The organism is Microbispora bryophytorum, from assembly GCF_006874465.1.
In the GTDB taxonomy this organism is placed as follows: Bacteria; Actinomycetota; Actinomycetes; order Streptosporangiales; family Streptosporangiaceae; genus Microbispora; species Microbispora bryophytorum.
Map to the genome: position 1 here is coordinate 57,142 of NZ_VIRL01000025.1, position 54,965 is coordinate 112,106.

The window sequence follows — 54,965 nt, forward strand, 5'->3', positions numbered from 1 at the left end:
TCCTCATTGACTCCGCGGCCGGGCTGCGGTGAACATTCGATTGTTCGGCTGAGCGGAATGCTAGACCGCAGTGTCGAACGCCTGTCATGCTAGGTGTCGTCGCGAGAAGCGGTCAAGAAGCACGTCCGACTTCTCCATCTGGAAGGGATCCCATGAGTCGAAGCGGAGTGCTCGCGGACCGGGTGGCTGTCATCACCGGGTCCGGCCAGGGCATCGGAAGAGAGTTCGCGCAGGCGTTCGCCGCGGCCGGCGCCGCCGTCGTGGTCGCCGACCTCGACGGCGAGAACGCCGAAAAGGTGGCGGCGCAGCTGCGCGAGGGGGGCGCTCAGGCGCTCGGGCTCGGGGTCGACGTCTCCGACGAGACCGCCGTCACGCGCATGGTCGAGGCGACCGTCGCCGAGTTCGGGCGCATCGACGTGCTCGTCAACGGTGCGGCGATGTTCTCCACCCTCACCATGAAGCCGTTCGAGGAGATCGGCGCCGACGAGTGGCGCAAGGTGATCGACGTCAACATCAACGGCGTCTTCCTGTGCTGCCGCGCCGTCAGCGCGACGATGCGGGCCCAGGGCTCCGGCACGATCGTCAACATCTCCTCCTCGACCGTGCTCGGCGGGCGCCCGAACTACCTGCACTACGTGACGTCCAAGGCCGCGGTCGTCGGCATGACCCGCTCGCTCGCCCGCGAGCTCGGGCCCGCCGGGATCAACGTCAACGTGATCATGCCCGGCTCCGTGGAGACCGGGATCCCGCGGGACTCCGCCCGCCCCGAGGCCGTCGACCAGATCATCGGCAACCAGGCGCTGAAGCGCCGGATCGTCTCCGCCGACATCGCCGGTGCGGCCGTCTTCCTCGCCTCGGACGCAGCCTCGATGATCACCGGCCAGAGCCTGGTCGTCGACGGAGGGATGAACTTCCTGTGAGCCGCAACATCGACCTGACCCTTGCCATCAACGACTCCGACCAGGTCCGCGACCTGGCCTCGGGCAAGGTCACCGTCAACGGAGTGGACCTGCGGGTCACCTACCACGAGGTGGAGGAGATCTTCTTCCGCTTCACCAAGTTCCGCGAGTGGGAGATCAGCGAGATGTCGCTGGGCAAGTACTGCTCGCTGCGCGGCGCCGGAGACGACTCCGTCGTGGGCCTGCCCGTCTTCCCCTCCCGCTCGTTCCGCCACTCCGGCATCTACGTGCGCGCCGACGGTCCGGTCGACGACCCGACCGCGCTGGCGGGTGCGCGGATCGGCTTCCCGGAGTGGACCGTGACCGCCACGGTCTACCAGCGCGCGCTCCTGCAGCACGAGTTCGGCCTCGACCTCACCGCGATCGACTGGGTCCAGGGCGGCATCAACGAACCGGGCCGGATCGAGACCCTGCCGGTCGGGCTTCCCGACGGCATCACCGTGCGGGCGGAGCGCGAGCGCTCCCTCAACCAGATGCTGATCGACGGCGACCTGGACGCGGTGATCGTGCCGCACACCCCCGACGCCGCGGCCGACGGCTCCGGGCGGGTGGTCCAGCTCTTCTCCGACGTGTACTCCGTCGAGCGGGAGTACTACCGGCGGACGGGGATCTTCCCGATCATGCACGTGCTGGTCACCCGCAAGGACGTGTTCGAACGCCACCCGTGGATCGGGCCGAACCTGGTCACCGCCTTCACGCAGGCCAAGGACAACAGCATCGCCCGGATGCTCAGCGGCACCGCCCCGCACGTGCCGGTGCCGTGGGCGCCGATCACGGCCGCTATCGCGGCCGACGTCTTCGGCGGCGACATGTGGCCCTACGGGGTCGAGGCCAACCGCACGACACTCGAGGCCTTCACCACCTATGCCGCCGAGCAGAGCCTGACCCCCGCCAAGCTGGCGGTCGCGGACCTTTTCCCCGCCTCGGTGATGCAGAGCCACGTGATCTGATCGTTCGCGGGAACGACGACGGGGCCGCCCGAGGGGACCCGTCGTCGTTTCCTGGGCGCGCGCCGAGGCGGAGGTCGCGCGGGTCAGATCATCGCGCCGAAGCGCCGGCCCTCCAGCACCGCGTGGGTGATCCGCCGCGGAGCCAGGGCGTCACCGATGACGTACGTCTCGCCCTCGTCGCCGGCCGGGACCGGGTTGGCCACCCGGCCGATCGCGGTGACGACCGCGCCGGCCGGGATCTCCCCGGCCGCGCCGCTGAAGACCTGCTCGGTGTGCACCACGCCCTTGCTCCACGCGGTCACCGCGGTCATCGACACGAACTCCACCCCCAGCTTCGAGAGCCGGGACAGCAGCCCGCTCAGCGAACGAGGCTCGACGTCCTCACCGTGCGCGTGACGCTCGGTGAGCAGCCACACCCGCCAGCCCTCACCGGCCAGCAGTTCTGCGGCGATGAACGGCTCGAGATGCGTCTCGGGACCGCCCACGACGACCACGGGCCCGTCGGCCGCGGGCCGCCGGCCGGACAGCAGGTCGGAGGTCGTCAGCACCGGGGCGTCGGCCGGGAACGGCGCGGTCAGCGGCTCCGCGCCGACCGCCCAGATCACCTTGTCGGGGGCGAGCTCGGCGAGGGTCTCCTCGTTCACCTCCGTGCCCGGCCGGAAGTCGACACCGGCCGCCCGGACCCGGCGTTCGAGCTGGTCGACCAGCGCCGACCACTCCACCACCATGGGGGACGACACCAGGCGCCGCAGCGTGCCGCCCACGGCGTCCTCGCGGTCGAGGAGGATCACCTCGTGCCCGCGCTCGGCCGCCTTCGCCGCGGCGGTCGCCCCGGCAGGCCCGGCACCGACCACGACGATCCGCTTGGGCGACTCCGGCACCGGGCCGTCGTGGAATCCCTCGCGGCCCGCGTCCGGGTTGACCGGGCACGACAGCGGGACCCGCACGCACTCGTTGCAGCCGATGCAGGTGGCGATCTCCTCACCGCGACCCGAGATCGCCTTGGCGGCGAAGTCCGGGTCGGCGATATAGGCCCGCGCGGCGCCGATCAGGTCGGCGTCGCCCCGCTCGAGGATCTCCCGCGCGAACGCGGCGGTGGTGATCCGGCCGGTCACCAGGAGCGGCCGCTCGAGGCCGGCCTCGGCCAGCGCGGTGCGGATCGTCCGGGCACCGTCGACGGCGGGACCGTGCGCGGTGAGCCAGGGACTGGTGTACGGCGTGCTCGGCCGGCCGTTGCGCAGCCCGTTGTGGTTGCCGATCGAGACCGACAGATAGTCGAGGTACGGCGCGACGTCGCAGGCGATCCTCGCCGACATCTGCGCGGTGAGCCCGCCCTCGATCTCCTCGCTGACCTGCAGCCGCAGCCCGAGCAGCGGCGCCGAGCCGATCCGCTCACGGATCCGTTCCAGCAGGCGCACCAGCAGGGCGGAGCCGGCGGCCCACTCGTCGGTGCGGCGGTTGTAGTACGGCGAGATGAAGCGGTTGAGCAGGTAGCCGTGACCGGCGTGCAGCTCGACCCCGTCGAACCCGTTGGCCGCGATGGAGCCCGCGTTGCCGACGTAGCCCTCGATCAGGTTGCCGATCTCGGTGCCGGTGAGCGCGTGCGGCACCGTGCCGAACTCGTCGCCGCGCAGGGCGGACGGTGCCAGCGCCGGGGAGAAGCTGTCCCAGGACCGCTCCGCGCCGGGGTGGTGGATCTGGCCGATCGCCACGGTGCCGTGCTGCCGGACCGTGTCGGCGAAGCCCGCGAAGACGTCACCGAGACCGGCGAGCAGCTTCGTCTCGTACCGCTCGTCGCGCGGGTGATACGACACGCCGTCCTGGTCACCGCGCGCGTCCTCAAGGCCCGCGACGATGTCGGGCGGGTAGACCGGCATGCTCATCACGCCCATGCCCGCGGGCAGGATGGCCATCGCGACAGCGGCCCCTGCGCGCCGGCTCAGGTACGCCGGCAGCCGCCCCGCACCCAGGCGTCCCAGGTGCGGGGTCATCACCATCCGGTTGCGGAGGGTGCGGGAGCCGATTCGCAGAGGCTGCGCGAGCAGGTCCGCGGACGTGCTCAACCGGCGAGCGCCTTCGCGCTGAGGTAGCCGTAGGTCATGCCGGCCGCCAGCGTCGCGCCGGCACCGGGGTAACCGGGACCGAACGGGCTCGCGGCCACATTGCCGGCGGCGTAGAGTCCCTTGATCGTGCCGCCGTCCGCCGCCAGCACGTTGCCCGTGGTGTCGGTCTGCGGGCCGCCGTTGGTGCCCAGCGCGCCGAGGAGCACCTCGACGGCGTAGTACGGACCGTCCTCCAGCGGGCGCAGGTTGCGGTGCGGCGTTACGCGGGCGTCACCGCGGTAGGAGTCGTAGGTCGACTCGCCGCGGTGGAACTCGATGTCGACGCCGGTGGCGGCGTAGTCGTTGTATCGCTTCATCTGGTCGAGGAAGCCGTCCTTGTCGATGCCCAGCTTGTCGGCCAGTTCCTCGTAGGAGTCCGCGACCGTGAACCAGGCCGGGGCCGGCGTCTCGGGGGTCACCGTGGCCACGGAGTAGGAGTCCCGGAAGCGCTGGTCGAAAATCAGCCAGCACGGCTGGTTCGCGTACGCGTAGGCCTGCGGGTCGAAGTTCGCCAGCGCCTTTCCCATGTCGTTGTAGTTCATCGCCTCGTCGACGAAGCGGCGGCCGGACCTGTTGACGATGATGCCGCCCGGCAGTGCCCGCAGGCTGCTGGTGGGCCGGTAGAGCGGGGCGTTGTCGTAGCTGTCGCCCATGACGTAGATCGAGGGGCTCCACCAGGCCTGATTCATGTTGCCGAGCATCGCGCCGGCGCCCATGGCCATGAGCAGGCCGTCACCGGTGTTGTGCGGCGGGCTGGACGGAGCGGTGAGCGGTGCGCCGAGGAACTGGTCGACCAGGGTCTTGTTCCACTCGAACCCACCGCTGGCGAGGATGACGCCGCGCCGGGCGCGTAGCTCCTGCTCGACGCCCTCGTGCTCGACGACGACGCCCGCGACGGAACCGTCCGCCCCGCGGATCAGCCGCCTCGCCGGGGTGTCGGTGTGAAGCGTGACGCCCTTGCGCTGGCAGCCGTGCAGCAGGGCGCCCACGAGCGCGGCGCCCATGCCGACGATGCCCTTGCCGACCCGGTCGGCGATCAGGGCCCAGTCCCAGCGGTCGAGGGTGTCCTGGCCCCACTCGTCGACCTCGAGGCGCGTGATCGGCACGCTGCTGTGCGCCTGACGCAGCTTGGGCTTCAGGTCGCCGAGCAGGGTGGTGTCGAACAGGTCGCCCTGCAGGGTCCGGCCGCCGCCGGACATGGCGCCGGCCATGTCGGGCTGGTAGTCGGGGTGGTGCGGGTTCGCCTCGAACGAGATGCCCGTGAGCGCGACGACCTCGTCGAGCATCGGGTTCACCGTGTCGACGAAGACCGTGTAGCGGTCCTCCTCGACGCGGCCCATCGTGATGGTCTTCAGGTACGCGAGCGCGTCCTCGCGGCTGTCCGTGCGACCGAGGTCGGCCAGCCAGCGGTTGCAGGGCGCCCAGATCGAGCCGCCGGAGACGACACTCGTGCCGCCGAAGACGCCCGCCTTCTCGACGACGGTGACGCTCAACCCGGCGTCGGCCGCGATCAGCGCGGCGGTCAGCCCGGAGGCACCGGAGCCCACGACGACGACATCGGCTTCGTTCATGATGTTTCTCTTCTCCCTTGTGTCGCTGGCGGTCACGAGATGTGGTGGCAGGCGATGAACTGGCCGGGCCGCTTCTCCTCGAGCTGCGGTTCCTCCTGCGCGCACCGGTCGGTCGCCAGCGGGCAGCGGGTACGGAACCGGCATCCGCTCGGTGGGTTCAGCGGTGAGGGCAGGTCCTGGGCGGCCCCGTCCACGGAGGGCTTGATCCGCTCCCCCGTCACCCGGGGCACCGAGGCGAGGAGGAGCTGGGTGTAGGGGTGATGGACGGTCTCGCGGTCGAGCGCGTCCACCTCGAGCACCTCGGCGACCTTGCCGAGGTACATGACAAGGATCCGGTCGCTGATGTTCTTCACGACGCCGAGGTCGTGGGAGATGAACATCATCGCCAGCCCGTGCTCGGCGCGGGTGCGCTTGAGCAGGTTGAGCATCTGGCTCTGGACCGAGACGTCGAGGCTGGCCAGGATCTCGTCGCAGATCAGGAGGCTGGGCCGCATCATCAGTGCCCGGGCGATCGAGACCCGCTGGCACTGGCCGCCGGACAGCTCGTGCGGGTAGCGGTTCCAGACCGTCGCGGAGTCGAGGCCGACGTCGTCGAGCAGCTCACGCGTCCGCTCCTCCAGCGCATGGCGGTCGCCGCCGCGGTGCCAGATCTCGACGCCTTCCTGGACGAGGTCCTTGACCTTGCGCCGCGGGTTCAGCGACGCCATCGGGTCCTGGAAGATCAGCTGCATCGCCACCCGGGTCTCGCGAAGCCGCTTCGCCGACAGGGTGCCGAGCTCGGTGTCGTCGAGGTTGACGACACCGCTGTTCGGGGCGGGCAGGTGCATCACGGCGCGTGCGACGGTGGACTTGCCGCAGCCGGACTCGCCGACGAACCCGACGGTCTCCCCCGGTGCGACGTCGAAGCTGACGCCGGACACGGCGTGGACGCGCCGGCCGCCCTTCGCGGGGAACTCGACCTGGAGGTCCTCGACCCGGAGCAGGGTGCTGCCGGCTTCGCGCAGGTGGGTCTTCCCTGTCCCTGCCATCAGATGCTCACCTCCTGCGTGCTGCGGACCGCGTCGAGCGGGTAGAAGCAGGCGGCGCCATGGGACGGGATGCCGCCGCTCTCCAGGGAGGGCTCCTCCTCCCGGCACCGGCCCTGGACGAACCGGCAACGGGGGGCGAACCGGCATCCCGGGAACCGGTGGGCCGGGTCCGGTGGACGGCCGGGGATCGACACCAGCTCCGCCCGTGCCGGGTTCTCCAGGTGCGGTTTCGCGTCGAGCAGTGCCTGGGAGTAGGGGTGCCGCTGGTGGCGGAAGAAGTCCGACGACACGGCCTCCTCCTGGATGCGCCCGGCGTACATGACGGCGACCTTGTCGCTGCGGCCGGCCACGACACCGAGGTCGTGGCTCACCAGGAGCATGGCCATGCCCTGCTCCTCGCACAGCATGCCGAGCAGGTCGAGGACGTGCTTCTGGACGGTCACATCGAGCGCGGTGGTCGGTTCGTCGGCGATCAGCAGCTGCGGCCGGCAGGCCAGGGCGATGGCGATGCCGACGCGCTGGCGCATGCCGCCCGAGAGCTCGTGGGGGTACTGGCCGAACCGGCGGGCCGGGTCGGGAATGCGCACGGTGTCGAGCAGCTCGATCGCGCGCCGCCTGGCCTCCTGGCGGGACAGCGACTTGTCGTGCCGGCGCAGCGTCTCGGTGATGTGGACGCCGATCAGCTTGACCGGGTTCAGGGAGCTGAGCGGGTCCTGGAAGATCATCGCGATCCTGGCGCCCAGGTACTGCGCCCGCGTCTTCTTGTCGGGGTTCGCGATGTCGACACCGTCGAAGAGCACCGACCCCGTGACCGTGGCGTTCGGCGCGGCGCTGGTGAGCCCCATGACGGTGCGTCCGAGGACGGACTTCCCGGATCCGGACTCGCCCACGATCCCGAGCGTCTGACCGCGCTCGAGGTCGAAGGAGACCCGGTCGACCGACACGACTTCGCCACGTGAGGTGGTGAACGTCGTGGTCAGGTCACGTACGTGCAGCAACGGCCGGCTCACAGCGACACCTCCCGCTTGTCCCAACGCTTGCGCATTCGCTCCCCGAGCAGGTTGAACGAGAACACGGTGAGGAACAGGACCGCCGCCGGGACGTAAACGAGGTGGGGATAGTCCTCCATCTTCCCGTTGAGTCCTTCACCGATCATGTTGCCCCAGGTCGGCTGCGGCGGACGCAGCCCGATGCCCAGGAAGCTGAGCGAGGCCTCGGCCACGATGAGGGCCGAGACGTACACCAGGCACAGCGGCACCACCGACAGCAGCACATTGGGCATGAGCTCGCGGAACACGATCCGCGCCCGGCCGGCGCCGAGCGCCTGAGCGACGGTCACGAACTCCCGCTGGGCGAAGGCGAGGGTGTTGGCCCGCGTCACCCGGATCATGCCCGGGATGGCGACCAGCGACAGTGCCAGCGCCATGTTGAGCGCGCTCGGCCGCAGCACGGTGGCCAGGGCGATGAGCAGGATCAGGGCGGGGACCGCGAGCAGGGTGTTGGTCAGCGTGCCGATGATCCTGTCGACCGTGCCGCGCAGGTAGCCGGCGACGACCCCGAGCGTGCCGCCGACGAACGTGCCGATGAGGACGGCGGAGATGCTCACCGCCATCGAGACGCGGGCGCCGTAGATGATGCGCGAGAGCATGTCCAGGCCGAGGGCGTTGGTGCCGAGCGGGTGGGCGCTGCCCAGCGACGGCGGTTGGTAGACCGGCTCGAGGAGGGTCTTCGCGGCGTCCTGCGCCTCCTGCAGCCCGAGCACGGGCGCGGTGATCGCGGCGAGGATGAGCACCGCCAGCCACGCGCCGCACAACCACAGCAGCAGGTCGATGCGGCGGCGACGTCCGGGCCGCGCGGTAGGCGCGAGCGCCGCGGTCTCAGGCGCCGACACGACGGATCCTCGGGTCGATGACGCTGTACATGAGGTCGACTCCGGCGTTGATCAGCACGTAGCAGGCGGCGATGACGAGCACGGCGCCCTGGATCACCGTGATGTTGCCCTGGCTGGCGGAGGAGACCACCAGCCGGCCCATCCCCGGCAGGGAGAAGAGAGTCTCGACGATCACCGTGCTGCCGATAAGCTGGGCTAAGCTGAGGCCGAGCACCGTGATCAGCGAGTACGACGACGGGCGGAACGCGTCGAAGATCATGATGCGCCACGCGGGCATGCCCTTGGCACGTGCGGAGAGCACGAAGTCCTCCTGGAGAGTTCGGACGAGATCGCCGCGCAGCACCCGGGTGAAGGTGGGGATTTCGAGCAGCGCGATCGTGATCACGGGCAGCGCAGCGTGGTAGAGATTCTGGCCGAGCCCGTCGGTGACCCCCACCCAGCCGACGCGCGGGAACAGGTGGAGCTGGTTGACCAGGAGGGCGATCAGCACCAGGCCCGAGACGAAGCTCGGCACCGACATGATGCCGAAGGTCGTGGCACTGGCCGCCCGGTCGAGCAGGCCGTCGGGGCGACGCGCCGAGATCATCGCGAGCGGGATCGACACGACCAGTGCGACGACGAGCGCGAGCACCGCGAGCTCGATACTGACCGCGAACGCGGACCCGATGAGACTGGTGACGTCCTCGTTGGGCGGCACCATGGAGGTGCCCAGGTCGCCCTGGAACACGTGGCCGAGCCACGTGAAGTACCGCTCCACCAGCGGTTCGTTGAGACCAAGCTTGTCGCGGAGCTCGGCATAGGCCTCGGGCGACTGGTTGTCGCCCAGGATCGCCACCGCCGGATCTCCCGGCATGAGCGAGGTGAGCGAGAACGTGCCCAGACTCACCAGGAACATGACCACCAGGAGCTGGGCCACCTTTCCCGCCGCAGCTTTCATCAGGTCCTCACCAACTTCACCTCGGCTGAACGATCGGACGGGCGGTGGTGCGGGGGCGGCGGACGACGCCCCCGCACACCGTGTGCATGACGCAGGGTTACTTGCTGATCCATGCCTTGGAGAAGTCGAGCGTCAGCCGTGAGGAGACCTCGATGTCGTGCACGTTCTTGTTCCACACGACCATCTGGGCCGTCGTGTTGTAGGGCACAGCCGGCACCGTCTCGGCCCACTCGGCCTGGATCGTCGCCATCTGGGCGGCCTTTTCCGCCGTGTCGTCGGCGGCGGCGAAGTCGCTCAGCGCCTTCGCGATCGTCTCGTTGTAGTAGCCGAGCTGGTTGTCCTTGCGGCCGAAGCGCTCCAGGTAGCTCGTGTAGAGCTCGCCCGGCTCGTCCGGCACCGGCCAGCCGTACATCGCGAGATCGTAGTCCCGCTTGATCAGGACCGCGTTGATGAGGTCGGTGATCGACTGCACCGGCTTGGCGTCCACCTTGAAGCCGACGGCCTCGAGCTGGGCCTCGATGGTCAGCGCCGCCTCGGCCTGCGCCGACGGGTAGAGCAGCTCGATCTTGCCGTCGAAGCCCTTCGCGTCGGCAAGGTGCTTCTTGGCCGCCTCGGCGTCGTAGGTGAAGGTCGGCTTGTCGTTGGCCCACTGCGACTCGGCGGAGAAGATGCCGGTGCCCGGGAACGCGTTGCCGTCGAAGGCGCGCTGGTTGATCACGTCGGTGTTGATCGCGGACGCGATGGCCTCGCGGACGTTGATGTCTTTGCCGGGGGTGTCCGGCCGGCTGGGCGTACCGTTGTTGATCAGCAGCATCGAGCCGGTGTTGGTCATCCGCACGTAGCCGCTGTAGCCGCTGCTGGGCTGGATGTAATCCTTCACGATCGCCGGCGTGCCGATCAGGCTGCCCTGGATGCCACCGGCCTGGAAGGCGTCCTTCAGCGCCTGGTCACCGGTCGTGATCGTCTGAAAGGTCAGCGAGTCGAGGTACGGCTTGCCGTCCCAGTAGTCCGGGTTGGCCTTGAGCACGAGGTTCTGCCCCGGGGTCCACTTGTCGAGCATGAACGGACCGGCGCCGACCGGCTCGCGCTGGTAGGACTCGCCCTCGTCCTTGACGGCCTTCGGCGAGGCGATCATGCCGGGGGCCTGGGAGAGGAGATAAGGGAAGTCCGCCCACTTCTGTTTCAGCGTGATGACCACCGTCTTGGCGTCCTTCGCGACCGCCTTCTTCACCACGGAGGCCCACAGGCCGGAGAAGCCCGCGCCGCTCTTGGCCATGCGGTCGAAGTTGAACAGGACGGCGTCCGCGTCGTACGGCGTGCCGTCGGTGAACTCGACGCCGTCCCGCAGGACGACGGTCCACTCGGTGAAGTCGTCGTTGGCGCTGATCGAGTCCGCCATCGAAGGCACGTACTTCCCGGCCTTGGTGTCGTACTCGGTCAGGGTGCCGTAGACCGCCCGCGCCTCGTCGCCGCCCGAGGTGCCCGAGTACTGCTGCGAGGCGGGGTCGAAGCTCGCGATGCCGCCGCCGTACCCGAAGGTCAGCGAACCACCGCTGACCGGGTCACCCGAGGCCGCGGTCATCCCGAACGGCCCGTTCTCGACCTTCAGAGGGTCGGCCTTCACCGACGCCGGGGCGGTCGTGTTGCTGCAGCCCATCATGACCAGGGCGGCGACGGTTGCAGCGACCCCGACGGGCAGGAGGCGAATTTTTCTCATTGGTTCTCCCGGGTGGGTGAAAGATCAGGTGTCCCCCGTGACATCTGCTTGGTGGGTGGTGGTGCTCACTCGAAGGTGATGATGGGAAGCAGGGCGTCGCGGTTGAGCGCGCTCCACAGCGCCTCGTCGGCGCGCTCGAACGGGAGGATCGGGTCACACAGCGCCTTGGCGTCCAGGTAGCCGTTCTCGATCAGGTTCGCCAGGCGCGGGATGTCCCGCAGGACGTTGGCTCCGCCGTAGGCAGCCGAGAGGTACCTCTTGCCGTGGTAGTCGAACGGCCCCGGGGCCGGGCCCCAGACCTTGGGATCGTTGGTCGGCGCGACGACGCCGGTGGCGACGAACGTGCCACCGCGACGGGTCATCTTCGGCCCGAGGGTGATGAAGTGGGCGCCGGTCCTGTCGTCGGGGCTTCCGGTGGTCGGGTCGCCGAAGGTGATGCCGGCCGCCTCGAAAACGTGGTCGGCGCCGTTGCCGTCGTAGAAGCCCTCGTACGGCTTCCCGCCGGCGTACATGTTGTCCGTTGTCGGCCGGCACAGCTCGCGGACCTTCCCGACGAGGTGGTCCATGCCGACCTCGTCGGAGTTGAGCACCACGTGCGCTCCGGCGGCTTTGGCGGCGTCGAGGCGGTGCGGGATCCGCTCCACGGCGATGATCAGGCGGGCGCCGGCCATCTTGGCGGCCTGGATGATCGCGAGACCGAGCGGGCCGGCGCCGAGGACGACGACCGAGGACGCGATCTCGATGCGCATGCCGAGCAGGCCGAAGGCCCAGCCGGGGCCCGGCACACAGGCCAGCGAGGCGAGTTCGATGTTCGAGAGCCTGCTCTCGTTGACCGGCACGACCCACGATTCGTCGTTCACGGCGAGCTCGGCGAAGCCCCCGGTGTGGTCCTGCCAGACCGACCGGCCGTCCTCCATCTCGGCGAACGGCGGGTTGTCGGGGTGGGCGAAGTCGATGTCGTTCTTGTGACCGCAGCACCACCACTCGCCGCGCAGGCAGCTGTAACAGGTGCCGCACGCGGGGAGGACGGGCGTGACGACCTTGTCGCCCGGCTTCACGCGCGTGACGAGCGGACCGACCTCCTCGACGATGCCCATGGCGCCGTGACCCGGGCTGCGCGGCCGGACAGCCTGGTTGGGAAGCTCGGACACGTTCGTGACGATGGTGTAGCAGGCCTGCGCCGCCAGGTTCCGGATCACGACGTCCTTCGGGCGGATCGGGTTCAGGCGCAGCGTCTTCATCTCGAACTTGTCGTCGTATCGAACCCATCCCTGGAAGGTCCGGGGGGTCTCGCTCATCGGTTTCGCTCCTTGAGGCGGTGGGTGAGCCTGTGAGCACCTCGCACGAAAGGGCACCGTGCGACGCTCAGGCTAGGAAAGGGTTGTGACGACGGCCACAAATCGCGGCCGCATTTCTGCAGGACGGAATTGTCCCTATCATGACTGTCCGAAAATTAGCGGGAGCCCGGTTGGAGGTCCAACGAGACCGCCTTCACCTGCGTGAAGGACAGCAGCTCCTCGACGTGCTCCTCACGCCCCAGCCCCGAGTTCTTGACCCCGCCGAACGGGAGGCCGACGAAGTGCCGGGACGACGTGTTGAGCCAGACGTAACCGGCCTCGACCTTTCGGGCGAGGATGTGAGCCTTGGCCACGTCCTGAGTCCAGAGGCTGGCGGTGAGGCCGAGCGGCGAGTCGTTGACCAGGCCGATCGCCTCATCCTCGGTGTCGAACGCGGTCACTGAGAGCACCGGCCCGAAGATCTCTTCGTTGAAGATCTCCGCGGTCGGCGGCACGTCGGCGAACACGGTGGGTTGCACGAACGCGCCCTCGATCTGGGCGCCGCCTCCGGTCACGGCCCGCAGTCCCTCCCCCTTGGCCCGCTCCACGAACCCCATCACCCGGTCACGGTGCTGCGGGGTGACCATGGCGCCCATCTCGGTTTCCGGGTCCAGCGGGTCGCCCATCCTGACTGCCTTCGCACCGGCCGCCACGCGCTCGACGACCTCGTCGACCAGCGAGCGGTGCACCAGCAGCCGCGAGGTCGAGCCGCAGGACTGCCCTGCGGTCCAGTGGAAGTTCATGCCCGTGATGGCACCGGCCGCGGCGACCGCCGGGTCGGCGTCCTCGAGCACGACCATGGGGTTCTTGCCACCGAGTTCCAGCGTCGTGTTCTTGATGCCGGCCCGCGCGGCGCTCTGCAGGATCACCTGGCCCGTCGGCACACTGCCCGTGAACGCGATCCGTCGTATATCGGGGTGCGCCACCATCGCGGCGCCGGCGGTGGCGCCGAGGCCGGACAGGACGGACAGCACGCCCGGCGGCAGCAGCGGCGCGAACAGCTCGGCCATCCGCAGGGCGGACAGCGGCGTCTGGTCGGGCGCCTTGAGCACGACGGCGTTGCCCGCGAGCAGCGGCGCCGCGATCCGCGAGGCCGCGAACATCAGCGGGTGGTTGTAGGGGATCAGCCGTGCGACGACGCCGTAGGGCTCGCGCACGGTGTAGTGAAGCATGTTGGGCCGCCCGACCACAGTCTCCCCGCCGAGGTTCATCGCCCAGTCGGCGAAGACCTCAAGCAGCTCGGCAGCCAGGTCGACGTCACCCTTCATCGCCGTAACGGGGTTGCCGCCGTCCTGGGCGTCGAGGAAACCAAGCTCGTCCCGGTGCTCGCGGAGCGTGGCGGCCATCTTCCGCAGCACCTTCGCGCGCTCAGCCGGGGCCGCGGCCGCCCAGTCGAGGTAGGCACGCTTGCCGCTCGCCACTGCGCGGTCGACGTCGTCGGACGTGGCGGCGGGCACGAACCCGAGGGACTTTCCCGAGGCCGGAGAGAAGGTCTCGTAAGTGTCACCGTTGCTCGCCGGCACCAACTTGCCGTCGATCAGCATGTTCATCGTCAGCTCCTGTCGCCTTTGGGAAGGGACGTAATCAGGAGTGACCGTCGCCAGATTCGGCGGCGTTCGAGCATTCTTGAGGACAGAACGTTTTCTTCCCGGACTCGCGTTCTCAGGCGATGTCACACAAGTCGGGCGCCATTCGGGCCGCCTCCGCCATCAACGCCTTGCCGATCTTCGGGATCAGGCTGTTGGGACACCGCGACGGGCGGACTGCGACCGCGAGCGCACCCCGCACGACGCCGTCGGCGTCCTTGAGCACCGCGGCGACCGAGACGATGTTGCGCTCGCTCTCCTCGTCGTTGATCGCATAGCCGCGCCGGCGTACGGCGTTGAGCTTGGTGACGAGCTCCGGGAGCTCGGAGACGGCGGGGCCGTAGACGACGGGGAGCCCGTGGGAGTAGAGGGACTCGAGCTCGGCCTTCGTGAACTGCGCCAGCAGCGCGCGGCCCCCGGCGGTGTTGTGGGCGGGAAGCACCATGCCCTCCCGCGTACCGACCCGGTCGGCGTGGTCCGCCTCGATGCCGTCGACGAACCGCACCGCCGAGCCCTGGAGCGCCATCAGGTGGACCGTCTCCTCAAGCTGCCGGCTCAGGGAGACCAGCGACGGCCTCATCACCGCGCGCAGATCGCGCCCGGACCGCGCCGATGCCGGCGTCACCGAGAACGCCGGGCCGAGATGGTACTTGCGCTTGAGGTCCTGAACGGCGAAGCCGTGGTGGACCAGCATCGCCAGGAGGCGGTGTGCCGTGGACGGTGCGATCCCAAGCTGGCGTGCGACCTCGACGACGCCCAGCCCCGGCCCGAGCTCGAACCCGGGCGCGCTGGCACCGTCGCCGGCGATCACGGCCGGCACGTCGGTCCGGTTGCGCAGCAGCGTCAGCAGCCGTAACGCGTTGTCGACGGAGTCGATCGGATAGGCGGCGGGCTTGGTCGAGCGACCCACGGCATTCTGCACGACGGAAACCGTAGGACGGTCGTCACACCAGGTCAACGACGATCCCTAATCTCGTCGCTGTCGCGGGCAAGTCTTGCCCGCCCGAGCGCGTCCGGAGGAGTCGTGCCACAGATCCAGTACACGGTGCAGATCGCGACGCCAGTTGAGCGCGTCTGGGCCTTCGTCGAGCACCTCCCCAACTGGGCACCGCTGATGGTCGGCTACCAGAAGGTCGTGGAGGTGAACGACCGGCAGTCCATCTGGACTCTCAAGGGCGACGTGGGCATGCTGACCCGCGAGGTGGACCTGCAGGCCGACATCACCGTCTGGGAGCCGCTCAAGCGTGTCGAGTTCACCCTGACCGGCCTGACCGAGAAGCTCTCGGGTTCCGGCAGCTTCACCCTCGAACCGGTGACCGGCGACGACGCCGGGGAGGCCGGGACGCCGGCCGTGGAGTCGTCCGCGGCGGCCGCGCCGATTGCCCCGGCGCCCCGGCGCAAGCGCCGTCGTCTCCGTGAGGCGTTCGCGCGCTTCCAGGCACGGATGATGCGCCGGATGATGAAGCGCGCCGACGGCGCCGACGAGTCTGTGCGCGCCGCGGCCGCGACGATCGCCTCCGCCGCGGCGGACCGCAGCGGCGAGGGATCCCGGCTGACCTTCGAGCTGCACGTGCAGCCGGGCGGCCCCATGGCGCCGATGCTCGAGCTGCTGATGGCGCCGATGCTCGAGCCCGCGGTCTCCGACCTGACCACGGGCATTCGCGCGGCCCTCGAGGCCGGCTGATGTACCCGGGCCTCGCGCACCGGCGGGCTCTGGTGACGGGCGGGGCCACCGGGATCGGCGCGGCCATCGCGCGCCGCCTCGCCGAAGAGGGGGCGTACGTCGCCGTCCTTCACATGGCCGGCACAGCTGCGCTTGTCGCCGAGCTCGGCGAACGGGCGCTTCACACGTCTCGCTGACGCGAACGGCATTCGGCAGGTTAGAATGACTACCTTGCTGATCGTCGTGAGGACGCCCATGGACGCGCCAGACAAGCCCGACTCCCCCATCGGTTCTGCGGACAACGTGCTGCGCCTGATCGCAGCGTTCGAGCAGCACGACAAGCTGCGGGTGGCCGACGTCAGCCGGATGCTCGGGGTCGCGCGGTCGACGGCGCATCGGCTGCTCCGGGTGCTGGTCGCGCACGGCTTCGCGTCGCAGGACGAGCTGTCCAAGGCCTATATCGTCGGGCCCTCGCTGCTGCGCCTGGCCGTGTCGATCTCCCGGGGACTCGACCTCACCACGGTCGCGGCCCCCGTGATGGCCGAGCTCGTGGACGAGCTCGGTGAGACCGTCCACCTCGCCGTTCTGCAGGGCCCGGAGGTCTTTTTCCTCGAGTCCATCGAGACACCGAAGCCGCTTCGTGTAGGTGCCCGGGCCGGTCATCTCCGTCCGGCCTACGCGACGGCGACCGGACGGGTCCTCCTCTCCGAGCTCAGCGACGAGGAACTCCAGGCCCACCTTCCGAGCGTGCTCTCCGCGCTCACGCGCAGAACGGTCACCGACCGCGAAGAGCTCGCGTCGGTCCTGGCGACAGCACGACGGCAGGGCTACGCCTGGAGCCTCGGTGAGAGCGAGGAAGACGTCGCGTCGGTGGCGGTTCCGGTGCGGAACGCGAGCGGCAGGATCGCCGCTGCACTAGCGGCCGCGGCGCCGCCTTCCCGGCTCGGAGAAGAGGACGTCGCGTCGATCGCCGCAAAGCTGACGTTCGGTGCCACCCGGATCAGTTCCCTCCTGCTCTAGCCATATCCAGCCGCGGGCGCGGCAGGCGGGGACGTCGCGCGACTGCCATCACCCGGGAGCAGAGGCTCATCGCGCCCCGCCTCCCCTGGCCACCTCGGCGCGGGCTTCAACAACGAGACGGCCCGAGGAACCGGCAGGTGAGAGCGCCGAGTTGATCTCCGGTGGCTGCATCCTCGATATCGACCCGGCATGCCAACGAGCATGCTCGTTAGCATGTTCGTTAGCATGCGTCGTCCGTACCGGCTGGCGGGGAGAGAACGATGCAGGACGAGGAGCTAGCCGAGATCATCAGGAACCTTCGAACGCTGGGCGGAGACGTCTCCGATGTGGAGGTGAAGAAGTCCCAGCACGAGTTGCCGAAGACCGTCCGGGAGACCCTCTCAGCCTTCGCCAACACCGGCGGTGGGGTGCTCATCCTTGGTCTGGACGAGACCAGGGGGTTCGCGCCGACCGGCGTGCACGATGCCCTGAAGCTCTCCAACGATCTGGCCTCGCTCTGTTCCACCGACATGGAGCCCGCCTTGCGACCGCTGATCCATGTCCATGATTTCGAAGGCGTGAAGCTCGTCGTCGCGGAGATTCCTGAACTGGATCCGGCCCAGCGGCCGTGCTTCTACCGAGGCGCCGGGATGACCAAGGGTAGTTTCGTCCGCGTCGGTGACGGTGACCGGCGTTTGTCGAGTTACGAGGTCCAGATCATGCTGTCCTCACGAGGTCAGCCTCGCGAGGACGAGCAGAGCGTCCCTGGGACCGGCCTTGATCTCCTCGATCCGGCCATGCTGGAGGCGTTCATCGCGCGGATCCGCACCAGTAGGCCGTACGCCTTCAAAGATCTTGACCGCGATGCGCTGCTCAGACGGGCCCGGCTACTGGTGACCGGGCCTGACGGCGCGGACAGTCTTTCCCTTGCCGCACTGATCGCGCTCGGTTCCTATCCTCAGGAGCACTTCCCGCAGCTGATGATCAGCTTCGTCCACTACCCGCCGCCCACCGGGGACGCGTCGGCGGCGGGGACGCGATTCCTGGACAATGTCACCATCGAGGGCCCTATTCCTGTCATGGTCCGCGACGCGCTGGCGGCGGTCCGGCGGAACATGTCCAGGAGGGCCGTCATCGGAGGAGCCGGCCGACAGGACGTGTGGGAATACCCCGAAACCGCTCTCCGAGAGGCTACAGTCAACGCGCTCGTGCACAGGGACCTCTCCAGCGCTGCCCGTGGTACGCAGATCCAGATCGAGATGTACCCCGACAAGCTGACCATCCGGAGCCCGGGCGGCCTGTTCGGCCCGGTCACCATCGACAACCTCACCGAGGAGGGGATCTCTTCCACGCGCAACGCGACCCTGATGAGGATCCTCGAAGACGTTCCCATCCCCGGTGAGACACGAACGGTCTGCGAGAACCGGGGTTCCGGAATCCGCGCCATGGTCGCCGCGCTCCGAGCAGCCGGAATGAGCCCGCCTCAGTTCGATGACCGGATCTCCTCCTTCACCGTCACCATCCCCAACCACGCGTTGCTCAGTGAGAAGACCGTGAGATGGATCGAGAGCCTCGGAGAGAGGGGACTCACCGACAGCCAGTGCATCGCACTGGCGATGCTCCGGGACGGGGAGATCCTGGACAACCGCTCCTACCGGAGCACAGCCGGCGTGGATTCGCGGGTCGCCACGGCCGAGTTGCAGGATCTCGTGGCGCGCGAACTCGTGCTTCAGACAGGGACCCGGCGTTGGGCCCGTTACGAACTGTCCCAACGGCTGCGCGGCCGTACCTCTGCTGGGACCTCGGCTTCCACGCGGGCCGACCGGCGTCCGCAGTTGCTGGACGCGCTCGGCGACGAGACTCTCTCAAGAGCCGAGTTGGCCCGGCGCACCGGCCTCACGGATCAGACGGTACGGCGCTGGCTCTCGATCATGCGGGAGGAAGGCACGGTGGAACTGGTCGGTAGTTCTCCCCGCAGCTCAACCGCCCGGTACCGCCAAACGCGTCAGGGCTCTCTTTTCCCGCCGGCCGATCCTCAGTAGTGAGAGTCGGCACCGGTCCATGGCGTGATCATGCGATCGATCAGCGTCCGAATCGTCCACTGGCTACCGCAATCCGCGCCTCCACGACAAGACGACCGCAGGAAGCCGCAGATGCGTGGCAACGCTGAAGATTTGCGGCGTGCCCGGCCGGGGCACTCTTCGATCAGCCAAAACGGCCCTCACCTGGGGTTTCGCGAAGCCGTCCAGTGATCTTAGGCAGTCGTAGGTCACTGTCGGCAGCCGTACGCCGTTGATCTCGGGATATGCGCAGGATGGCATCGACCCCATTCGCCCAGCCCACATGCCAGGAGCGACAGGTCTCGGGACAGCCCGAGGCCCTCCTGGTGAAGGATCAGGTGCGTGCGAACTGCGCTGTGAATCGGTCACCTGGTACGAAGACCGTCGCAGACGACGGTGATAACGCGGTCGTGGGCGCTGGCGTCGCCTGGGCGACTTCCCGCGCAAGGCAGCCGCTCATCAAGGCTTTCACGTCGGCGAAGGTGATGCCACCCCGTACCGCGCCCGCCCGTCGGGTGGCCTTCAGCATGGCGTGCAGCCGACCTGACACGTCGCTGCCGGCGTCGATGGCAGCCGACTCGATGTCGAACCCGACACCGGCCAGCGACTCCGCCAACCCGCGGTGGTCGGCGCCCTCGTGGGCGAGCGCGGCGAAAAAGGTGAAGAACGCCGTCCCCGGATCCTCGGTCGCCATAAGGGCGTCAGCCCGAGTGGTGAGCAACGCCATGCGATCAAGCAGGACCGCCGCGAACAGGGCCTCTTTGGAGGGAAAGCGGCGGCTGACGGTGCCGGTGCCGGTGCCCACCCCCGCACGTCGCGCGATCTCGTGTACCGGCACGGAAAGCCCTTCGGTCGCGAACATCTCCGCTGCCGCCCGCAGCACCAACGTCCGATTGCGGCGGGCATCGGCACGCGGTGCCCACACAGGCTCCCCCGTCATCGGACGACCCGGCTGTCCAGGGTGCCGACTACTACGCCGCGAACGGTCGGCTACTGAACGCATCGGGCCATCATGCGCCGTCTCGACCAAGTTCCGCGTCACATGACGTCTACACCCAGCGCCGGCTGTGGGTGGAGTCTGAGCGATTGACCGGCGTGACGTACTCATTTCACAGCCGGTCCGACGCGGACGCAGCCCTATGACGCTCCGCTGGCTTCTCAGGATCGCGGCAATCTACCTCGGCGCCCTGGGCGCCGCCTCGCTGCTCGTCCCACAGGCCGCGTCATCCGGCCTGGGCCACGCATCAACAGCTTCGATATATTTGCGACGCGAACCATTGGAGCGACTCTGCTCACGATGGCGATTGAACTGGTCGGCGAGCATGAGCACCGTCATACCGGTCGGAGCGGTCCTCGCCAACGTCTTCATGAATGCTGTGCTCGGCACAGTCGATGCCACCAACATCATCGGCGGCACGATTGACGCCAGCAGTTGGAGCGGCGTGGCCATCCACGCGGCGCTTGTTCTCGCTTTCAGCCTCTGTCTCTTCCGCGCCATACGTCGGCACAAGGCTGCCCCTCTGGCCTGAGCCGGCCTCCGTTTCGTGGCATCCCGACCCGGCCATCGCTGCCGGAACTGAGATACGACGTTCGCCGACTTCGGTGGTAGCTCCGCAGTCTGCACGCCGAACCTTCCGGCGCGGTCGCGGTGCCCGACAAGGGAATGAGGAGCCGCGCCCGGACCAGCCGGGCCAACGGCCGTTCGGCCTGGCTGCGTGGCCAGCACATCACGACCATATCGTCGGCGAACCGCACCATCGCTCCGTCCCCGTCATCCAATGCCCGATTCAATCGGTGCAGTAGACGTTGCAGAGCAAGGATGAAACCGGACCGCGGGCAGGAAGTGACGGGCGAGGAGCGGCCCCGGCCCGGCCGGCTGCCTGGCCGCAGCCCTTCCGACCCCGGCGCCATCGGCCACCGGTCACCCACATGGGAGTACTAGGCGGTACGACCGAGCTGGTGGATACGTCGCACCCGGCCGTCGTCGGCGACGTCACCGATCAGGATCCAATCGATCACCACGTGCCCGCGCTTACGGTGCTCCGTTATGAGGCAGCAGCGTGCGGCGAACTCATGGCCGTTGACGAACAGGTCGTCGATGCGCATCTCGATGGAGGTGACGTTCTTGCGTGCCGGGACCGCATGGCGGACCAATTGGTCGCGGGTGAGCGTTGTGCCGTCGGTTACCCAGACCGCGTCGGCGGTCATAGTGCGGTCCACGATCCGCTCGGGGTCTTCGTCGGAAAGGGCCATGTCGCGGGTGTAGTCGATCAGAAGACGGCGTGCCGCCTGCTCAGTTATCTCTGACATGGTTGTCAGCATTAGCGTTGCCCTTATGGTTGTCAACCGTGTCAGATATAAGGCGGCGGCGTCAGCGGGTGGAGGTCGCCCGCAACCGTGACGCGCTGGTGTCGGCGGCGATCCGGGTTCTCGCCCAGCACCCAGAGGCGAGCATGGCGGAGATCGCATCCATGGCCGGCGTGACGCGGCAGACCGCGTATGTCCACTTCGGCACCCGCGAGGCGCTCCTCGCGGCGGTGCGTGACAAGCTGAACCGCCGTGCGTTCGCCGTGCTGGACGCCGCCGATCTCGAGACAGGTACCGCCACCGAAGCTCTCGGCCGTTTTCTCACCGCAGCCGGAACACTGCTGACCGAGCAGGCGGCAGCCGGTCATGGGGATGCCACCCAGGAGGAAGACGCGTCGCATCACCTGCTGGTCGAGGAGAGCTTGGAGAGCCTGATCCGTCGCGGCCGCGACAGCGGCGAGTTCGCGACCGATCTGGACACCGGCTGGTTGGTCGCCGCGACGATCGCGCTCGGCCACGCCGCCGATCGTCACATCCGCGCCGGCCGCTTGGACGCTCGGGAGGCGGCCAGGCATTTCCGGGCCTCGGTGACGCGCTTGTGCGGCGCCGACGATCCTGACCACATGTAACGCGGTGTGCGGCCCGCGGTGAAGCGCTGATCGCCACCGCCAACAACGGCGCCGACTTCATCGCTGGCGTGCCCAATGTCATCAACTCCGCGGGGACCACAGTCAGTGCCGACAATTTGGGCGGCCCATCGACCCCACCCCGGCACCATCTGCATCCACACGGCTTCAGCCAGCGGATTCGCGATTCCGCGCGACCGCACAAACCGGCCTTCGCCCATATGATCCACAAGTATCGATCGTTTATAGGTGGGCGATATCGACCGCTCCAACACTGGTGCCACGAAAGATCCTTGCCGCGGCGAACACCCGGAAGGTGGCAAATGATTCGCGTAGCAGAGATCACTATTGGAGCGTTTCCAGGCCAGGGCGCGTACTCACCCGGCTGCCTGGAGTCGATGCTGACCGACAACCACGTTCGGCAGGTCGTCGACGAGATCGACGGGATCGCGACCCGGATGCTGGGGCGAGGGCTCAAGGACACGGTCCTGCTGACCACACCCCCCACGGCCGAAGAACTGCTGTCCGACGCGCCGGACGTGCTGCAGGTCGCGGCCTTCGCCACGTCCGTGGCGCTGCACCAGCTGCTGTGCCGCCACGGCGCGGAGATCACTCTGCTGGTGGGACACAGCCTCGGTGAGATCTCCGCGCTCGTCGCCGGGGAAGCACTCACCGTCGCCGAGGGGACCGAGGTGCTCTGTCACCGGATCCTGGCGCTGCGGGAACACGACACCAGCGGCGGCCGGATGCTCGCGCTTTCCTGCGGGCGGGACCGGGCCGAGCAGATCCTGGCGCTGCTTCGTGACGGCGACGCCGTCGTGGCCGTCGACAACGGGCCGAAGCAGACCACGGTGTCCGGCACGCCGGACGCACTCACGAGGATCGAGGCGATCGCGGCGGCCATCGGGGTGCAGGGCACGCCGCTGCTGGCGCCGCATCCCTTCCACAACCCCCTGCTGCAGGAGGCGCGAGCCGACTTCGCGCGCCGCATCGCGGGCGTGCGGGCCCGTGACCTGCGCACGCCCGTCTACTCGCCGATCCTGGGCCGGTACTACCGCGCCGGTGAGGAGCTCGGCCCACTGCTGGCCTCCCACTTCGTCACTCCCGTGCATTTCGGCGACAGCGTGCGGCGGCTGTCCGACGCCGGAGCCCGGATCTGGGTCGAGCTCGGAGCCGGCCGTACGCTGACGAACCTCGCCCGTTCGATCGATTCCAGCACGCTGGCCCTGGTTCCGCTGGCCGGCCGTACCAGCTCGGTCTCCGAGGTGGCGGCCTTCCTGCGCCCCGCCGCGGCTCCGGCGCCCCCCGCCGTTCACACAGCGGCCCCCCTGAGCGTCGGCGCGCCTGTGGCCGGTCCCGCCCACGTCCCGGTGCCCGACGTCATTCCCGTGTCCGCGCCGTCACCGGCCGCCCCGGCCGCCGCCGTCCCGGATCGCGAGGAGATCGCGACCCGGATCAGGCAGCTGTACGCCCGGATCCTGGAATACCCGGAAGAGGTGTTCGAGGACGCGGCCGAACTCGAAGCCGACCTCGGCGTCGACTCCGTCAAGCAGACCGAGATGTTCGCCCAGGTCGCCGAGGCCTTCGGACTCGGAATGCGCCCCGACGGATTCCGCGTCGCCGACTACCCGACCTTCGGCGCCGTCGTGGACTTCGTGCATCGGAGCGCCCCTCCGGTGCCGTCGCCTGCCCCCGCGCCCGCCCCGGCGCCGGTCTCCGCGCCGCCCGTCACGCCCGCGCAGGTCACTCCTGCCCAGGCTCCGGTCGATGCGCCCGCCCCGGCCGCCGCCGTCCCGGATCGCGAGGAGATCGCGACCCGGATCAGGCAGCTGTACGCCCGGATCCTGGAATACCCGGAAGAGGTGTTCGAGGACGCGGCCGAACTCGAAGCCGACCTCGGCGTCGACTCTGTCAAGCAGACCGAGATGTTCGCCCAGGTCGCCGAGGCCTTCGGACTCGGAATGCGCCCCGACGGATTCCGCGTCGCCGACTACCCGACCTTCGGCGCCGTCGTCGGCTTCGTGTGCGCCGCGCTCGACGGGGCGGAGGTCGCTGTCCGATGAGCGAAGGCTTCACGTTGGCAGGCAAGATCGCGCTGGTCACGGGTGGCGCGGGCAGTGTGGGACGGCACATCACCCGGCAGCTCAGCGAGGCGGGGGCCACCGTACTGGTGGGGTGCTTCCACTCCTACGACGCCGCCCGGGAGATGGTGGCCGAGCTCACGGCCGAAGGGCGCAGCGCCGGGGTCGTCCGCGGTTCGGTGGCCAAGCCGGCGCAGGTCGAGAAGATGTTCGCCGAGATCGGCGAGCGGTACGGCCGGCTGGACATCCTGGTGAACAATGCGGCCGCGGGGGTGTTCGTCAGCCTCGACGAGCTCACCGACGAGCACATGGACCGCGCGTTCGCCACCAACGTCAAGGGCGCGCTGTGGTGCTCCCGCGCCGCCAGGCCCCTGCTCGTCCGGGCCGGGGGCGGCGCCATCGTCAACGTCTCCTCGATCGGCGCCTCCTACGCTCCGGCCAACTACCTCGGCGTCGGGATCTCGAAGGCGGCGCTGGAGAGCCTCACCCGTTATCTGGCGGCCGAGTTCGCTCGCGACGGCATCCGCGTCAACGCCGCCTCCGCCGGACTGATCGACAATGAGGTCGGCCGGATGTTCCCCCGCTTCGACTCCGTGCGGGACAACACCGTGGAGGCCACCCCCCTGGGCCGGCTGGCGTCCGAGGCGGACCTGGCGGGCCTGGTGACCTTCCTGGCGACACCGGCCGCCCGGTGGATAACCGGTCAGACGGTCGTCGCCGACGGCGGCCTGGGCCTCCTGCATCGGGCCATGTCCCCCGACCCCGACGTCAGAACGCCGGACACGGCGCCGGTCCCCGCATCCGTCACCGCGCCGGTCCCCGCATCCGTCACGGCACCCGAACCGGCGCCGGAACTCGCCGAGGACGAGGACCCGGTCGTGGTGGTCGGCATGGGCCTTGCCATACCCGGCGCTTCGGGACCCGAGGAGTTCTGGAAGCTGCTGACCGAGGGCGCCGAGCTGTTCACCGAGGTGCCGGCCGACCGCTGGTCGGTGGACGGCTTCCACCACCCCGACCCGGCCACTCCGGACAAGACCTATCAGCGCCGGTCGGGCTTCATGACCGGGTTCACGCCACATCACGCGCTCGCCGCCGAGCTGGCGGACCTGGGTGAGAACCTCGATTACACGGCGCTCTGGCTACGGCACAGCGTCCACCAGGCCCTCGACGGCGTGCGGCGCGACGACGGCGACCGGTTCAGCGTGGTCGTCGGGTACACCCCCGACGGCAGCCAGCACCTGCAGGAATCCCTGGTGCGCCGGGAGGTCCGCGACTTCGCCGCCGGAAACGACGTCGATCCCGACGACCCGGAGCTCCGCGCGTTGCTGGATCGCTGCCTGCCGCTCGGCGATCGGGCGCTGCCACCGCACCGCGTCGGACGGCTGGCCGTTCACGGCCTGCTTCCGGAGGACGCGCCGGTGACGATGCTGGACACCGCCTGCTCGTCGTCGCTGTACGCCATCGACCTGGGCGTACGCGCGCTGATGGCGGGTGAGGCCGACATCGCGGTCTGCGGAGGGGCGTTCGCGCTGGCTCCCTCCGGGTCGGTGCTGTTCTCCAAGCTGCACGGCCTGTCCAGGCGCGGTGAGGTACGCGCCCTGGACAAGTCCGCCGACGGGGTGCTGTTCTCCGACGGCGCCGGAGTCGTGGTGCTGAAACGGCTGTCCCGGGCGCTGGCGGACGGTGATCGCGTCCACGGCGTCGTCTCCGGCATCGGGTTGTCCGCCGACGGTAAGGGCAAGGCCATCTACGCCCCGTCCAGCGGCGGCCAGGAGCTGGCCGTCCAGCGGGCCCTCGCCAAGTCGGGGCTGCGGGCCGGCGAGGTGGACTGGGTGATCGCCCACGCCACCGGGACGCCCGCGGGCGACGAGGCGGAGTTCACCGGGCTGCGTTCGGCCTACGCCGGGGAACGACCCGTCCAGGTCACCTCCAACAAGTCGCTGGTCGGGCATACCGGCTGGGCCGCCGGGGTGGTGTCGATCATCCACGCGCTGCTGGCGCTGCGGCACGGCGTCATCCCCGCCCAGTACCGCTTCACCGAGGCGCCCGCGTACTTCCACACGGACACCACCAACCTCACCATCCCGGCCGAGCCGGTGGCGTGGCCGGCCCGTCCTGAACGGGCGCGCACCGTCGCGGTCTCCGGCTTCGGATTCGGCGGCACCAACGCCCATCTGCTGCTCCAGGAGCACGTACCGGGCCTGCGTTCCGCGTTCGGGTACGGCGAGCGCCGCCCGGAGCCGCTGGTGCTCGTCGGCTGGTCCGCCCATCTTCCCGGGTGTGAGGACGAGGCCGCGGTGGAGCGCTGGGCCAGGGAGCGCGTCGCGCTGCCCGCCTCGTTCGGCGAGGTCTACCCGCCGCCGCCGTTCCAGAAGCTGCGGATGCCGGCCAGCGCCGTACGCGCCACCGACCGCGCCCAACTCATGATCGTCGAGTGTATGCAGCGGCTGGACCCGGCGGTCCGGGCGGCGTGCGACCGGAACCGCGCCGGGACCGGCGTGGTCGTCGGGCACGTCGGCCCCACGCGGAACGCGATCCTGTACGCGCTGCGCGCCTACCAGGACGAGCTGCTGCGCGAGGCCCGTCAGGCGGCCGAACCGGAGCCTCTGCTCACGCTGTTCAAGAAGTTCAACGAGCGGGTGCAGGAGCTGATCGCGGCGCCGGTCGAGGACTCCTTCCCCGGTGAGATGCCCAACGTGGTGCCGGCCCGGTTGTCGAACTACTTCGACCTGCGTGGGCTGAACATCGCGGTGGACGGCGGCCCCGACTCGCTGGCCGGCGCCTTCGAGCTGGCCGGGCGCTACCTGGAGTTCGGCGACATCGACATCGCGCTGGTCGCCGGGGTCAACGGCAACACCCTGCCCTCCTGGCGCGGGCTGCTGGCCGAGAGCGGGGTCGCCGCGGACGCCACCGAGGGGGCCTTCCTGTTCGCGGTCACCCGGCGCTCGTTCGCCGAGAGCGAGGACCTGCCGGTCCTGGCCGAGATCGACGCACTTCTCGAGGGAGGGGCCTGATGCCCTCGCCTGCTGTCACCCTTCCGGGCGCCTGCGGCGCCCCCGGCCTGCTGGCCCTGGTCACCGGCGCGTCCGCCGGCGACGTCAGGCTGGGCGGCCTGACCTTCCGCCGCCCATCCTCCAGACCGCACGGACCGCACGAACCGCAAGGACCGCGCCAACCGCACGAATCGCAGGGGGCGTACGGGGCGGCCGAGCCCGTCGAAGCCGCCGAACACACCGACTCCGATCGCCTGCTCGACAGGTACGTCCTCTCCTTCGCGCCGGCCGTCGCGGAGCGGGTGCGCGACGATGTCGCGGCCCTGCCGCCGGGCGTGGTGCTGGTCACCGGGACCGACCCGGGCAGGCTGGCGCTGCCGCACGACGCGATCACGGTGAACCCCGACGACGACCTGCCCGCCCTGCCGGAGGACGACGGGCCCCGGCACATCAGGGTCCTGGTGGACCTGTCGGATCCGGCGCTGACGGCACCCGGCTGGTCGCCTCAGGCGGAGCGGCTGCTGCGGCTGCACGAGCGCATGTTCCTGGTCGTGCGGCACTACGCGGCCCGCTGTGAGTCACTCCTGGTGACGCTGGTGGGCGGCATCACCGACACGGGGGTCGCGCTGCCGTTCACCGGCCTGTTCACCGGCTTCGTCAAGAGCCTGGCGCTGGAGCTCCCGGCTGTGCCGATCGTGGCCACACTGCACACGGAGACCGACGCCGCCTCGGCGCTCGACGCGGGGGCGGCCGAGCTGGCCAACCGCCGGCTGCTGCCGGTGGTCGCCCACGTGGGCGGACGCAGACTGACCCTGCGCGCGCTCGCCGAGCCGGCCAGGCCCACCGAGCCGCCGGTCGCACGTGAGTCCCTTGTGGTGGCGGCGGGCGGCGCGCGCGGGATCGGCGCCGCGCTGCTGACGGCGCTCGCCGAGCGGTACGGCCCGCGCATCGTGGTGCTCGGCAGCACCCGCCTGGACGTCTACGACCCTGAGTTGCTGGACATCGACCCCGACCAGGCCGCCGCCACACGTCCGGCGTACATCAAAGGGCTGATCACCGGACCCGGCCGGATCGGAGTGGCCGAGGCGAACGCGGCGTTCGACAGGCTCCAGGAGGCCAGAACGGTCCGGCGCACCCTGCGGGAGCTGGAGCGGCACTGCGGCGCGGGCCGTGTCGCCTACCTCCACTGCGACCTGCGCGACCGGGAGGCGGTCGGCCGGGCAACGGACGCGATCGCCGCCGAGCACGGCCGTATCGACCTGCTCGTCAACGTCGCCGGGACCAACAGGGCCTCGGCCGTGGGCACCAAATCCCGGACGGACTTCCTGGCCGTACGGGACCTGAAGCTCCGCACCTATCTGAACCTGAAGAGCGCGCTCGCCGGCGCGCCGCCGCGCCGCTGGTGCAACTTCGGCTCGTTCGTCGGCTTCACCGGTCAGCACGGCGAGACCGACTACGGCTCGGCCAACGACTTCCTCAACAGCTCGTCCGCCTGGGCGGCGGCGCGCGGCGAGACCGAGTTCACCATCGGCTGGACCCTCTGGCGCGACATCGGCCTGGGCGCGACTCCGATCATGAAGGCGTTCCTGGCCAAGGCCGGCCAGTTCACCGCCACCCCGACCGAGGAGGGCGTGGCCCACTTCCTGGCCGAGCTGGGACACCCGGCTCCCCCGGCCATGACCGTGCTGTTCGGCGAGAAGGAACGCGCCGCGATCACCGCGGCCGTCCCCGAGTATCTGGACTGGTGCGCGCACCCGCCCCAGTTCCTCGACAAGGTCGTCCGCGGTCCCGGTGAGCTGACCGCGTCGCGCACCTTCGACCTGGACCGCGACGGCTACCTCAGGATGCACGTGGTCAACGGCTATCCGACGTTGCCGGGCACCTTCGTGCCCGAATTGGCCGCCGAAGCCGCCAAGGCCCTGGTGCCGCATCGGCTGCCGGTGGTCTTCGAGGATGTGCGGCTGGAGTCGTTCCTGCGGGTCTACCGCAACGGCCGTCCCCAGACGAAGAAGATCCACGCTCAGCTGGTCAGCGAGAACGCCGAGGAGTCGGTGGTCCAGGTGCGGATCCTGGGCGACGTGCACGGCCCGGGCGGCCGGATTCTCGCCAAGGACAGGCTGCACTTCTCGGCCACCGTGAGGATGCGTGACGGCTACCGGACCGCGCCCTCGTGGCAGGCGTGGGACGACACCGGCGCGACCCCGGTGGCCGACCCCTACCATGCGCCCGCATCGGCGGCGCTGCTCACCGAGGTGTTCGTCTCGACCGACGGGACCCGGCTGCACCCGCGCGGACGCCGCGCCCGGCTGGCGCTGGACGCCGAGGGAGTGCGGCGCTGGTTCCCCGACCTGCTGGTGCCGTCGGTGCTCCTGGACGGACTGGCCCGGGTCGCCGTACTCGATCTGGTGGACGGCAGGTGGACGCCCGTGGCGATTCCCCGGTCGATCCGCAGGATCGAGGTCTTCGGACCGGACAACGACGCCGTCCTGCTGGGCCGGCGGGTGGAGCTCTACTCCGTACCCGAGCATCTGGATCTGGAGGATGCCGCCGCGGACAACCTCTGTGTCGCCGTCGCGGCGAACGGCGACGTCCTGCTGGAGATCGAGGGGACGACCGGCCAGGTCCTCGGATACGTGGACCAGGAGACCGGTGCCTTCCTCTGCCGTGACGAGTTCGCAAGGAGACAACGATGACAGTCAGCGAGGACCACGGACGGACCGGCGGCGGGGTGTGCCCCTTCACCGGCGCCACGGCCGAGGAGACCAAGCAGGACGTGACCGGTCCCAAGGGGCTGCCGCTGGTCGGCATCACCATGAACCTGGGACTCAACCCGTTGGACTTCACCCTCAAGACCCAGCGGGACTGGGGCTCGATGGTCAAGATCAACCTGATTCCCAACGACTACATCCAGGTCACCAACCCCGAGGCGATCGAGCGGGTGCTGGTCAGCAACATCGGCAACTACCGGCGCGGCAAGCTGTACAAGACGTTCCACTCGTACATGGGCATGGGCCTGCTCACCCTCGACGACGCCGAGTGGCGCGCGCACCGCAAGGTGGTGCAGCCGGCCTTCACCCCCAAGCGGATCGGCGCGTCCATCGCCGAGACCATCGGCGCGGCGCAGGACGTGTTCGACCGGTGGGAGCGGCGCGCGGCCACCGGCGAGGAGTTCGACCTCGTCGTGGACACGATGGACCTCAGCGCCCGGGTGCTGGGCAAGGCGCTCATCAGCAGGGACCTGTCGAGCAAGGAGCGGACCTTCACCAAGGCCGTCGCCGCCGCGCTGGAGGTCATCTTCAAGAACGTCAGCAGCGTCGAGGAGCTGCTGGTGCCCAAGTGGGTGCCCATCGCCTACTTCCGGCGCAAGCGCAATGCGCACAAGGTCCTCAACAAGATCATCGATCGTGAGGTGCGGGAGCGCACGGCCAAGGGGGACCCGGGCGACGACGCGGCCGGGCTGCTCATGAAGTCCGACCTGCCGCCGAACGCGCTGCCGGACAACCTGCGGACCATGTTCCTCGCCGGTTCGGAGACCACCGGGCTGAGCCTCGCGTGGGCCATCTACGAGCTCACCCGGGCGCCCTCCGTGCGGCGGCAGGTCGAGGAGGAGGTGGACCGGGTGCTGCAGGGCCGCATCCCCACCTACGAGGACCTGGACAAGCTGGTGATCACCAAGTCGGTGGTCGACGAGACGCTGCGGCTCTACCCGTCGGTCTGGCAGTTCCCGCGCGACCCGGTCACCGACGACGAACTGGCCGGGCACCATGTCCCCGCCGGAGCCACCGTCATGATCAGCGCGTTCGGCACGCACCGCAACCCGGAGGTCTGGGAGAACCCCAACGCCTTCGACCCCACCCGCTTCCATGACCCGGAGGAGCAGCGGCGCCGCCCCAAGTTCGCCTACCTGCCCTTCGGCGGCGGGCGGCGGCAGTGCATCGGCAAGCCGCTGGCCCTCGCGATCCTGGTCGCGTCCGTCGCGATGGCCTGCCAGCGCTACCGCTTCTCGCTGCCGCTGGACCAGGAGCAGGTCAAGCCCGGCGCGTTCATCACCATCTTCCCGGAGAAGTTCCCGAATAAGGGGATCCGTGTCACCGTGCGCCGCAGGGACCCCGTTGTCTCGGGCGCGCACACGGACACGGGCGCGGACACGAACACGGACACGAACACGGGCCCTGAGCAGGCCGGGCACGTGCCGGCCGAGCAGGAGCGGCCCGAGCAGGAGCAGGTGCGGGCATGACGGCAGGCGGCCGCTCCGTGGGCCGGGTCATCCTGGTCACGGCGATCCCGATGTTCCTGGTCTCGCTCAACAACCTGGTCGTGGTGAACACCCTGCCGGTCATCGCCCGTGACCTGGCCGCCCCGCCGTCCACGCTGCAGTGGGTCATCCACGCGTACGCCCTGGCCTTCGCCGGGCTGCTGCTGACCGGCTCGGCGCTGGGCGACCGGTTCGGGCGGCGCCGGGTGTTCGCGGGCGGTATCGCGATCTTCGCCCTGGGATCGGCCGGGTGCGCGCTCTCGGACTCGATCGGCTCGCTGATCGCCGCTCGGGTCGTCCAGGGCGCCGGAGCGGCCGCCGTGCTCCCCATCTCGCTGACCTTGCTGGCCGCCGGGGTTCCCCCGCGGCGGCGGAACGTCGCCATCGGCCTGTGGAGCGCGGTCAACGGGATGGGCATCGCGCTCGGGCCCCTGGTCGGCGGCGCCCTGGCCGTGGCCCAGGGCTGGCCGTGGGTCTTCTGGATCACCGCGATCACCGGCGCGGTCTTCGTTCCCGTGACCCTGATGGCGGTCGAGGAGAGCACCGGCGACGACGGCAGGCTGGACCTGCCCGGCATGGCGCTGGCGGCGGCGACGGTCGTCTCCCTCGTGTGGGGCATCACCAGGGCCGGCACGGAGGGCTGGGCCGCCCCGCCCGTGCTGGCCGTGCTCGGCCTGGCGCTCGCGCTGGGCGTCGCGTTCGTCACCTGGGAGCGGCGCGCGCGACACCCCCTGCTGCCGCTGCGGTTCTACCGGATTCCGGCGTTCGTCCTGTGCAACGTGGTGTCGCTGGCGATGTTCTTCGGGGTGTTCGGCGCGATCTACTGGCTGATGCAGTATCTGCAGGGCCCCCTCGGATATTCAGCGCTCGAGGCCGGGGTCCGCACTCTGCCGTGGACCGCGATGCCGATGCTGGTCGCGGTGCTGGCCGGGCTGGTCACCGAACGGGCCGGGGCCGGGCGCCTGATCGCCCTCGGCCTGCTGTGCGAGGCGGCCACGCTGGCCTGGAGCGCGCTCCTCATGGCACCGGTCGTGCCGTACTCCCAGATGCTGCCCATGCTGGTCCTCGGCGGGATCGGGATGGGCCTGGTCTTCGCCCCCCTCACCGCCGTCGTGCTCGCCTCGGTCGGTCAGGGCGAGCGAGGCCGCGCGAGCGGGGCCAACACCACCGTGAGAGAGATCGGCTTCGCACTCGGGGTGGCGGTGCTGACCACCGTCGTCACCCGCGCCCACCCCGCGCTCTCCGACCCCGTCGTCTTCGTCGCCGCGGTCCGGCCCGCCGTCTGGCTCGGCGCCGTCGTGCTCGCGGCCGCCGCACTCGCCGCCCTCTTCATTTCCAGGGACGCCGCCGGCCCGTCGATCGCCGTGTCCCGACCGCAAGCAATCGAGGTGTCCAGATGAACGTCGCCGTCGTCGTCAACCCCTCCGCCGCCAGCGGGCGGTTTCGCCACCGGTTACCCCAGGTGCTGTCCACGCTGGAACGCCGCCTCCGGATCGAGGTGCTGACGACCCGCAGCAGCGCCGACGCGGTCGCCGCCTGCGAGCGGGCGCTCGACGGCGGGGCGCAGGCCCTGGTCGCCATCGGCGGTGACGGCACCTTCCACACGGCCCTGCACGCCCTGGACGGGCGGGACGTCCCCTTCGCGCTGATTCCCGCCGGCACCTGCAACGACATGGCCGACGCGCTGGGACTGCCCGCCGACCCGGTGGCCGCGGCCGCGGCCGCCGCGGAGTCCCTCGCCGACGGCAACGTGCAGCAGGTCGACCTCGCCGAGGTCGTCTACCCGGACGGGCGCACGCTGCGGTTCGGCACCGTGCTGGCCATCGGGTACGCGGCGTCGGTGGCCGACCGGGGAGGGCGGCTGAAGTGGCCGGCCGGCCCGCGCCGCTACGACGTCGCGGCGCTGCTGGAGCTCCCGCGCTTCCGGGGCCGGGTCTACGACGTGACCCTGGACGGCGTGGCGGCCCAGCTCCCCGCGGTGCTGTTCTCGGTGGGCAATACCGGCCGATGCGGCGGCAAGCTCCACGTCTGCCCCGACGCCGACATCGCCGACGGCTACCTCGACGTCACCACCCAGGGGCCCAACAGCCTGCCGGCGACGCTCGGCTCGACCATGCGCCTGTTCAGCGGGGTGCGCAGCGCCACCGACACCTCCACCCGCAGGTTCCGCGTACGCGAGATACACGTCGCCTCGGCCGGCCACGTCACGTTCGCCGACGGGGAGCCGCTGCCGCCCCCGCCGTTCACCGTCCACTGCGCGGCAGGCGCCCTGACCGTGCCCAAGGTGGGCTGAACGGTGTCGGTCAGGAAGGTGGCGGTCAGGAAGGTGGCCCTGGTCACCGGGGCCTCCAGCGGCATCGGCGCGGCCACCGCCCACCGGCTGGCCCCCTCTCACCACCTCATCCTGGTGGCCAGGCGTGCCGACCGGCTGAAGGAGCTGGCCGCGGGCATGGACAGCGCTCTCGTCATCGCCGAGGACCTCACCGACCCGGAGGCGGCCGGACGGATCGCCGAACGGGTCGGCGCCGAACACGGCCGGCTGGACCTCCTGGTCAACAACGCCGGAGCGCACTTCGGCGGCGCCTTCGCCGACACGGGGTGGGAGCACGTCCACCGGTCCATGGAGATCAACTTCGCCGCGCACGTGCGGATGACCGGCGCCCTGCTTCCGCTGCTCCGGCGGTCGGCGCCGAGCGCCGTCGTCAACATCGCCAGCGTGGCCGGCCGTATCGGCCTCGCGCACTCGGGCGCGTACTCGGCGGCCAAGTTCGCCCTGAGCGGCTGGACGGAGGCGCTGCACGCCGAGGAGCGCGGCCACGGGGTCCACGTCGCCCTGGTGCTGCCGGGATTCGTGACCACCGAGGGCTTCCGGTACCGCGCCGACCGGGCGAGCCGGCGCACCCGGTGGATGCTCTCCACCCCCGAGGTGACCGCCCGCGCCATCGTCGCGGCGGCCACCGGCCGGACCGGCGAACGGTACACGCCCTGGCCGTGGTGGCTGCTGGCCGCCGGTCGCCGCCTGGTGCCGGGGCTGTACCGGAAGGCCGCCCCCACCATCCGGGCCTGACTCCGGGACTCGGCGCCGCACGTGGACGAGAGGACTTGACACATGACCATCCTGAGACCGGCCCTGCCCTTGGGGCGGTTCTACCTGGACCGGGTGACCAGGCCGGACACGCGCACGCTCATCGCGGAGCGCATGCTCGACGCCCGTGAGGACTACCTGCGCCACCATCTGGTCCGCGGTGTGCCGACCATGCCCGGCTGCTTCGCGGCCGAACTCGCCGCGGAGGCCGCCCAGGAGCTGGTGCCCGACCTGGTGGTGACCGGCCTTCGCGACCTTTCCTTCGAGAGCTTCCTCAAGCTGGGCGGCGGCACCGGGCTCAGCCCCCTGCGGCTGGTGGCGCGGCTGCGCGGCAGGGACGACGACGCCGAGAGCGCCGTCGTCGACGTCCAGGTGCTCGGCGACGTGGTCTCCCCCTCGGGAACCGTGCTGGTCAGGGATCGCCGCCACTTCGCGGCAACGGTCGTGCTCGCCGCCGAACACCCCAGGGCCCCGCGCTGGGCGCCGTGGCCCGCCGCCGAGGCGGTCCCGGTCGTCGATCCGTACCACGTGGCCGGCGGTGCGGTACGGCTCAGCGGGCCTTTCGTGTCGACCACCGGCATCCGGCTGCATCCGCTCGGCGTCCGCGCCTGGTACTCCAAGCCGGTCCCGCCGGACACCACGCCCGGCTCGGTGTTCGACCGGTTCCTGACCCCCGGGTTGCTGCTGGACGGCCTGCTCCGCCTGGCCGCCATGGACCTGGTGCGGGACAGGTACATCCCGGTCGCCGCCCCGACCGCGATCCGCAGGATCGACCTGTACGGCCCGGCCAACGACGCCGAACTGTCGGCGCTGCACGTCCCCGTCGAGCTCATCAGCACGCCGCGCGGGCCGTTCACCGGCGCCGAGCCGGTCACCCGGGGCGTGGCCATGCTGCCCGACGGCCGGGTGCTGCTGCAGATCAAGGACGTGACCGGTTTCCCCACCGGCTACTTCGACACGTTCACCGGCGAGCACGTCGACCGGTCCGTGGTCGAGGACGGCCGCCCGCTGACGCCCCCCGCCCGGGTGGGCGCAGTCCCGATCTAGGCCACGTTCCACGCCGAGGAGGAAGATTCCATGACGAGGATCAAGGCGCCAGGGCCCCGCGGGGGGCGATCGCTGGTGCGCAACGTCGTGAGCTGGCGCAAGGATCCCGCGGGTTTCCTGCTGGCCGCCGCCCAGGACCACGGGGGGGTCGCCCGGCTGCAGCTGGGGCCGTACCTCACGCACCTGGTCACCGACCCGGCCGCCGTCTACCGGGTGGTGGTCGAGAACCACAGGAACTACACGCGCGGCAGGCTTTACGAGCAGTTCAAGCTGGTCATGGGACGCGGTCTGCTGACCTCGGACGGCGCGTACTGGCGCGGGCACCGGCGCGGCGTCCAGCCGCTGTTCCTCAGCAAGGCGATCGGCGCGATCGTGCCCAACGTGGTCGAGGCCACCAACGAGATGCTGGACCGCTGGGAGCGCAGCGCCGCGGACGGCGAGCCGGTCGATCTGGTCGCCGAGATGCTCAGGCTGACCATGGTGACGCTCAGCCGCTCGCTGTTCGGATACGACGTGGACGACACCGTGCCCGCGGTCAAGCAGGTCGTGGACGCCGGCCTGGAGCTGATGTTCATGCACGGCATGATCTCCGAGAAGCTGCCGCGCTGGGTGCCCAACGCCCGCAACCGGCAGATTCGCGACATCCAGGGCTTCCTGACCGAGTTCGTCGCCACCATCCGCGACAACCACAGCAGGACCGGGCAGGGCCCGCTCGTCGAGCTGATGGAGGCCGCGGTCGATCCGGAGACCGGGCGGCGCTGGACGGACCAGGAGATCCGCGACGAGCTGATCACCGTCTACATGGCCGGGCACGAGACCACCGCCACCGCCGCCGCGTGGACCCTGCACGCCATCGCCACCCACTCGTGGATCGACGAGGAGCTGACCGGCGAGGCGCAGCGGGTGCTGGCCGGGCGGGACCCGGTGCACGCCGACGCCGATCAGCTGACCTTCGCCGGGATGGTCGTCCAGGAGGCGCTGCGGATGTACCCGCCGATCTGGATCTATCCGAGGGACGCCGTCGATGACGACGAGCTGAACGGCTACCACATCCCGGCCGGGTCATCGGTGGTGCTCTCGCCGCTGGTCTCCCAGCGCAACCCCGAGCTGTTCCCCAACCCGCACGTGTTCGACCCGCACCGCTTCGCCGGAGACGCGGTCAAGCGGCTGCCCCGGCTGTCGTACTACCCGTTCGGCGGCGGTCCCCGGATGTGCGTGGGCAACCTCATGGCGCTGCTCGAACTGAAGCTCGTCATCTCGATGATCACCCAGCGGTTCCGGCTGGAGCCCGTGTCCGGCGCCCAGGTGCCGTACGGGCACTCGATCATCTCGCTGCGCCCGGAGGGCGAGCTGCGGGTCCGCCTGCGTCCCCGCACCCGGGAGCTGGCCGCGGCGGGAGGCCGGTCATGAGCGCCGCCGCCCCCGGCGAGATCCTGCGTCAGACGCTGACCCTCTGCCCGCTCCCCCCGGCGCCGGCGCCGCCCGAGGACGTGCTGGACGGCCGCAGAGTCCTGGTGATCAACGGTTCCGACCCGGTGCGGCGCTCGGTGTGCCGCGCCGTCTGCCGGTACGGCGGGACCCCGGTCACCGATCCGGTCACCGATCCGGACGCCACCCGGATCGACGCGATCATCGACCTGACCCTGCACGGCGACCCCGAGGAGACCCGTCCCGGGGCGTGGCGGGAGCCGATGCGACGGACCGTGGCCGCTCTCCAGCACGTCTACCCGGACTGGGTCACCGAGACCGACGCCCGCAGGCTGCACTACGTGGCGGTCACCGCGATGGGCGGCCCCATGGGCCTGAGGCCGGAGCAGGACTCCCGGCCGCTCAGCGGGATATGGGCCGGGATCGCCAAGACCCTGCCCAGGGAGCTGGCCGCCTGCCAGTCCCGCGTGATCGACCTCGGCCCGGTGGCGGACCCGGGCGAGGCGATCGTGCGGGAGATGTTCGCAGGCGACCTGCTGGAGGTGGGACTGCGCTACGAGGAGCGGCTCACCATCCTGCCCAGGCAGTCGGCGGTGGACGGCGCGCCGATCGAGATGACGCCGGCCGACGTGCTGCTGCTGACCGGCGGCGGCCGGGGCATCGGATTCGAGATCGCCGCGGAGATGGCCCGCGGCACCGGCTGCCGGGTGATCGTGAGCGGACGGACGAGGCTGCCCGGCGAGGACACGCCGTGGCTGACGGCCGGCGAGGACGAGTTCGCCGAACTGGCCCTGCGTGCCTACCGTGAGCGCGAGCCCGGCGAGCCGCTGCCGGTCGTGCGCCGCCGGATCGAGGGGATGCGCCAGGTCCGCGAGATCTACGGGAACCTCCGGCGGGCGAGGGAGGCCGGCCTGCGGATCGACTATCACGCCGCCGACGTCACCCGGGCCGAGGACCTGGCCGGGCTCCTCGCCGCGGCCGGGCCGGGGCTGTCGATGGTCGTGCACAACGCGGGCGTCGACGCGCCCACCCGGCTGCCGCGCAAGACCGCCGAGGAGTTCCTGCGGGTCATCGAGGTCAAGGTGGACGGCTTTCTGCGGCTCACCGAGGCGCTGGAAGGACGCCCCCTGAGGATGCTGTGCGCGGTGGGCTCCTTGACCGGGCGATACGGCGGCATGATCGGCCAGATCGACTACGCGGCGGCCAACGAGGGGCTCGCGCGGCTGGCCATGTGGACCGGGCACTCCGCCGACCATCCGGTGAAGTCGCTGTCCTGGCCGACCTGGCACGACCTGGGGCTGATCACCAACCTGGGCGCGGCGAGCCGGTACATGACGCCGATCTCCGTCCCCACCGGCGTGGCGGCCTGGCGGGCCGAGCTGGCCCACGCAGGATCCGGCGAGATCGGCTTCGTGGCCGACATCGGGGAGATCACCCCGCGGCAGCTGTGCGGCATCACGCTGCCGTCCGACTGGGAGGGCCGCACCGAGTTGCTCACCCGCAGATTCCTGCTCGGCCAGGTCGTACGGTACGGGCCGGGGACGCTGCTGGAGACCGAGCACAGGATCGACGGGGAGTGGGCCGCCTTCCTGGACGACGTACGCGTGGCAGGCGTGCGGGGCGTGCCCATCTCGCTGCTGCTGGAGTACATGCTCGCCGGCGCCTCCTGGCTGGCGCCGCCGCTCGGCCCGCTGCTGCCGGTCGCGGGGATGCGGGACGTGTGGGTCGACGCCGGTGCGCTGGCGGCCGGCGGCGGTTCGGCCGTGTTCCACCGGCTGGTCCGGCCCGACCCGCACTCGCCGGACTGGCAGGTGCGCGTGGAGCTGTCGCGCGACGGCCGGCCGTTCGCGCGCGGCACCGCGGTGTTCCAGCCGGAGCCCCCGCCGTCCGTCATCGGACGGGGCGGGCCACCCGAACGGCGCGCCAGGGACTACCTCTGGCGGCCCTTCCTGACCGACGTGGACTCCTGGACCCTTGACGACCAGGCGGGATGCTGGTCGGCCGAGGTGACGCGCACCCGGGCCTCCGACCTGTTCACCATGACCAGCCCGCCCCGGATCACCCTGCCGATCGCCCATCTGGAGGCGGCCATCGCCACGGCCTCCGGCCGCTCGGAGGTATGGCGGCTGGCCTCGCTCGACCTGCACGAGCCGCGGGGAACACCCGCCCGCCTGCTGCTCGGCGCGGACGGCGCCGGGCAGGTCGTCGACGCCGAGAGGCGGCCCCTCGTCTCGATCGGCCGCTGCCGGTGGGACGACCAGCCGTGAGGACCTCGACCTCGGGCATGGTGAACTGCCAGATCTGGTGGGCCACGACCGCGATGGCCCGGTGGTGGCATCCCGGCCTCCTGTCTCACGCGGAACGCGAGCGCCGCGGGCGACTGCGGCACACGGCCGACCGGGACCGCTTCACGGTGGGGGTCGCGCTGACCAGGCTCGTGCTGGCCGGCAGGCTCGGCGTGGATCCACGCGCGCTGCGGCTGGAGCGCCGGTGCGCCGGCTGCGGCGGTGCGCACGGAAAGCCTCGCCTGTCCGGCCCGTACGAAATCGGCTTTTCCGTGTCGCACACCGACGAGGTGGTGGTGCTGGCGCTCGCCGGGGACTCCATGGTCGGGGTGGACGTGGAGCGACTGGGCCGGGTCCGCGACCTGAGGGCGCTCGGACAGGCGCTGCTGTCGCCGGACGAACGCGGCGGGCCCCTCACGGAGACCGCCCTGCTCCGCCGCTGGGTGCGCAAGGAGGCCGTGGTCAAGGCCACGGGCGACGGCCTGAAGGTCCCGCTCGCCGACCTGGCGGTCTCCGCGCCCGGAACGCCCGCCCGGCTGCTCGGCTGGCGGACCCGCCCCGAACTGTGCTCCCGCATGACACTGCGCGACCTGCACCCCGCCGCCGGTTACCTGGCCTCCCTGGCGGTCGCGACCACGGCACGCGGCCCGATCACCGTCTGGGAACGCGACGCCGGCCCCGTGCTCGCCACAGAGCCCGGCACATCAACCGAGAGGGAGTTCGATCATGACGATGACCGTACCGGCCGGGCTGGTGAGCGACCTGGCGGTGGATCGGCGCGACCCCCGCGCGCGGCTGGCCGCGCTGCTTGATCCCGGCAGCCTGTCCCCGATCCACGACGGCGACGGCGGAGTGGTCTCGGCCAGGGGAACGGCCCAGGGCACCGCGGTGATCGCCTTCGCCACCGACGCCACCCGGATGGGCGGGGCGCTGGGCACCGCCGGTTGCCGCGCCATCGTCCAGGCGATCGACCTGGCCGTGGCCGAAGGCGTCCCGGTCGCCGGGCTCTGGCACTCCGGTGGGGCCCGGCTGGGCGAAGGCGTGGAGGCGCTCGACGCCGTCGGGCGGGTGTTCGCCGCCATGGTGCGGGCCTCGGGAAAGGTGCCGCAGATCTCCGTGGTCCTCGGGCCCGCCGCCGGCGGAGCCGCGTACGGCCCGGCCCTGACCGACCTGGTCATCATGGCTCCCGCCGCCCGCGTGTTCGTCACCGGCCCCGACGTCGTACGCTCGGTCACCGGCGAGGACGTCGACATGGAGACGCTGGGCGGGCCCGGCGTCCACGGCACGCGCAGCGGGGTCACCCATCTGGTCGCGGCCGACGACGACGACGCGCTGGCCCAGGCCCGCCGCCTGCTGAACCTGCTGGGCGACCAGGGCTCGCTCGACGCCATGTCCGCGGCCGACGACCGCGATCTCAGCCGGCTCCTGCCCGGCAACCGTCGGCGCGCCTACGACATCCGCCCGCTGGTGACCGAACTGCTCGACGGCCCGCCGGTGCACCTCCAGGCGAAGTGGGCACGCAACGTGGTCACCGCCGTCGGGCGGCTGGCCGGCCGCACGGTGGGAGTGCTGGCCAACAACCCGCTGTACACGGGCGGCTGCCTCGACGCGACCTCCGCGGAGAAGGCGGCCCGTTTCGTGCGGATGTGCGATTCCCTGGGCGTTCCGCTGATCGTGCTGGTGGACGTGCCCGGCTATCTGCCGGGCACGAGTCAGGAGCACGGCGGGGTCGTGCGCCGCGGCGCCAAGCTGCTGCACGCCTTCGCCGAAGCCACCGTGCCCAGGATCACGCTCGTCGTCCGCAAGGCGTACGGCGGGGCGTACATCGCGATGAACTCCCGTTCGCTCGGCGCCACCGCCGTGTTCGCCTGGCCGGACGCCGAGGTGGCCGTGATGGGCGCCGAGGCCGCGGTGGACGTCCTGTCCCGCAAGGTGCTGGCCGCCGCTCCGGAGGAGGAGCGCGCGGAGCTCAAGGCGAGGCTCGTCGCCGAGCACGAGCGCGCCGCGGGAGGACTCGGCAGGGCGCTGGCCCTGGGCGCGGTGGACGAGGTCGTCGAGCCCGCGGGCACCCGGTTCCGCCTGGCTCTGGAGCTGTCGGAGGCGCTCGCCGCCGACCCGGGGCGCCGGGGGCGGCACGGCAACATTCCCCTCTAACAAAGAGATCAGACAGCGAGTAGAGGCCGCGTATAGACGGCGCTGCTGTGATGAGACGGCAGGCGCGTCCACTGATTCGGAGGATTTGATGTTCGAGAGATGGGGCCGCACCGTCTATCGGCGACGTCGGCTGGTTCTGGTGCTGTCCGCGATCGTGGTGGTCGCCGCTGCGGTATGGGGGTTGGGCGTCTTCGGCACACTCACCTCCTCCGGAGAATTCGATGTGGCCGGAAGCGAGAGCCAGCGTGCCGCCCAGTTGGAGACCGCGGCGCTGGGCCGGGACGAGGCCGACGTCGTGGTGCTCTACCGCAGCCGGACGAGCACTGTGGACGATCCCGCCTACGGCGCCGACGTCACCCGGGCTCTGCAGGCGCTTCCCGCCGGTCACGTTGACTCGTTCGCCACCTACTGGTCCACCAAGTCGCCGCAGTTCGTCAGCGCCGACCGCAAGAGCACCTTCGCGGTGCTGAGGCTACGCGGTGAGGACGAGCACGCGCGGCGTGACCACCTGGCGGCCATCCGCACCGCCGTCGCCGTGCCGGGGCTCGAGTCGCTCGTCGGCGGTTCCACGGCCACCCAGAAAATGATCTCCGACGGTGTCAAGAAGGACATCGTGCTGGCGGAGGGCATCGCCACCCCGCTGCTCCTGCTCCTCATGATCTTCATTTTCGGCAGCGTGGTGGCGGCCGGCCTGCCGTTGCTGATCGGCGTGGTGGCGGTGTTCGGCTCGTTCTCCGCGCTGCACCTGTTCGGCCTGTTCACCAACGTGTCCACCTACGCCGTCAACATCACCACCCTGCTCGGCGTTGGCCTGGCCATCGACTATGGGCTGTTCATGGTCGTGCGGTTCCGAGAGGAGCTGAACCGCGGCCGCACCGGCGAGGAGGCGGTGGTCCGCACCATGGCCACGGCCGGCCGGACGGTCGCCGTCTCCGGCGTCACGGTCGCCGCTTCGCTGGCCAGCCTGCTGATCTTCCCGCAGTCGTTCCTGCGGTCCATGGGCATGGGCGGGCTGGCGACAGTGCTGGTGGACATGGTCGCCGCGCTCACCATCATGCCCGCCCTGCTGGCCGTGCTCGGCCCCCGGGTCAACGCGCTCGCCCCCCGCTGGCTGGCCCGGCGCCAAGGCAGGCAGTCGCTCTTCTGGGCACGGCTGGGGCGTGGGGTGATGCGGCGCCCCGTGGTGGTCCTCGTCGGCACGCTGGCGATTCTGGTCACTCTCGGCCTGCCGTTCCTGCGCGTGAGCTGGGGCGGCATCGACGCCCGCGCGCTGCCGGCGGGCACCGAGACCCGGGTGGTGTCGGAGACGATGACCGACGAGTTCCCCGCCAACTTCACCAACCCCCTCCGGGCGATCGTCACGCTGTCCGACCCGGTCTCCAGCCCGGCCGCGCGGGCGGCTCTGAGCGCGTACACCGGCCGGGTCGAGGCGGTGCCCGGGATCACCGGCGCCCAGCTCACCGGGGAGGCCGGTCGCACGGCGCGGATCGAGCTCACCTACAGCGCCAACCGGATGTCGGCGGAGGCCAGAGACGTGGTCCGGAAGGTTCGCGCGGTCCCGCCCCCGGCCGGAGCCTCCGTGCTCGTCGGGGGGGCCACCGCGGCGCTGGTCGACCAGCTCGCCAACCTCGGCGACCTGCTGCCCTGGATGGCGTTGCTGGTCGGGGTGACCACCTTCCTGCTGCTGTTCATGGCCTTCGGCTCGATCCTGCTGCCGATCAAGGCCGTGATCATGAACATCTTCTCGCTGTCGGCGACGTTCGGCGCGCTGGTCTGGATCTTCCAGGACGGTCATCTGTCCGGGCTCCTCGGCTTCACCCCGACGGGTTTCCTCGAACCGTCGATGCCCATCCTCGTGCTGGCGATCGTGTTCGGCCTCTCCATGGACTACGAGGTCTTCCTGCTCTCCCGGATGCGGGAACACTACGACGCGCACGGCGACAACACCGCGGCGGTGGCGGCGGGGCTGCAGCGCACAGGCGGCCTGATCACCAGTGCGGCGCTGCTGTTCATCATCGTCGTGGCGGCCTTCTCCACCTCGGGCATCACCTTCATCAAGCTGACCGGAATCGGCATGCTCATCGCCGTGCTGGTGGACTCCACGATCGTGCGGGCGTTGCTGGTGCCGGCCACGATGAAACTCACCGGACGGGCCAACTGGTGGGCCCCCGGCCCGCTGCGCCGTCTCTACGGCAGGTACGGCATACGGGAGAGCGACGAAGCCGTCGTACCGGAGAGCACCCTGGTCACGCGGTGAGACGGTAGACGTGCTCCTCCCGGCGAGAGCCGGGGCCTGACCAGCGATATCGCAACCTCACGGCCTTGTCCGCCGCAGGACCCCCTTGTCCTGTAGCGGACAAGGCCGCTGTCGTCCAGGCCCGAATCCTTCTCCCACCGTGCTCCGCGGGCCATATTTATTTCAACGGAGCCGTTCGCTCCGAACAAGGAAAACGGAAAAGGGAGAAAGATGTCGATTACCTCGAGGACCCACGGCACGGGAATTCTCGCCGCGATCGCCTGGCGCGCCATCGGCCTGGTCGTCGCCGGCGGATTTGTGGCGATGGTCGGGGCCGGGATTTCCGTGAGCCAGCCGGGCGTCCCCTTCCAGAACAGCGGCGGACCCGCGTCGACCGACGGCATCATATGGGACTGACCAGCGGCGAACTTCACCATGCGTATAGAGATGGCGACACTGCTCGCCGCCGACGGGCGCGATTGGCGGCAGGCCGACGCCGACGTGGTCCTGACCATTCTGTCATTGGTGGCGACTCCGGCGGACGGCATCGAGCACATCCGTTCCCGTCACGCCGGAAACCGAATCGAAGTCGTGGTCTTCCAGGCGGACGAATTCGCTTCGGGCGACCCCGGAATCGTCCAGGAGCTTATCTCGAGAGCGGAAAACCTACTGGCGGCGCTGGAAAGGAGACGGGGCTGACATGACCCATAGAATGGAATTCAGAATTCTCGGCCCTGTCGAAACGCGGGTGGACGGGGAACAACGCCTGCTCAACGGCGCCAAGCCTCGGACCGTACTGGTGGAGTTTCTGCTGGCGCACGGCCGGGTGGTGTCCGACGAGCGGCTGACCGACCTGTTGTGGGCCGAGGCGGCGCCCGCGACCGCGAGCGCGCAGATCTACACCTACGCCTCCCGGCTGCGCAAGCTCTTCGAGCCGAGCCTTCAGATCACCCGCTACCCGCACGGCTACTCGATGAAGCTCGGTGACGCGTGGTGCGACCACCTGGAGTTCTCCAGGCTCAGCAGTGCCGGCCTGGACGCGGTGAAGCAGGCGCGCTGGCGGACGGCCACGGATCTGCTGAGCCGCGCACTGGCCCTGTGGCGCGGCCCGGTGCTGGTGGACGTCACCGACCACATGGCCGCCACCGAGCGGCCCCGGCTGGAGGAGGCGCGGCTGCGCGTCCTGGAGGGCCGCGTGGCGGCCGACCTGATGCTCGGCCGTCACCACGACCTCGTGGCCGAACTCACCTGGCTGGTCGCGGAGCAGCCGCTGCGGGAGCGGCTGCGGGCACAGCTCATGACCGCGCTCTACCGGTGCGACCGGCAGGCCGACGCGATCGCCACCTACCAGGAGGGGCGCCACGTCCTGGCCGACGGGTACGGCGTCGATCCCGGACCGGTGCTCTCGGCGACCTACCAGGCGATACTCACGGGCAACCTCCGGCTTCCCGCGAGTGAAACCGATTCCGACGGCAGAACGGGAGAATGCCGCCGGAGCCAGGCCGCCGCAGGATGCGTCAGAGCCAGCCGCGCTCCGCGACTCGCAACCCGGCCTCGAAGCGACTACGGGCGCCGATCCGCTCCATGATCTCGGCCATCATCCGGCGCACCGTCCGTTCGGAGACCCCGAGCCGTTTGGCCGCGACCTCGTCGGTCATTCCCTCGGCCAGCATGCGCAGCAGCTCGTGCTGCTGCCGGGTGAAACCCTGCGGACCGAGCGCCGGACTGCCCAACGGCACGGCGATCTCCCACACCTGTTCGAAGAGGGCCAGCAGGGCGGCGATGATGCCCGCGCCGCTCAGCTGGAGCGCGCCGCGTCTGCTGTTGTCAGGATCCATGGGCACGATGGCCACGGTACGGTCGAAGATGATCATCCGAGGGGGCAGGACCGGCATGGTGCGCACGTGGGCGCCGGCCTCCACCAGCCAGTTCAGGTAGGCAAGGGTCGCCGAGTCGTTGCGGACGCTGTCGAGACAGATGTTGCGGAACTTCACCCCGCGGCCGAGTGCCCGCTCGTCGTTCTGACGGGCCGTCTCCAGAGCGTTCGCGGACTGGGAGCCACCGGGCATGAAGGTGAGCACCTCATGCCCCACCTCCTCCGACAACTGCTCCAGCCGTCCGATGATGACGTCGATGCCCACCAATCGCACCGCGTCACCATCGGACCTCTCCTGATCGGCGTACTGGGCGAGCATCTGAGCCACCGCGGCCTTGCTCTGCGCCATCTCCAGTTGCCGTTCGGCCTCTTCCATCTGCCGCCGGCGCAGAAGTGCCTGCAGTCCCACTGCTGGGTTCACCGGCCGCAGGTCCCCCGGATCCTCCAGAGAGCGCCGCAACAGGGCCAGGTCGGCCAACCGGTCGAGGGCGGAGAGGACGTCCTCCTCCGAACACTTCAGGTGCCGGACAATGTCGTTTATGCGCCAGCGAGGATTATCGAGCATGGTTCGGTAAACGGTTTCAGCGAGGGGATCGAGCCCCAACCCCTCAAGCAATGCCAACCCCCAGGCATCCCGATGCGGACACATTATTCACCCCATGTTCGACGAATCTTCGCTAAGTGCGCGATTTTCGTCAAGCGATACGGCCGGCGTTCACGTTCACGCAGCCCAGAGGCCCGGCCGCAGGACGCACTATTGGCGTGATCATCCAATACTGTGCCGGTTCACATCGAGACCGAGGGTGTGGTTATCCGGCGGTAACCGAATATGCGCCCGCCTCGCGTTTTCGCGGCCGGCCGGGAACATTCTCGACACGTTCTCCCCGCGACCCCCGCCGGGGACCTCGCTCCCTCGCGAGCGATTTCCAGGGGAACAGATCATGCCCGGCCCGATGAGCCGTCGACTCTCCGCTACCGGCTCAGGCCGGAGCCGGCCGGCGCCGCCGTCGAGCACGTCGCCATCGGCACGTCCACGCGCGACCGCCCCGGGTGCGACCCTCATTTCATTGCGCATGTTGCAACGCACAGAACGTAATATGCAATTTGCTCTTGACATCGTTGAGCGTCGACCTACGATCATGGCAACGGTCAGGCCCGATTCGTTACGTCTGACCACATTTCACTCTTCGGAGGGAGCGCAACGTGCCCGTCGCCCATCCCCATCGTTCGCCGAGGATCCAACGAGGTAGCAGGCTGAGGTCGCTTCTGGCCGGCCTGACGGTCGCGGCAGCAGTGGCCGCGGTAGGGGTGTCAGCCCCTCCGGCCTCTGCGGCACCGACGAAGCCGCTGGGGCCGACCCTGGTCAAGTCCGACGCACCCCCGACCGGGTACGCGGTGACGTTCCGGTACCAGGCGCCCGCCGGCGTCAACAGCGTCCAGATCTACGGCGATTGGTTCTTCGCTCAGCCCGACAACGTCGGCGACAACCGGCCGCCGTCGGAGTGGCAGCCGGGCGACACCGCGGCCACCCCTTGGCGCATCCTGCCCATGCAGCTCGGGGCCGACGGGATCTGGGAGACCACCGTCCCGCTGCCCGCCGGAACGTTCCGCTACGCCTTCACCCACGACTGCGAAAACGTGGAGGCCACCGGCTGCGCCCTGCACGACGACCCGGCCAACCGGTGGGAGGTGCAGCCCCAGTACCCGAGCGCGCCGGGCGCGGTGCGCAGCACGATTTACGTGCCGAGCAGCGAGAAGTTCCCCACCTACGACAACGACTATCAGGCGCCGGTCAAGGCCGGTGAGGCCGGGAAGCTGGAGTCGCGGCGGTATCCGTCGCCGCTGTCGACCAACCCGGCCGGGGTGCATGACATCGTCGTCTACACGCCGCACGGTTACGACCCGAACCGGGCGACGCCCTACCCCACGCTGTATCTGAGCCACGGCGCCGGGGACAGCTCGATCGCCTGGACGATGCAGGGCGTGGCCCACCACATCGTGGAGAACGCCATCAAGGACGGCGTGGTGCAGCCGATGGTGGTCGTGTCCACCGACTTCAACGGCCTGCCCGGCGGCAACCAGGGGTACGCCAACGAGCTGCGCAACAACGTCATCCCGTTCGTGGAGCAGAACTACCACGTCTCGACCCGGCCGGAGGACCGTGCGTTCGGCGGGTTCTCGGCGGGCGGGAGCCGTGCGTTCACCATCATGTACGACAACACCGACCTGTTCGCCTACGACGCCGCCTGGAGCATCGGCGGACCGGCCGCCTCGCAGGCGCAGATCGACCGCCTGAAGACGGTCCCCGGCGGCCTCCTCTTCGGCACCGGACGACAGGACGGCACCAGCGCCCAGAGCCTGCACACGCGCGCCGAGGCGCTGCGGTCCGCCGGCGTCGAGATCAAGGAGTACTACGTCGACGGCATGCACACCTGGCATGTCTGGCGTCCGATGCTCAACTTCTATCTGCGTAACGTGGCGTTCCGCACCACCACGACGGGCCTGGACGTCGCCGCCACGCCCGCCGGGAACTCCCACAACGTCAGGCTCACCGCGACCGCCGCGGTGGGCACCGTGACCGCCAACGTCGCCTCCCCCACCGGCAAGGTCGAGTTCTACGCCGGTGACACCCACCTCGGATCCGCACCGGTCAAGAACGGTGTGGCCACCTTCCGCAAGGCCGTCGACGGCGCGCTCCTCGACAGCCCCGTCGTCGCCCGCTATCCGGGCGACAAACTGTTCAACGCGTCACAGAGCACGCAGGTGACCGTCGACTGACCTGGTTCTTCCCACCAACCCGGCAGGCCTTGCCGTGGCGCCTCCCACCCTGGGGAGTGCCACGGCAAGGCCGTCGCACGATCTGAGCTCGCGACCTGGGGAAACCTGGGAGAGTCGGCGTGTCAGGCCGACGCCGACGACACCTCGAGGTGCTCCACAGGTCGCGGCTCAGCTCGCCGGCGGCGGCTCCGGCGTGTATCCGACTTCCTGGGAGATCAGCGTCGCGGTCTCCAGCAGCAGCGGAAGCTTCTCCTTCAACTGGTCCAGGGTCTCGATCACCTCGATCGCGGTGATGGAGACGGCGGCGACGACCTTGCCCCGTGAGTCCCTTACCGGTGCGGCCACGCACATGACGTAGGCGTCGTGCTCGCCGTTGTCGACAGACCAGCCTTGCTCGCGGACCTGCGCGAGTTCGGCTTCGAAGGACTCGCGATCGGTGATCGTCGTGTCGGTGTGCCGGTCGAAGGCGACGTGCGCGAGCAGGCGATCGCGGTCCTCCCTGGGGAGGTAGGCGAGGATCGCCTTCCCGACGGCGCTCGCATACAGCGAGACGGCCCGGCCGATCCGAGACGGTAGCTTCACCGCGTCGAACGCGGGGCTGTCGACCTTGTCGATGTAAATGATCTCGTTGCCGGTCAGCTGTGCCAGGTGCACGGTGTGACCCGTCTGCCCCTGGAGCCGGCGCAGGTGCGCCGACGCGAACTGGCGGAGGTCCATCGAGCCGAGCGCGAGCTCGGACAGTTCGATGAGCCCGCTCCCGAACACGTAGGTCCCCGCCCCTGTCTTGCGCACGAACCGTGCGGCCTCAAGCGCTTGCAAGATCCGCAAAGCCGTGGATTTGTGGACGCCGAGCACGTCCGAGGCCTCGGTGAGGGTCAGCGGATGTTCCGCTGCCACCCGGATCAGGTTGATCGCGCGCTGGATGGATTGTGCCACTCCTGCCCTCCCTGCGTTGCACTAGGCGCAATGTAGAGCATATGGCGCGCAACCGCTCGCTCCTTGACAGTGTTGCACATGTTGCTACGATCGTTGCAAGAAAACGGCGTTTCGGGGGAACGAACGGTTGATTACGGGAGTAACACATGGAGCTGCATCGCGTTCGCCGTAGCATGGCTGTGGCGACCAGTCTCATCTGTACGGCCGTCGCCTTCCTGAGCGGCTGCGGCTCTGACAGTGAATCCGGAAGCGGATCCGGCGGCGGCGTGACCTCGCTGACCTTCGCCGCCTCGACGTTCGGCGACCCCGGCCGCGGGCCGCTGCTCACGAAGTGGCTCGATGACTTCAACAAGAGCCAGAGCGCGGTCCGGGTGTCCGCCGCGGCGGTGCCGTACCCGACCTTCGGCCAGACCGTCCTGACCCAGATGGGCAGCGGGCAAGGGCCCGACCTGATCCGCTTCGACATGCCCGAGTTCGAGTCCGCCTCGGACGCCGGCCTCATCGCGCCGCTCGACGACCTGATCGACGTCAGCAAGTATGACCTGCTCAAGCAGCCGGACCAGTTCATGGTCCACGACGGCAGGCGGGACGGGATCATCTTCGAGGCGTCGAACTACGCGATGTTCTACAACGCCGACCTGATTCCGAAGCCGCCGACGACCTACGAGGAGTTCGCCAAGACGGCGAGTTCGCTGACCAAGGGCGACGTCTACGGCCTGGCGTTCCGTCAGACGGAGGCCGAGGAGGCCGGCGTCTGGCAGGACATCTTCAACTACGTCTACGGTTTCGGCGGCAAGTGGTCGGACGGCAAGAACCTGACCATCAACTCGCCCGAGAACCTCAAGGGCCTGCAGGCGTACAAGGACCTGTACGACGCGAAGGTGATCCCGCGGGGCGCGGACGCGGCGACGTTCCGCCGCATGTTCGCCGAGGGCAAGGTCGGCATGGAGCTCAACAACGGCGGCTACGTGACGGCGACCCGCGGCCAGAACCCCGACCTGAACTTCAACGTCGCCCCCATCCCGTTCCCGGTCCGCACCCAGGGCGCGATCCTCGCGCCCATCGTCATCAACGAGGCGAGTCCGGCGAAGGACGCGGCGGCCACCTTCATCCGCTGGGCGCTTGAGCCGGCCAACCAGGTGAAGCTGCAGGAGATCCTCGGCGCGAGCAGCGTGGCGACGGTCACCGAGCGCAGCCCCGAGAAGCTCAAGGAGACGCCCTTCCTCAAGGTGTTCGACGACCTCACCGAATCGAGCCTGCCGCAGATCGTCCTGGGATTCGAGGCGAAGACGCCGGACATCCGCAAGATCGTCGTCCAGAACGTCGTCGCGGCGCTCCAGGGCACGGTCGACCTCAAGACCGCGCTGGACCGCGCCCAGGAGCAGGCGACCCAACTGGTCGGTTGATCGGACGAGACCGCCGGCGTGGGCATCCCTCACGCCGGCGGCGTCCTACTCGAACAAGGACCGAACTCGATGACTGTGCTGAAACAACAGCAGACCTCAGGGTCTCGATCCGAGACCCGGCGTCGAGGCAGCCCGCGGGGAAGCAAGTGGACGCCCTACCTCTTCCTGGCGCCCGCCGCCGTCTTCATCCTCGTATTCCAGGTCGTTCCGCTCATTCAGGAGATCTTCCTGAGCTTCACGCGGACGTCGCTGCTGAATCCCACCCGCAGCACCTGGGTGGGGCTGGACAACTTCACCCGCATCTTCGGTGACGAGGACTTCCGCCGCACCCTTCTCACCACCTTCATCTATGTGATCGTGTGCGTCGTCGGCGCCGTGGGAGCCGGGCTCGCCGTCGCCCTGCTCCTCAACAAAGGGTTCCGCGGCCGGGGGTGGGCGCGCGCGCTGGTGACCATTCCGTGGGCGGCGCCCGGCATCGCGGTCGCGCTCATCGCGACGTGGATGCTCAACCCGGACTACGGGATCGTGAACCGCTTCCTGGACGCGGTCGGCCTCGGCGTCCCGGGCGGCGCCATCCTCGACAGCCCGACGTACGCCCTCCCGGCGATCCTCGCCACGACCATCTGGCAGCTGTTCCCGTTCACCTCGGTGGTGCTGCTGTCCGCGCTGCAGTCCGTGCCCCCGGACCTGACCGAGGCCGCCACGGTGGACGGCGCAGGGCGCTGGTGGACCTTCCGCGCCGTCACCTGGCAGGTCATCAAGCCCACCATCGGACTGCTCGCCATCCTCATGACCATCTGGTCGCTGCGGCGGTTCGAGCTCATCTGGCTCATGACCAAGGGAGGGCCGGTCGGCGCGACCGAGACGCTCGTCATCGACCTCTACTCGGAGGCCTTCGACTCCAAGCAACTCGGTTCCGCGGCGGCGATCGGCATGGTCGGGGTGGTCGTCTCGCTCATCGTCGTCGCCGGCAGCCGGTTCGTCGCCCGCGCCGCCGAAAGGGAGGCACGCTGATGAGGCCGCTCCGCATCGGTCTGACCCTGCGCATCCTCGGCGTCCTCGTCGTGCTCGGCGTCGCGGTCTTCCCCCTGTACTGGATGATCGTCACGGCGCTGTCGAGCAACTCGGATCTCTTCGCCGAGAAGGCCCGGCTCGTCCCCGACTTCTCGCAATTCGGGGTCTTCATCGACGCGCTGGCCGAGGGCAAGGCGCTGGGTTGGCTGCGCAACAGCCTGGTGATCGCCGTCGGCACGACGGTCCTCTCGATCGGCCTCGGCATTCCGCTCGGCTACGCGCTCTCGCGGTTCTCGTTCTGGGGCAAGGCCATCGTGACCGTGCTTCTGCTGTTCACGCAGATGCTTCCCGAGGCGCTCATGGTCGTGCCGCTGTTCTCGCTCTTCCGGCGGTTCGGCCTGCTCGACTCCCTGGGCGGCCTCATTCTGGTCAACTCCGCCTTCGTCCTGCCGATCGTCGCCCTCATTCTCAAGGGCGCGATCGACGGCATACCGCGCGCGCTGGAGGAGTCCGCGCGTGTCGACGGAGCACGGCCGCTCACCGTGCTGACACGCATCAACGTGCCGCTGATCGCCCCGTCCATCGCGGCCACCGCGGTCATCGCGTTCTTCCACGCCTGGAACGAGTACGTGTTCGCCGTGACATTCATCTTCACCCCCGGGAAGCAGCCGGCCTCGGTGGGGATCGCGAACTTCATCGGCGAGCTGGGCACGCCGATCCAGACGGTGATGGCGGTCGCGTTCATGTTCACGCTGCCCGCCGTCGTCTTCTACCTGTTCGCGCAGAGGCATGTGGTGGCCGGCATGACCGCCGGCGCCGTTAAGGGGTAACCGGGAGCATGAAGATCATCTCAGTCGACACCCTCGTCGTCGACTTCTACCGCACCAATCTCGTGATCGTCCGCGTCACCACCGACGAGGGGATCGTCGGACTCGGCGAAGCGACGCTGGAAGGCAAGGAGCGCGCCGTCCAGGGGGCCGTCGCCGAAGTCGCCGAAGCCGTGGTGGGGCTCGATCCCACCCGTATCTCCGGCATCCTGTACGAGCTGGCGAGAGACTGGTACTGGCGCGGCGGCCCGGTCATCATGACCGCGCTGAGCTCGCTCGAAATGGCGCTGTGGGACATCTCGGCACGGGAGCTCGGTGTCCCGGTCTCCCGGCTTCTCGGCGGCGCCACCCGGGACCGGGTGCGTGCCTATGCCAACGGCTGGTTCTCGGGAGCCGTCACACCCGAGGACTACGCGGCCGCCGCGAGGAGGACCGTCGACAGCGGCTTCCGCGGTCTCAAGTGGGATCCCTTCGAGAACTTCGACCTGACGATCACAACCCCGCAGCTGGACCGCGTGCTCGCGCAGATCGACGCCGTCCGCTCCGCGGTCGGGCGCGACGTCGAGCTGTTCATCGAGGGCCACGGCCGGTTCGACGTCCGCCACGCCATCAAGGTCGCGCGGGAGATCGCGCAGTTCGACCCGGTGTGGTTCGAGGAGCCGTGCCCCCCGGACAACCTCGACGCTCTTGTCGACATCCGCCGGGCGTCCCCGGTGCCCATCGCCGCCGGGGAGCGATGGTTCGGCCGGCAGGGCTTCGCACCGGCGATCGCCCGCCAGGCGGTCGACTTCGTCCAGCCCGACGTGACGCACGCCGGCGGCATCGCCGAGCTGGCCTTCATCTCGACGCTGGCGGCGACCAGCTATGTCGGTTTCGCCCCGCACAATCCCAGCGGGCCGCTGAGCACCGCGGCGACGCTGCAACTCGGGGCGACCCTGCCCAACTTCCGATACCTGGAGATCATGGCCACCGACGTGCCGTGGCGCCCGGAGATCACCAACGAACGGCTCGTGCTCACGAAGGAGGGCGACGTCATCATCCCGACAGGGATCGGACTCGGCATCGAACTCGATCTCGAGGCGATCGCGCGGCACCCCTTCACACCCCACCCCCTGCGGATGTTCCGGGACGCCGTCTTCGACATCCGCCCCGCGGACGAGCGGTCCTTCTTCAACCTGGGAGACCGCGTATGAGCCAGGCATCGCCCGAGGCGTACCCCGCCGAGGTCGACTGGTTCGGCACGGCCGCCGACGCGCTGCCGGACGACGCCGAGGACAGCGTCCTGATCGGCCGGATCTGGGATCCCGTCGCCGAAGGGCCGTCACCCGTCGTCGTCCGCGACGGCGACGTCTTCGACATCAGCGCCGATTTCCCGACGATCCGCGACGTCTGCGAGCTGCCGGAGCCCGCCGCCGTGGTGTCGAGGCTCGACGGCCGGCGGGTCGGCGGCTTCCGGGAGGTGCTCGCCAACACCGGCGCCGCGGACCGGGACCGCACCCGGCCCTGGCTGCTCGCACCGGTCGACCTCCAGGCGCTCAAGGCCGCCGGGGTGACCTTCGCCGTCTCGATGATCGAGCGCATCATCGAGGAACGGGCCCGCGGCGACCTGCTGCTCGCGGCGGATATCCGCCAGCGGATTCTCACCGGCCTCGGCGCCGACCTGCACGGCCTGGCACCGGGCTCGGAGGAGGCGACGCGGCTGAAGAGCCTCCTCGTCGCCGAGGGCATCTGGAGCCAGTATCTGGAGGTCGGGATCGGACCGGATGCCGAGATCTTCACCAAGGGCCAGATCCTGTCCGCCATGGGAACCGCGGTCCCCGTCGGCGTACTCGCCGCCTCGACCTGGAACAACCCGGAGCCCGAAGTGGCGCTCATCGTCCAGTCGAGCGGCCGGATCGTGGGGGCGACCCTCGGCAACGACGTGAACCTCCGGGACGTCGAGGGCCGATCCGCGCTGCTGCTGCCGAGGGCGAAGGACAACAACGCCTCGTGCGCGCTGGGGCCCGTCATCCGGCTCTTCGACGAGCGGTTCGACCTGGAACAGGTACGCGGCCTCGTGGTGGGCCTGGAAATCGAAGGCGTGGACGGCTTCCGCCTTGAGACGGTCTCGGAGATGGCGCGGATGTCGCGCGATCCGGAGGCGTTGGTGCGGCAGATGATCGGCCCGCACCATCACTATCCCGACGGCGCGGTCCTCATGCTCGGCACCATGTTCGCGCCCATCCAGGACCGCGACCGCCCCGGCGAGGGGTTCACGCACAAGGTCGGCGACATCGTGAGGATCAGCTCCCCCGCGCTCGGCACCCTGGTCAACCGCGTCCGGCATGCCGAGGAGTGCGAACCCTGGGACTTCGGAGTCCGCGATCTCATGGGGAATCTCGTGAAGAGGGGGCTCCTGTGAGCATCGTCGCCGGTTCGGCTCGGGCAGCGGGATGAGCAGTCGGCTCTCCACATGACACGGCGGGCTCGGTCTGGTACCGAGCCCGCCGTTCAGGTCCTCCCGGTCCTGATCGCGTCCGTGGTGGCGCTCACCTGGTTCGGTGTGCGCCGTGCCGCGATGGTCAGGAACCTGCGGGTGGGACCCGTGTCATGCCGTCAGCGCTGCAGGGTCAGCAGGCCGGGGCGGTAGGGCAGGAGGCCGTAGTCGCCGCCGGAGCTGGGGCTGCGGCCCTGGTAGAGCAGCTGGAGGTTGCAGGGGTCGACGGTCTTGGTCTGGTCGGGGTTGTTGCGGACCAGGTCACCGTGGCTGATGTCGTTGGTCCAGGTGGCGCCGCTGTTGGCCTTGCCGGCGAAGGGGTTGCTCTCGCTCGTGGCGTTCGCCGACCACGAGC

General features: G+C 69.9%; 45 protein-coding genes. 30 read left to right on the forward strand and 15 right to left on the reverse strand.

Annotated elements, in window-relative coordinates; genetic code table 11:
- The first annotated feature begins 152 nt into the window (after window positions 1–152).
- A complete protein-coding gene (locus FLX07_RS31815; RefSeq protein ID WP_142575387.1) occupies window positions 153–920 on the forward strand; it encodes an SDR family NAD(P)-dependent oxidoreductase in 768 nt (255 codons plus the stop codon).
- The gene (locus FLX07_RS31820) at window positions 917–1,909 is read left to right on the forward strand and encodes a substrate-binding domain-containing protein (protein WP_142575388.1); all 993 of its coding nucleotides are present in this window, start codon (window positions 917–919) and stop codon (window positions 1,907–1,909) included. The genes FLX07_RS31815 and FLX07_RS31820 overlap by 4 nt, the downstream gene beginning before the upstream one ends.
- Window positions 1,910–1,992: 83 nt before the next feature.
- On the opposite strand, the gene FLX07_RS31825 is transcribed toward FLX07_RS31820, so the two are convergent.
- The 10 genes from FLX07_RS31825 to FLX07_RS31870 all read right to left on the reverse strand — a co-directional run bounded on the left by FLX07_RS31825 (window position 1,993) and on the right by FLX07_RS31870 (window position 15,000).
- Entirely contained in the window at window positions 1,993–3,972 is a 1,980-nt protein-coding gene (locus tag FLX07_RS31825; RefSeq protein ID WP_142575389.1) for an oxidoreductase, read from the reverse strand.
- On the reverse strand, window positions 3,969–5,582 hold the full coding sequence (locus tag FLX07_RS31830) for an FAD-dependent oxidoreductase (RefSeq protein WP_167748463.1): 1,614 nt from the start codon (window positions 5,580–5,582) through the stop codon (window positions 3,969–3,971). Before FLX07_RS31830 ends, FLX07_RS31825 begins: the two co-directional genes overlap by 4 nt.
- A 32-nt stretch (window positions 5,583–5,614) precedes the next feature.
- Window positions 5,615–6,610: an ABC transporter ATP-binding protein gene (locus FLX07_RS31835; RefSeq protein WP_142575391.1), complete on the reverse strand. Its 996-nt coding sequence runs from the start codon at window positions 6,608–6,610 to the stop codon at window positions 5,615–5,617.
- A complete protein-coding gene (locus tag FLX07_RS31840) occupies window positions 6,610–7,620 on the reverse strand; it encodes an ABC transporter ATP-binding protein (protein ID WP_229689767.1) in 1,011 nt (336 codons plus the stop codon). The genes FLX07_RS31835 and FLX07_RS31840 overlap by 1 nt, the downstream gene beginning before the upstream one ends.
- Window positions 7,617–8,501 (reverse strand): ABC transporter permease, encoded by an 885-nt coding sequence (locus FLX07_RS31845; protein WP_208762486.1) that lies wholly within the window; start codon window positions 8,499–8,501, stop codon window positions 7,617–7,619. The genes FLX07_RS31840 and FLX07_RS31845 overlap by 4 nt, the downstream gene beginning before the upstream one ends.
- Complete coding sequence (locus FLX07_RS31850; RefSeq protein WP_142575393.1) at window positions 8,488–9,438, reverse strand: ABC transporter permease; 951 nt, start codon at window positions 9,436–9,438, stop codon at window positions 8,488–8,490. The genes FLX07_RS31845 and FLX07_RS31850 overlap by 14 nt, the downstream gene beginning before the upstream one ends.
- Before the next feature lie 97 nt (window positions 9,439–9,535).
- A complete protein-coding gene (locus FLX07_RS31855; protein WP_142575394.1) occupies window positions 9,536–11,155 on the reverse strand; it encodes an ABC transporter substrate-binding protein in 1,620 nt (539 codons plus the stop codon).
- Between the two features lie 65 nt (window positions 11,156–11,220).
- A complete protein-coding gene (locus tag FLX07_RS31860; RefSeq protein WP_142575395.1) occupies window positions 11,221–12,453 on the reverse strand; it encodes an alcohol dehydrogenase catalytic domain-containing protein in 1,233 nt (410 codons plus the stop codon).
- A gap of 155 nt (window positions 12,454–12,608) precedes the next feature.
- Entirely contained in the window at window positions 12,609–14,042 is a 1,434-nt protein-coding gene (locus FLX07_RS31865; protein ID WP_142575396.1) for an aldehyde dehydrogenase family protein, read from the reverse strand.
- A 112-nt stretch (window positions 14,043–14,154) separates the two neighbouring features.
- Entirely contained in the window at window positions 14,155–15,000 is an 846-nt protein-coding gene (locus FLX07_RS31870) for an IclR family transcriptional regulator (RefSeq protein ID WP_167748464.1), read from the reverse strand.
- A gap of 102 nt (window positions 15,001–15,102) precedes the next feature.
- Between FLX07_RS31870 and FLX07_RS31875 the strand changes: the two genes are divergently transcribed.
- From FLX07_RS31875 to FLX07_RS31890, 4 genes are all read left to right on the forward strand, one after another.
- On the forward strand, window positions 15,103–15,762 hold the full coding sequence (locus FLX07_RS31875; protein WP_167748465.1) for an SRPBCC family protein: 660 nt from the start codon (window positions 15,103–15,105) through the stop codon (window positions 15,760–15,762).
- Complete coding sequence (locus FLX07_RS31880) at window positions 15,762–15,938, forward strand: SDR family NAD(P)-dependent oxidoreductase (protein WP_142575399.1); 177 nt, start codon at window positions 15,762–15,764, stop codon at window positions 15,936–15,938. The genes FLX07_RS31875 and FLX07_RS31880 overlap by 1 nt, the downstream gene beginning before the upstream one ends.
- A 34-nt stretch (window positions 15,939–15,972) precedes the next feature.
- Window positions 15,973–16,761, forward strand: a complete 789-nt coding sequence (locus tag FLX07_RS31885) for an IclR family transcriptional regulator (protein ID WP_167748466.1) — start codon at window positions 15,973–15,975, stop codon at window positions 16,759–16,761.
- Window positions 16,762–17,021: 260 nt separating this feature from the next.
- Complete coding sequence (locus FLX07_RS31890) at window positions 17,022–18,782, forward strand: ATP-binding protein (protein ID WP_142575401.1); 1,761 nt, start codon at window positions 17,022–17,024, stop codon at window positions 18,780–18,782.
- 352 nt (window positions 18,783–19,134) lie between these two features.
- On the opposite strand, the gene FLX07_RS31895 is transcribed toward FLX07_RS31890, so the two are convergent.
- Window positions 19,135–19,683, reverse strand: a complete 549-nt coding sequence (locus FLX07_RS31895) for a TetR/AcrR family transcriptional regulator (RefSeq protein ID WP_229689774.1) — start codon at window positions 19,681–19,683, stop codon at window positions 19,135–19,137.
- Window positions 19,684–20,122: 439 nt separating this feature from the next.
- Between FLX07_RS31895 and FLX07_RS31905 the strand changes: the two genes are divergently transcribed.
- Window positions 20,123–20,329, forward strand: coding sequence for a hypothetical protein (locus FLX07_RS31905; RefSeq protein WP_142575404.1), 207 nt, complete (start codon window positions 20,123–20,125; stop codon window positions 20,327–20,329).
- Between the two features lie 409 nt (window positions 20,330–20,738).
- Here the strand turns inward: FLX07_RS31905 and FLX07_RS31910 are convergent, their stop codons facing one another.
- Complete coding sequence (locus tag FLX07_RS31910) at window positions 20,739–21,122, reverse strand: nuclear transport factor 2 family protein (protein ID WP_167748467.1); 384 nt, start codon at window positions 21,120–21,122, stop codon at window positions 20,739–20,741.
- A gap of 56 nt (window positions 21,123–21,178) precedes the next feature.
- Here FLX07_RS31910 and FLX07_RS31915 point away from each other — a divergent pair, with 56 nt between their 5' ends.
- The 17 genes from FLX07_RS31915 to FLX07_RS31995 all read left to right on the forward strand — a co-directional run bounded on the left by FLX07_RS31915 (window position 21,179) and on the right by FLX07_RS31995 (window position 44,885).
- A complete protein-coding gene (locus FLX07_RS31915; RefSeq protein ID WP_167748468.1) occupies window positions 21,179–21,736 on the forward strand; it encodes a TetR/AcrR family transcriptional regulator in 558 nt (185 codons plus the stop codon).
- A gap of 320 nt (window positions 21,737–22,056) precedes the next feature.
- Window positions 22,057–23,796, forward strand: coding sequence for an acyltransferase domain-containing protein (locus FLX07_RS31920; protein WP_167748469.1), 1,740 nt, complete (start codon window positions 22,057–22,059; stop codon window positions 23,794–23,796).
- A complete protein-coding gene (locus FLX07_RS31925) occupies window positions 23,793–26,828 on the forward strand; it encodes an SDR family oxidoreductase (RefSeq protein WP_142575408.1) in 3,036 nt (1,011 codons plus the stop codon). The genes FLX07_RS31920 and FLX07_RS31925 overlap by 4 nt, the downstream gene beginning before the upstream one ends.
- Window positions 26,828–29,500: an SDR family NAD(P)-dependent oxidoreductase gene (locus FLX07_RS31930; RefSeq protein ID WP_142575409.1), complete on the forward strand. Its 2,673-nt coding sequence runs from the start codon at window positions 26,828–26,830 to the stop codon at window positions 29,498–29,500. The genes FLX07_RS31925 and FLX07_RS31930 overlap by 1 nt, the downstream gene beginning before the upstream one ends.
- On the forward strand, window positions 29,497–31,044 hold the full coding sequence (locus FLX07_RS31935; protein WP_142575410.1) for a cytochrome P450: 1,548 nt from the start codon (window positions 29,497–29,499) through the stop codon (window positions 31,042–31,044). The genes FLX07_RS31930 and FLX07_RS31935 overlap by 4 nt, the downstream gene beginning before the upstream one ends.
- Complete coding sequence (locus tag FLX07_RS31940; RefSeq protein WP_142575411.1) at window positions 31,041–32,462, forward strand: MFS transporter; 1,422 nt, start codon at window positions 31,041–31,043, stop codon at window positions 32,460–32,462. Before FLX07_RS31935 ends, FLX07_RS31940 begins: the two co-directional genes overlap by 4 nt.
- Window positions 32,459–33,355, forward strand: a complete 897-nt coding sequence (locus tag FLX07_RS31945) for a diacylglycerol/lipid kinase family protein (protein ID WP_142575412.1) — start codon at window positions 32,459–32,461, stop codon at window positions 33,353–33,355. The genes FLX07_RS31940 and FLX07_RS31945 overlap by 4 nt, the downstream gene beginning before the upstream one ends.
- A 3-nt stretch (window positions 33,356–33,358) precedes the next feature.
- Window positions 33,359–34,129 carry an SDR family NAD(P)-dependent oxidoreductase gene (locus tag FLX07_RS31950; RefSeq protein ID WP_208762488.1) on the forward strand — a complete coding sequence of 257 codons (771 nt, stop codon included), beginning with the start codon at window positions 33,359–33,361 and terminating at the stop codon, window positions 34,127–34,129.
- 42 nt (window positions 34,130–34,171) lie between these two features.
- Window positions 34,172–35,194 (forward strand): hotdog family protein, encoded by a 1,023-nt coding sequence (locus tag FLX07_RS31955; protein ID WP_142575413.1) that lies wholly within the window; start codon window positions 34,172–34,174, stop codon window positions 35,192–35,194.
- Window positions 35,195–35,224: 30 nt separating this feature from the next.
- Window positions 35,225–36,604 carry a cytochrome P450 gene (locus tag FLX07_RS31960; protein ID WP_142575414.1) on the forward strand — a complete coding sequence of 460 codons (1,380 nt, stop codon included), beginning with the start codon at window positions 35,225–35,227 and terminating at the stop codon, window positions 36,602–36,604.
- Window positions 36,601–38,889, forward strand: a complete 2,289-nt coding sequence (locus FLX07_RS31965; protein WP_142575415.1) for a KR domain-containing protein — start codon at window positions 36,601–36,603, stop codon at window positions 38,887–38,889. Before FLX07_RS31960 ends, FLX07_RS31965 begins: the two co-directional genes overlap by 4 nt.
- A complete protein-coding gene (locus FLX07_RS31970; protein WP_229689769.1) occupies window positions 38,886–39,719 on the forward strand; it encodes a 4'-phosphopantetheinyl transferase family protein in 834 nt (277 codons plus the stop codon). The genes FLX07_RS31965 and FLX07_RS31970 overlap by 4 nt, the downstream gene beginning before the upstream one ends.
- Window positions 39,640–41,061 (forward strand): acyl-CoA carboxylase subunit beta, encoded by a 1,422-nt coding sequence (locus FLX07_RS31975; protein ID WP_142575433.1) that lies wholly within the window; start codon window positions 39,640–39,642, stop codon window positions 41,059–41,061. The genes FLX07_RS31970 and FLX07_RS31975 overlap by 80 nt, the downstream gene beginning before the upstream one ends.
- Before the next feature lie 88 nt (window positions 41,062–41,149).
- On the forward strand, window positions 41,150–43,318 hold the full coding sequence (locus FLX07_RS31980; RefSeq protein WP_142575416.1) for an MMPL family transporter: 2,169 nt from the start codon (window positions 41,150–41,152) through the stop codon (window positions 43,316–43,318).
- 210 nt (window positions 43,319–43,528) lie between these two features.
- Window positions 43,529–43,714: a hypothetical protein gene (locus FLX07_RS31985; protein ID WP_142575417.1), complete on the forward strand. Its 186-nt coding sequence runs from the start codon at window positions 43,529–43,531 to the stop codon at window positions 43,712–43,714.
- A 30-nt stretch (window positions 43,715–43,744) separates the two neighbouring features.
- A complete protein-coding gene (locus FLX07_RS31990; protein WP_142575418.1) occupies window positions 43,745–43,996 on the forward strand; it encodes a hypothetical protein in 252 nt (83 codons plus the stop codon).
- A gap of 1 nt (window position 43,997) precedes the next feature.
- A complete protein-coding gene (locus tag FLX07_RS31995) occupies window positions 43,998–44,885 on the forward strand; it encodes an AfsR/SARP family transcriptional regulator (protein ID WP_208762489.1) in 888 nt (295 codons plus the stop codon).
- On the opposite strand, the gene FLX07_RS32000 is transcribed toward FLX07_RS31995, so the two are convergent.
- Window positions 44,815–45,738 carry a LuxR C-terminal-related transcriptional regulator gene (locus FLX07_RS32000; protein WP_208762490.1) on the reverse strand — a complete coding sequence of 308 codons (924 nt, stop codon included), beginning with the start codon at window positions 45,736–45,738 and terminating at the stop codon, window positions 44,815–44,817. The two genes, FLX07_RS31995 and FLX07_RS32000, sit on opposite strands and share 71 nt — an antisense overlap.
- 830 nt (window positions 45,739–46,568) lie before the next feature.
- Here FLX07_RS32000 and FLX07_RS32005 point away from each other — a divergent pair.
- Entirely contained in the window at window positions 46,569–47,951 is a 1,383-nt protein-coding gene (locus FLX07_RS32005) for an Ig-like domain repeat protein (protein WP_142575420.1), read from the forward strand.
- 168 nt (window positions 47,952–48,119) lie between these two features.
- On the opposite strand, the gene FLX07_RS32010 is transcribed toward FLX07_RS32005, so the two are convergent.
- Window positions 48,120–48,887 carry an IclR family transcriptional regulator gene (locus FLX07_RS32010; protein WP_142575421.1) on the reverse strand — a complete coding sequence of 256 codons (768 nt, stop codon included), beginning with the start codon at window positions 48,885–48,887 and terminating at the stop codon, window positions 48,120–48,122.
- 179 nt (window positions 48,888–49,066) lie between these two features.
- Between FLX07_RS32010 and FLX07_RS32015 the strand changes: the two genes are divergently transcribed.
- The 5 genes from FLX07_RS32015 (at window position 49,067) to FLX07_RS32035 (ending at window position 54,535) form a co-directional block, all read left to right on the forward strand.
- Entirely contained in the window at window positions 49,067–50,293 is a 1,227-nt protein-coding gene (locus tag FLX07_RS32015) for an ABC transporter substrate-binding protein (RefSeq protein WP_167748470.1), read from the forward strand.
- A 69-nt stretch (window positions 50,294–50,362) separates the two neighbouring features.
- Entirely contained in the window at window positions 50,363–51,307 is a 945-nt protein-coding gene (locus FLX07_RS32020; protein WP_142575423.1) for a carbohydrate ABC transporter permease, read from the forward strand.
- Window positions 51,307–52,137 (forward strand): carbohydrate ABC transporter permease, encoded by an 831-nt coding sequence (locus FLX07_RS32025; RefSeq protein ID WP_142575424.1) that lies wholly within the window; start codon window positions 51,307–51,309, stop codon window positions 52,135–52,137. The genes FLX07_RS32020 and FLX07_RS32025 overlap by 1 nt, the downstream gene beginning before the upstream one ends.
- A gap of 8 nt (window positions 52,138–52,145) precedes the next feature.
- On the forward strand, window positions 52,146–53,327 hold the full coding sequence (locus FLX07_RS32030; RefSeq protein ID WP_142575425.1) for a mandelate racemase/muconate lactonizing enzyme family protein: 1,182 nt from the start codon (window positions 52,146–52,148) through the stop codon (window positions 53,325–53,327).
- Window positions 53,324–54,535 (forward strand): fumarylacetoacetate hydrolase family protein, encoded by a 1,212-nt coding sequence (locus FLX07_RS32035; protein ID WP_142575426.1) that lies wholly within the window; start codon window positions 53,324–53,326, stop codon window positions 54,533–54,535. The genes FLX07_RS32030 and FLX07_RS32035 overlap by 4 nt, the downstream gene beginning before the upstream one ends.
- Window positions 54,536–54,729: 194 nt before the next feature.
- Here FLX07_RS32035 and FLX07_RS32040 read toward each other — a convergent pair.
- Window positions 54,730–54,965: non-reducing end alpha-L-arabinofuranosidase family hydrolase (locus FLX07_RS32040; protein WP_280116561.1), on the reverse strand; the 236-nt coding region annotated here is incomplete at its 5' end.

Excerpts from the sequence above, each read along its gene's own strand:
- FLX07_RS32030 (WP_142575425.1), top strand. The coding sequence starts at position 52,146 with ATGAAGATCATCTCAGTCGACACCCTCGTCGTCGACTTCTACCGCACC.
- FLX07_RS31910 (WP_167748467.1), bottom strand. The coding sequence starts at position 21,122 with ATGCTGACAACCATGTCAGAGATAACTGAGCAGGCGGCACGCCGTCTT.
- FLX07_RS31990 (WP_142575418.1), top strand. The coding sequence starts at position 43,745 with ATGGCGACACTGCTCGCCGCCGACGGGCGCGATTGGCGGCAGGCCGAC.
- FLX07_RS32025 (WP_142575424.1), top strand. The coding sequence starts at position 51,307 with ATGAGGCCGCTCCGCATCGGTCTGACCCTGCGCATCCTCGGCGTCCTC.
- FLX07_RS31815 (WP_142575387.1), top strand. The coding sequence starts at position 153 with ATGAGTCGAAGCGGAGTGCTCGCGGACCGGGTGGCTGTCATCACCGGG.
- FLX07_RS31980 (WP_142575416.1), top strand. The coding sequence starts at position 41,150 with ATGTTCGAGAGATGGGGCCGCACCGTCTATCGGCGACGTCGGCTGGTT.
- FLX07_RS31880 (WP_142575399.1), top strand. The coding sequence starts at position 15,762 with ATGTACCCGGGCCTCGCGCACCGGCGGGCTCTGGTGACGGGCGGGGCC.
- FLX07_RS32000 (WP_208762490.1), bottom strand. The coding sequence starts at position 45,738 with ATGCTCGATAATCCTCGCTGGCGCATAAACGACATTGTCCGGCACCTG.
- FLX07_RS31865 (WP_142575396.1), bottom strand. The coding sequence starts at position 14,042 with ATGAACATGCTGATCGACGGCAAGTTGGTGCCGGCGAGCAACGGTGAC.
- FLX07_RS31965 (WP_142575415.1), top strand. The coding sequence starts at position 36,601 with ATGAGCGCCGCCGCCCCCGGCGAGATCCTGCGTCAGACGCTGACCCTC.
- FLX07_RS32035 (WP_142575426.1), top strand. The coding sequence starts at position 53,324 with ATGAGCCAGGCATCGCCCGAGGCGTACCCCGCCGAGGTCGACTGGTTC.
- FLX07_RS31955 (WP_142575413.1), top strand. The coding sequence starts at position 34,172 with ATGACCATCCTGAGACCGGCCCTGCCCTTGGGGCGGTTCTACCTGGAC.
- FLX07_RS31995 (WP_208762489.1), top strand. The coding sequence starts at position 43,998 with ATGACCCATAGAATGGAATTCAGAATTCTCGGCCCTGTCGAAACGCGG.
- FLX07_RS32020 (WP_142575423.1), top strand. The coding sequence starts at position 50,363 with ATGACTGTGCTGAAACAACAGCAGACCTCAGGGTCTCGATCCGAGACC.
- FLX07_RS31855 (WP_142575394.1), bottom strand. The coding sequence starts at position 11,155 with ATGAGAAAAATTCGCCTCCTGCCCGTCGGGGTCGCTGCAACCGTCGCC.
- FLX07_RS31985 (WP_142575417.1), top strand. The coding sequence starts at position 43,529 with ATGTCGATTACCTCGAGGACCCACGGCACGGGAATTCTCGCCGCGATC.
- FLX07_RS31835 (WP_142575391.1), bottom strand. The coding sequence starts at position 6,610 with ATGGCAGGGACAGGGAAGACCCACCTGCGCGAAGCCGGCAGCACCCTG.
- FLX07_RS31890 (WP_142575401.1), top strand. The coding sequence starts at position 17,022 with ATGCAGGACGAGGAGCTAGCCGAGATCATCAGGAACCTTCGAACGCTG.
- FLX07_RS31925 (WP_142575408.1), top strand. The coding sequence starts at position 23,793 with ATGAGCGAAGGCTTCACGTTGGCAGGCAAGATCGCGCTGGTCACGGGT.
- FLX07_RS31935 (WP_142575410.1), top strand. The coding sequence starts at position 29,497 with ATGACAGTCAGCGAGGACCACGGACGGACCGGCGGCGGGGTGTGCCCC.
- FLX07_RS31975 (WP_142575433.1), top strand. The coding sequence starts at position 39,640 with ATGACCGTACCGGCCGGGCTGGTGAGCGACCTGGCGGTGGATCGGCGC.
- FLX07_RS31940 (WP_142575411.1), top strand. The coding sequence starts at position 31,041 with ATGACGGCAGGCGGCCGCTCCGTGGGCCGGGTCATCCTGGTCACGGCG.
- FLX07_RS31860 (WP_142575395.1), bottom strand. The coding sequence starts at position 12,453 with ATGAGCGAGACCCCCCGGACCTTCCAGGGATGGGTTCGATACGACGAC.
- FLX07_RS31930 (WP_142575409.1), top strand. The coding sequence starts at position 26,828 with ATGCCCTCGCCTGCTGTCACCCTTCCGGGCGCCTGCGGCGCCCCCGGC.
- FLX07_RS31905 (WP_142575404.1), top strand. The coding sequence starts at position 20,123 with ATGAGCACCGTCATACCGGTCGGAGCGGTCCTCGCCAACGTCTTCATG.
- FLX07_RS31920 (WP_167748469.1), top strand. The coding sequence starts at position 22,057 with ATGATTCGCGTAGCAGAGATCACTATTGGAGCGTTTCCAGGCCAGGGC.
- FLX07_RS31830 (WP_167748463.1), bottom strand. The coding sequence starts at position 5,582 with ATGAACGAAGCCGATGTCGTCGTCGTGGGCTCCGGTGCCTCCGGGCTG.
- FLX07_RS31945 (WP_142575412.1), top strand. The coding sequence starts at position 32,459 with ATGAACGTCGCCGTCGTCGTCAACCCCTCCGCCGCCAGCGGGCGGTTT.
- FLX07_RS31960 (WP_142575414.1), top strand. The coding sequence starts at position 35,225 with ATGACGAGGATCAAGGCGCCAGGGCCCCGCGGGGGGCGATCGCTGGTG.
- FLX07_RS31850 (WP_142575393.1), bottom strand. The coding sequence starts at position 9,438 with ATGAAAGCTGCGGCGGGAAAGGTGGCCCAGCTCCTGGTGGTCATGTTC.